Source organism: Rhodococcus sp. H29-C3 (assembly GCF_030063405.1).
GTDB lineage: Bacteria > Actinomycetota > Actinomycetes > Mycobacteriales > Mycobacteriaceae > Rhodococcoides.
Window position 1 is genome coordinate 124,439 of the sequence record NZ_JASITC010000002.1, and the last position, 57,671, is coordinate 182,109.

Annotated in this window: 56 protein-coding genes (2 of these 56 running past the window's edge); 26 read left to right on the forward strand and 30 right to left on the reverse strand. The window is 62.3% G+C overall.

The features are described 5' to 3' along the window. The 3 genes from QMK32_RS04625 to QMK32_RS04635 all read right to left on the reverse strand — a co-directional run. Positions 1–292: the 5' portion of a DUF2254 family protein gene (locus QMK32_RS04625; protein ID WP_283473321.1), read on the reverse strand. 1,994 nt of this gene lie to the left of the window's left edge; 292 of the gene's 2,286 nt are visible here — the first part of the coding sequence; it begins with the start codon at positions 290–292; its stop codon lies off the left edge, out of view. A gap of 91 nt (positions 293–383) precedes the next feature. Further along, a complete protein-coding gene (locus tag QMK32_RS04630) occupies positions 384–770 on the reverse strand; it encodes a GtrA family protein (RefSeq protein WP_283473323.1) in 387 nt (128 codons plus the stop codon). 172 nt (positions 771–942) lie between these two features. Beyond that, positions 943–1,110 (reverse strand): hypothetical protein, encoded by a 168-nt coding sequence (locus tag QMK32_RS04635; protein WP_283473324.1) that lies wholly within the window; start codon positions 1,108–1,110, stop codon positions 943–945. Positions 1,111–1,211: 101 nt separating this feature from the next. Here QMK32_RS04635 and QMK32_RS04640 point away from each other — a divergent pair, with 101 nt between their 5' ends. After that, positions 1,212–2,039 (forward strand): mycofactocin-coupled SDR family oxidoreductase, encoded by an 828-nt coding sequence (locus QMK32_RS04640; protein WP_283473326.1) that lies wholly within the window; start codon positions 1,212–1,214, stop codon positions 2,037–2,039. 396 nt (positions 2,040–2,435) lie between these two features. On the opposite strand, the gene QMK32_RS04645 is transcribed toward QMK32_RS04640, so the two are convergent. Continuing rightward, on the reverse strand, positions 2,436–3,830 hold the full coding sequence (locus QMK32_RS04645; protein ID WP_283473328.1) for a maltokinase N-terminal cap-like domain-containing protein: 1,395 nt from the start codon (positions 3,828–3,830) through the stop codon (positions 2,436–2,438). A gap of 226 nt (positions 3,831–4,056) precedes the next feature. Between QMK32_RS04645 and QMK32_RS04650 the strand changes: the two genes are divergently transcribed. From QMK32_RS04650 to QMK32_RS04660, 3 genes are all read left to right on the forward strand, one after another. Continuing rightward, complete coding sequence (locus tag QMK32_RS04650) at positions 4,057–4,839, forward strand: pirin family protein (RefSeq protein ID WP_283473329.1); 783 nt, start codon at positions 4,057–4,059, stop codon at positions 4,837–4,839. A 108-nt stretch (positions 4,840–4,947) separates the two neighbouring features. Further along, on the forward strand, positions 4,948–5,493 hold the full coding sequence (locus QMK32_RS04655) for a DUF4190 domain-containing protein (protein ID WP_283473330.1): 546 nt from the start codon (positions 4,948–4,950) through the stop codon (positions 5,491–5,493). 118 nt (positions 5,494–5,611) lie between these two features. Then, positions 5,612–6,061, forward strand: coding sequence for a hypothetical protein (locus QMK32_RS04660; protein WP_349307546.1), 450 nt, complete (start codon positions 5,612–5,614; stop codon positions 6,059–6,061). Here the strand turns inward: QMK32_RS04660 and QMK32_RS04665 are convergent. Then, the gene (locus QMK32_RS04665; RefSeq protein WP_283473332.1) at positions 6,035–7,132 is read right to left on the reverse strand and encodes a GGDEF domain-containing protein; all 1,098 of its coding nucleotides are present in this window, start codon (positions 7,130–7,132) and stop codon (positions 6,035–6,037) included. The two genes, QMK32_RS04660 and QMK32_RS04665, sit on opposite strands and share 27 nt — an antisense overlap. Before the next feature lie 198 nt (positions 7,133–7,330). On the opposite strand from QMK32_RS04665, the gene QMK32_RS04670 reads away from it, so the two are divergent. Together QMK32_RS04670 and QMK32_RS04675 are read left to right on the forward strand one after the other, a co-directional pair. After that, the gene (locus QMK32_RS04670; protein ID WP_283473334.1) at positions 7,331–9,289 is read left to right on the forward strand and encodes a M13 family metallopeptidase; all 1,959 of its coding nucleotides are present in this window, start codon (positions 7,331–7,333) and stop codon (positions 9,287–9,289) included. Positions 9,290–9,319: 30 nt separating this feature from the next. Next, a complete protein-coding gene (locus tag QMK32_RS04675; protein WP_283473336.1) occupies positions 9,320–10,630 on the forward strand; it encodes a cytochrome P450 in 1,311 nt (436 codons plus the stop codon). Here the strand turns inward: QMK32_RS04675 and QMK32_RS04680 are convergent. The 8 genes from QMK32_RS04680 to QMK32_RS04715 form a co-directional block, all read right to left on the reverse strand. Further along, positions 10,611–11,687, reverse strand: a complete 1,077-nt coding sequence (locus tag QMK32_RS04680; RefSeq protein ID WP_283473337.1) for an ABC transporter ATP-binding protein — start codon at positions 11,685–11,687, stop codon at positions 10,611–10,613. The genes QMK32_RS04675 and QMK32_RS04680 overlap by 20 nt on opposite strands. Then, entirely contained in the window at positions 11,687–13,006 is a 1,320-nt protein-coding gene (locus QMK32_RS04685) for an ABC transporter substrate-binding protein (RefSeq protein ID WP_283473339.1), read from the reverse strand. The genes QMK32_RS04680 and QMK32_RS04685 overlap by 1 nt, the downstream gene beginning before the upstream one ends. Before the next feature lie 29 nt (positions 13,007–13,035). Then, a complete protein-coding gene (locus QMK32_RS04690) occupies positions 13,036–13,926 on the reverse strand; it encodes a carbohydrate ABC transporter permease (RefSeq protein ID WP_283473340.1) in 891 nt (296 codons plus the stop codon). Next, on the reverse strand, positions 13,923–14,852 hold the full coding sequence (locus tag QMK32_RS04695) for a carbohydrate ABC transporter permease (RefSeq protein WP_269301646.1): 930 nt from the start codon (positions 14,850–14,852) through the stop codon (positions 13,923–13,925). Before QMK32_RS04695 ends, QMK32_RS04690 begins: the two co-directional genes overlap by 4 nt. A 76-nt stretch (positions 14,853–14,928) precedes the next feature. Further along, positions 14,929–15,846, reverse strand: a complete 918-nt coding sequence (locus QMK32_RS04700; protein WP_502943528.1) for a L,D-transpeptidase — start codon at positions 15,844–15,846, stop codon at positions 14,929–14,931. 95 nt (positions 15,847–15,941) lie between these two features. After that, a complete protein-coding gene (locus QMK32_RS04705; RefSeq protein ID WP_283473342.1) occupies positions 15,942–16,532 on the reverse strand; it encodes an HdeD family acid-resistance protein in 591 nt (196 codons plus the stop codon). A gap of 53 nt (positions 16,533–16,585) precedes the next feature. After that, positions 16,586–17,128 (reverse strand): DUF6764 family protein, encoded by a 543-nt coding sequence (locus tag QMK32_RS04710; RefSeq protein WP_349307547.1) that lies wholly within the window; start codon positions 17,126–17,128, stop codon positions 16,586–16,588. Positions 17,129–17,205: 77 nt separating this feature from the next. After that, positions 17,206–17,337 carry a hypothetical protein gene (locus QMK32_RS04715; RefSeq protein WP_269301650.1) on the reverse strand — a complete coding sequence of 44 codons (132 nt, stop codon included), beginning with the start codon at positions 17,335–17,337 and terminating at the stop codon, positions 17,206–17,208. Here QMK32_RS04715 and QMK32_RS04720 point away from each other — a divergent pair, their 5' ends adjacent. From QMK32_RS04720 to QMK32_RS04740, 5 genes are read left to right on the forward strand one after another with little or no spacing between them, the layout of a single operon-like run. After that, the gene (locus tag QMK32_RS04720; protein ID WP_283473344.1) at positions 17,338–18,069 is read left to right on the forward strand and encodes a glycosyltransferase family 2 protein; all 732 of its coding nucleotides are present in this window, start codon (positions 17,338–17,340) and stop codon (positions 18,067–18,069) included. Positions 18,070–18,077: 8 nt separating this feature from the next. Then, on the forward strand, positions 18,078–19,019 hold the full coding sequence (locus QMK32_RS04725) for an acyl-CoA dehydrogenase family protein (protein WP_283473345.1): 942 nt from the start codon (positions 18,078–18,080) through the stop codon (positions 19,017–19,019). Beyond that, positions 19,016–19,780 carry a PIG-L deacetylase family protein gene (locus QMK32_RS04730; protein ID WP_283473346.1) on the forward strand — a complete coding sequence of 255 codons (765 nt, stop codon included), beginning with the start codon at positions 19,016–19,018 and terminating at the stop codon, positions 19,778–19,780. The genes QMK32_RS04725 and QMK32_RS04730 overlap by 4 nt, the downstream gene beginning before the upstream one ends. After that, positions 19,777–20,397 carry an SAM-dependent methyltransferase gene (locus QMK32_RS04735; RefSeq protein WP_283473347.1) on the forward strand — a complete coding sequence of 207 codons (621 nt, stop codon included), beginning with the start codon at positions 19,777–19,779 and terminating at the stop codon, positions 20,395–20,397. The genes QMK32_RS04730 and QMK32_RS04735 overlap by 4 nt, the downstream gene beginning before the upstream one ends. Beyond that, the gene (locus QMK32_RS04740) at positions 20,394–21,653 is read left to right on the forward strand and encodes an EAL domain-containing protein (RefSeq protein ID WP_283473348.1); all 1,260 of its coding nucleotides are present in this window, start codon (positions 20,394–20,396) and stop codon (positions 21,651–21,653) included. The genes QMK32_RS04735 and QMK32_RS04740 overlap by 4 nt, the downstream gene beginning before the upstream one ends. A gap of 3 nt (positions 21,654–21,656) precedes the next feature. Here the strand turns inward: QMK32_RS04740 and QMK32_RS04745 are convergent, their stop codons facing one another. From QMK32_RS04745 to QMK32_RS04755, 3 genes are all read right to left on the reverse strand, one after another. Further along, positions 21,657–22,340: a GAF and ANTAR domain-containing protein gene (locus QMK32_RS04745; protein ID WP_283473349.1), complete on the reverse strand. Its 684-nt coding sequence runs from the start codon at positions 22,338–22,340 to the stop codon at positions 21,657–21,659. A 187-nt stretch (positions 22,341–22,527) separates the two neighbouring features. Continuing rightward, positions 22,528–23,610, reverse strand: coding sequence for a DNA polymerase domain-containing protein (locus tag QMK32_RS04750; protein WP_283473350.1), 1,083 nt, complete (start codon positions 23,608–23,610; stop codon positions 22,528–22,530). 1 nt (position 23,611) lies between these two features. Beyond that, on the reverse strand, positions 23,612–24,658 hold the full coding sequence (locus QMK32_RS04755) for an ATP-dependent DNA ligase (protein ID WP_269301657.1): 1,047 nt from the start codon (positions 24,656–24,658) through the stop codon (positions 23,612–23,614). 132 nt (positions 24,659–24,790) lie between these two features. On the opposite strand from QMK32_RS04755, the gene lppU reads away from it, so the two are divergent. Genes lppU through ilvD form a run of 3 tightly spaced genes read left to right on the forward strand, consistent with a single transcriptional unit; the run spans position 24,791 to position 28,665 of the window. Beyond that, the gene (gene lppU, locus QMK32_RS04760) at positions 24,791–25,396 is read left to right on the forward strand and encodes an LppU family putative lipoprotein (protein ID WP_283473351.1); all 606 of its coding nucleotides are present in this window, start codon (positions 24,791–24,793) and stop codon (positions 25,394–25,396) included. A gap of 47 nt (positions 25,397–25,443) precedes the next feature. Next, positions 25,444–26,892 (forward strand): MFS transporter, encoded by a 1,449-nt coding sequence (locus QMK32_RS04765; RefSeq protein WP_283473352.1) that lies wholly within the window; start codon positions 25,444–25,446, stop codon positions 26,890–26,892. Positions 26,893–26,943: 51 nt separating this feature from the next. Continuing rightward, entirely contained in the window at positions 26,944–28,665 is a 1,722-nt protein-coding gene (ilvD, locus tag QMK32_RS04770) for a dihydroxy-acid dehydratase (RefSeq protein ID WP_269301660.1), read from the forward strand. A 368-nt stretch (positions 28,666–29,033) separates the two neighbouring features. On the opposite strand, the gene QMK32_RS04775 is transcribed toward ilvD, so the two are convergent. The 3 genes from QMK32_RS04775 to QMK32_RS04785 form a co-directional block, all read right to left on the reverse strand. Beyond that, complete coding sequence (locus QMK32_RS04775; protein WP_283473353.1) at positions 29,034–29,690, reverse strand: chymotrypsin family serine protease; 657 nt, start codon at positions 29,688–29,690, stop codon at positions 29,034–29,036. 78 nt (positions 29,691–29,768) lie between these two features. Next, complete coding sequence (locus QMK32_RS04780) at positions 29,769–30,488, reverse strand: DUF6319 family protein (RefSeq protein ID WP_283473354.1); 720 nt, start codon at positions 30,486–30,488, stop codon at positions 29,769–29,771. 46 nt (positions 30,489–30,534) lie between these two features. Beyond that, on the reverse strand, positions 30,535–30,774 hold the full coding sequence (locus tag QMK32_RS04785) for a TetR family transcriptional regulator C-terminal domain-containing protein (protein WP_283473355.1): 240 nt from the start codon (positions 30,772–30,774) through the stop codon (positions 30,535–30,537). A 158-nt stretch (positions 30,775–30,932) separates the two neighbouring features. On the opposite strand from QMK32_RS04785, the gene QMK32_RS04790 reads away from it, so the two are divergent. The 6 genes from QMK32_RS04790 (at position 30,933) to QMK32_RS04815 (ending at position 38,261) form a co-directional block, all read left to right on the forward strand. Continuing rightward, positions 30,933–32,414, forward strand: coding sequence for an MFS transporter (locus tag QMK32_RS04790; RefSeq protein ID WP_283473971.1), 1,482 nt, complete (start codon positions 30,933–30,935; stop codon positions 32,412–32,414). Between the two features lie 184 nt (positions 32,415–32,598). Then, positions 32,599–34,944 carry a glycerol-3-phosphate 1-O-acyltransferase gene (locus QMK32_RS04795; RefSeq protein WP_283473356.1) on the forward strand — a complete coding sequence of 782 codons (2,346 nt, stop codon included), beginning with the start codon at positions 32,599–32,601 and terminating at the stop codon, positions 34,942–34,944. Further along, complete coding sequence (locus QMK32_RS04800) at positions 34,944–36,371, forward strand: HAD-IB family hydrolase (protein WP_283473357.1); 1,428 nt, start codon at positions 34,944–34,946, stop codon at positions 36,369–36,371. Before QMK32_RS04795 ends, QMK32_RS04800 begins: the two co-directional genes overlap by 1 nt. Beyond that, entirely contained in the window at positions 36,364–37,398 is a 1,035-nt protein-coding gene (locus QMK32_RS04805; protein WP_283473358.1) for an adenylate/guanylate cyclase domain-containing protein, read from the forward strand. The genes QMK32_RS04800 and QMK32_RS04805 overlap by 8 nt, the downstream gene beginning before the upstream one ends. Positions 37,399–37,462: 64 nt before the next feature. Next, positions 37,463–37,843 carry a hypothetical protein gene (locus QMK32_RS04810; RefSeq protein ID WP_084345012.1) on the forward strand — a complete coding sequence of 127 codons (381 nt, stop codon included), beginning with the start codon at positions 37,463–37,465 and terminating at the stop codon, positions 37,841–37,843. Beyond that, entirely contained in the window at positions 37,836–38,261 is a 426-nt protein-coding gene (locus QMK32_RS04815; protein WP_269301668.1) for a hypothetical protein, read from the forward strand. Before QMK32_RS04810 ends, QMK32_RS04815 begins: the two co-directional genes overlap by 8 nt. Here QMK32_RS04815 and QMK32_RS04820 read toward each other — a convergent pair. Beyond that, entirely contained in the window at positions 38,258–38,689 is a 432-nt protein-coding gene (locus tag QMK32_RS04820; protein WP_269301669.1) for a type II toxin-antitoxin system Rv0910 family toxin, read from the reverse strand. The genes QMK32_RS04815 and QMK32_RS04820 overlap by 4 nt on opposite strands. A 57-nt stretch (positions 38,690–38,746) precedes the next feature. On the opposite strand from QMK32_RS04820, the gene QMK32_RS04825 reads away from it, so the two are divergent. Both QMK32_RS04825 and QMK32_RS04830 read left to right on the forward strand, forming a co-directional pair. Further along, positions 38,747–41,005: an ATP-dependent DNA ligase gene (locus QMK32_RS04825; protein WP_283473359.1), complete on the forward strand. Its 2,259-nt coding sequence runs from the start codon at positions 38,747–38,749 to the stop codon at positions 41,003–41,005. A gap of 176 nt (positions 41,006–41,181) precedes the next feature. After that, positions 41,182–42,396 carry a lipase family protein gene (locus QMK32_RS04830; RefSeq protein WP_283473360.1) on the forward strand — a complete coding sequence of 405 codons (1,215 nt, stop codon included), beginning with the start codon at positions 41,182–41,184 and terminating at the stop codon, positions 42,394–42,396. 57 nt (positions 42,397–42,453) lie between these two features. Here the strand turns inward: QMK32_RS04830 and QMK32_RS04835 are convergent, their stop codons facing one another. The 5 genes from QMK32_RS04835 to QMK32_RS04855 form a co-directional block, all read right to left on the reverse strand. Then, on the reverse strand, positions 42,454–44,331 hold the full coding sequence (locus tag QMK32_RS04835; protein ID WP_283473361.1) for an ABC transporter ATP-binding protein: 1,878 nt from the start codon (positions 44,329–44,331) through the stop codon (positions 42,454–42,456). Between the two features lie 118 nt (positions 44,332–44,449). After that, entirely contained in the window at positions 44,450–45,517 is a 1,068-nt protein-coding gene (locus QMK32_RS04840; RefSeq protein WP_283473362.1) for a BtrH N-terminal domain-containing protein, read from the reverse strand. A gap of 4 nt (positions 45,518–45,521) precedes the next feature. After that, positions 45,522–46,046: a PadR family transcriptional regulator gene (locus tag QMK32_RS04845; protein ID WP_283473363.1), complete on the reverse strand. Its 525-nt coding sequence runs from the start codon at positions 46,044–46,046 to the stop codon at positions 45,522–45,524. Positions 46,047–46,271: 225 nt separating this feature from the next. Beyond that, positions 46,272–47,066, reverse strand: coding sequence for a putative protein N(5)-glutamine methyltransferase (locus QMK32_RS04850; RefSeq protein WP_283473364.1), 795 nt, complete (start codon positions 47,064–47,066; stop codon positions 46,272–46,274). Positions 47,067–47,147: 81 nt separating this feature from the next. Then, positions 47,148–48,272 (reverse strand): TDT family transporter, encoded by a 1,125-nt coding sequence (locus QMK32_RS04855; protein ID WP_283473365.1) that lies wholly within the window; start codon positions 48,270–48,272, stop codon positions 47,148–47,150. A 137-nt stretch (positions 48,273–48,409) separates the two neighbouring features. Here QMK32_RS04855 and QMK32_RS04860 point away from each other — a divergent pair, with 137 nt between their 5' ends. Then, entirely contained in the window at positions 48,410–49,219 is an 810-nt protein-coding gene (locus QMK32_RS04860) for a pentapeptide repeat-containing protein (protein WP_283473973.1), read from the forward strand. A gap of 315 nt (positions 49,220–49,534) precedes the next feature. Here QMK32_RS04860 and QMK32_RS04865 read toward each other — a convergent pair whose 3' ends face one another. Further along, positions 49,535–50,182: a 3-oxoacid CoA-transferase subunit B gene (locus tag QMK32_RS04865; protein ID WP_136171901.1), complete on the reverse strand. Its 648-nt coding sequence runs from the start codon at positions 50,180–50,182 to the stop codon at positions 49,535–49,537. Beyond that, a complete protein-coding gene (locus tag QMK32_RS04870; protein WP_283473370.1) occupies positions 50,179–50,958 on the reverse strand; it encodes a CoA transferase subunit A in 780 nt (259 codons plus the stop codon). The genes QMK32_RS04865 and QMK32_RS04870 overlap by 4 nt, the downstream gene beginning before the upstream one ends. Positions 50,959–51,123: 165 nt before the next feature. Between QMK32_RS04870 and QMK32_RS04875 the strand changes: the two genes are divergently transcribed. After that, positions 51,124–51,897 (forward strand): IclR family transcriptional regulator, encoded by a 774-nt coding sequence (locus tag QMK32_RS04875; protein WP_283473371.1) that lies wholly within the window; start codon positions 51,124–51,126, stop codon positions 51,895–51,897. Between the two features lie 36 nt (positions 51,898–51,933). Here the strand turns inward: QMK32_RS04875 and QMK32_RS04880 are convergent, their stop codons facing one another. From QMK32_RS04880 to pdhA, 3 genes are read right to left on the reverse strand one after another with little or no spacing between them, the layout of a single operon-like run. Continuing rightward, the gene (locus tag QMK32_RS04880; RefSeq protein ID WP_283473373.1) at positions 51,934–53,175 is read right to left on the reverse strand and encodes a dihydrolipoamide acetyltransferase family protein; all 1,242 of its coding nucleotides are present in this window, start codon (positions 53,173–53,175) and stop codon (positions 51,934–51,936) included. A 1-nt stretch (position 53,176) separates the two neighbouring features. Continuing rightward, positions 53,177–54,211 (reverse strand): alpha-ketoacid dehydrogenase subunit beta, encoded by a 1,035-nt coding sequence (locus QMK32_RS04885; RefSeq protein ID WP_283473374.1) that lies wholly within the window; start codon positions 54,209–54,211, stop codon positions 53,177–53,179. Then, a complete protein-coding gene (gene pdhA, locus QMK32_RS04890) occupies positions 54,208–55,302 on the reverse strand; it encodes a pyruvate dehydrogenase (acetyl-transferring) E1 component subunit alpha (RefSeq protein WP_283473375.1) in 1,095 nt (364 codons plus the stop codon). Before pdhA ends, QMK32_RS04885 begins: the two co-directional genes overlap by 4 nt. Before the next feature lie 317 nt (positions 55,303–55,619). On the opposite strand from pdhA, the gene QMK32_RS04895 reads away from it, so the two are divergent. Next, a complete protein-coding gene (locus tag QMK32_RS04895; protein WP_283473376.1) occupies positions 55,620–56,660 on the forward strand; it encodes an iron ABC transporter substrate-binding protein in 1,041 nt (346 codons plus the stop codon). Between the two features lie 71 nt (positions 56,661–56,731). Then, positions 56,732–57,671: the 5' portion of an ABC transporter permease gene (locus tag QMK32_RS04900; RefSeq protein ID WP_283473974.1), read on the forward strand. The gene runs 575 nt beyond the window's last position; only the first 940 of its 1,515 coding nucleotides appear in the window; its start codon is at positions 56,732–56,734; the stop codon falls past the right edge of the window.

Below are 57,671 nucleotides of genomic sequence, written 5' to 3' on the forward strand. Positions count from 1 at the left end.
ACGCACTTCCAATGCCGAAGACGCTCGCGAGAATGCAGTTGGCAACGGGGGTCTGGTAGTTCGCGATGGCCACCAGTGCGAACCCTGAGATGAGGACCATGACCAGGCCGAACATCACATGGTGAATATGCATGCCACCTGGTGTGACATTGCCGGGCCACCAAGACACCTCGGCCCTGATCATCCGGACGCTGAACCGAATGAAGAGGAATGCCAGCAGGAACGACACCAGGAGAAAGAACAAGGGGAGACGTCCGTTGTCCACGACCGTCTCGGTGAACCATGTTCCCATCGCGACCTCCTCGCTCGATCGAGCGAGGCCAGCCTATCCCTGCATGGGCACTCTGTATGTTGTATCGACGCTGGGCGGACTCACCAGGCGGTCAGAAAACCCATCCGCGAAGTGCGATGAACCGGAGCGCCCCGGTAGCGGCGCTCACCGCGATGACGGCGACGACCTGCACGATCCACGATGAGCCGGGAAAAACGATATGGACTACGGCGAGGGCTGCGGTGCCGAGAGCTAAACCGGCAAGGGCGAGTCCACCCGCCTCCCACTGAGTCTGTAACCAACCGACCCGCTGCGTCGCATGAAAGGTATGCCGCCGATGGAGTTCATTGGCCAGAACTGTGCTCGCCGCAATTCCGGCGATATTTGCGACAAAAGCGCCGAGAGAGGTCAACGCGAGGAACAGTCCGATGTAGACGACGTTGCTCGACGCACCCACGAAGACGAATCTGACGAATTGCGCAGGCGCCGACTCACCCATGAAACGTGCCTTCATCTCTGTGGCACAAGTTCTCGGCCGCGTGTCCAGCGTGCTGCTCACGTCATCGTCTCCAGTTTTCGGCGTCCTGGACCGAATACAGTCCTTCTCGCTCCAACAGCGGGCGCGCGAGATTCAAGGCCCAACTATGAGCCAAGTCACCCGCACTGTCCGGCTAGGACGCGGTATCGCTCTTCTTCTTGATGCGCGAGCGACGTTCGAGATCGAAATTCATCAGGTCCGGCTTGATCGATGCCACGAACAACATGACACAACCGAAGACCACGAGAACGATCGTCAGAACGACAACGACGATTCCTATGAACGCACCGATACTTTCCATAACTGCCCTACCTCCCGTGTTGCCCCTTACCGTACTGGGCTCACTCGGCGTCGGTCGAATCCACCCCGCACCGAGTACCGGAAGTTGTACTGTCCGAAGCCATGATCACATCGACCGAACATCAACCACGACGCTTCGAGGGAAAGGTTGCGTTCATTACCGGTGCTGCCCGCGGTCAGGGAAGGGCCGAAGCGATAAGGCTGGCATCGGAGGGCGCCGACATCATTGCGGTCGACATCTGCGGCGAGTTCGAGTCGACGTTCTACGACGGGTCCACCGCCGAGAACCTGCAGGAGACGGTCGCTGCGGTCGAAGCGCTCGATCGCCGGATCGTTGCCACCCAGGCCGACACCCGAGACTTCGCCGCCTTGTCGGCCGCATTGAACGACGGGGTCGCCCAGCTCGGCAGGCTCGACGTCGTCATCGCCAATGCCGGCATCTGTGCGGCAGGAATGTCGTGGGAAATCACCCCGGAACAATGGAAAGAGACGATCGACGTCAACCTCACCGGCACCTTCTTCACGGCGAAGGCTGCGATTCCGATCTTGCTCGATCAGGGGACGGGCGGATCGATCGTCATGACCAGCTCGGTCGCAGGGCTGAAGGGCCTGCCGTTTCTCGCGCACTACACAGCGAGCAAGCACGGCATCGTCGGGCTGTGCCGGACGATGGCCAACGAGCTCGGACAGTTCGGTATCCGTGTCAACACGATTCATCCGCACGGCGTCGCGACCGGCATGCAACCCGGCGACATGATGGCGCTGATCGAGAAGTACGCCTCACTCGGACCGATTTTCATGGGTTCGTTGCCCGACCCGATCAGCGAACCGGAGGACATCGCGGCCGCCGTTGCGTGGCTCGCCTCGGACGAAGCGCGACACGTCACCGGCATTCAGTTGCCGTTGGATCTCGGAGTGCTCACGCGCTGAGGCGGGCTGACCGACCTCGAAATCCATTCCCAGGTATGTGATGGAAGGGACCTCTCTCCCCCCGCGTTAGTGCGGGGGGAGAGATGAACCGTGCTCCCGTTTGACCCGAATGCCCGAATCCGGCACTGTCGACCACAGTCGTCGTGTGGTCGACGCGAACAAGGACAGAATCGGGTCGACACGATGGCGCAGAGCTTCGGCAGATACAGCCACCAGTACGAACGGGAACGCCCAAGGGACGCCCGGTGCATAGTGTGCGGAGCGGGCGAAGACTCACACGACAAGCGAGTCGAGACGACGGACCGAGTGGTCGAAGTCGAGGTCGCCCGAGTTGCAGACCACACGATCGAGGCCGACTTGTCGGCCTCGATTCGATAGCTATCGCGAAGAAAGAGGCTAAGAACCAGCCCGGGCCGGGGCGTAGCGCCTGATCGCACGCATCGGCAGTTCCAGCCAGGCGGGCCGATTACGTGCCTCGTACACTGCCTCGTATACAGCCTTGTCCAGCTCGTATGCGCTGAGCAACGCTGATTCTTCGCGCGGGTCGGACCCGGTGACCGACGCATACCCGTCGCAGAACGATACCGAGTTTCTTCTCGCCCACTCCGAGGCCCTGGCATAGGTTGCCTCGGTCACGTTCGGATCGTCCAGCAGCAGATGATGAGCCGCATAGTCGAACGACCTCAACATTCCGGCGACATCGCGAAGCGCACTGTCTCGCTGTCTACGTTCCTCCAGTGGCTTTGCCGGCTCACCCTCGAAGTCGATGAGCAACCAACCGGTCGAGGTGCGCAGGACTTGGCCGAGATGCAGGTCGCCGTGGATACGCTGCACGGTCACCGTGCCCGCCGCCTCGGCGCCTGCGATGAGCTCACGAGCAGCTGGAAGATGATCGGCCAGCTCCGGTATCACGTCCGCCGCAGCTTCGACCCGAGCGAGGATCTCCTCGACGGCCGTCGAGGAGCCCACACGCTCGGCCGTACCCAATTCCCTCGCCAGATCCGCATGCACGTGGGCAACTGCCGCACCCAGGTCGTATGCCTCTTCGGAGAAATCGGAATCCAAGTCTGCTGCCTGTCGATCGCTCGCCAGCAGGGCGCGGACACTTGCCAAGGCGGTGGTCCACCCCTCTGCAGCGTCGGCCACGAAGTCCTGCGCCATTCCGAGCATCGAGAGTTCACCATCCGCCTCGGTCTCGACCCAGGCTCGCAGCGGAGCGACGAATCGGCATCCGGTGGCCGCCAACGCGCGATGAAGTTCGATGTCCGGGTTGACACCCGGGGAGACCTGCCGAAACAGCTTGAGCAGCAGCACTTCACCTAGCACTACCGAAGTATTCGACTGTTCCGCGCCCAACACCCGACCGAGCATCCCGGTCTCGACCGATTCACCCGGCACGTTTCGGAACTGGAGGGAGCCGATCGGCTGGGCGGCCGACAAGGCGTCGGAATACAGCGCAATGATCTCTGGATCACGCAGACCGTCGTACACGAAGTCGCCCTCGCCTACCGGCAACTGCCAGGGGGCCAAATCCTCGACCACAGTGTGTCGAAAGCCCAGCGGTACCTGGTAGCGCTGGACGCGGCCCCCTTCGGCCACGGGTGCATCCAGTCCGACGTCGACCAGGACGTGCTCTGCCTCTACCCCTGGCCGCGAACCCAGCGGGACCCGCGAGCTGACGATGAGGGAGACGATCAGAGAGCCCTTCGCTGCGAACCAGCGTTGCTGCGGAAGCCACGCCCGAAGCGCGGTTTCCAACTCTTCCGTGCTGATGTGCATCGAATCGGTCATAGATGAGTTCACTGGCCTCCGCATTCGCTCGGTCTACTTTCTCACTCTAACGATGAATCCGCCGACATGCGCGAGCTGAGCCGAGTGCAGAGCGGTCGAATCTCCGAATATGGCTACTCGATCCCCTTGATCTCACACACCTGTTGCACTGGATCGTTTTTCTTTCGTCGCGCGAAAGTTATCCGAGCCTGGCGACTATCGATCGTTCGACTCGTAGAGTGGGCCCATGTCCGCTCCACATCCTGCAAGCTTCGCTCCCATTCCCCACATCGACGTCCATCGCGCTGGCGATCGTGCGAAAACCCGTGTGGCATGGCTTAATTCGAAGCATTCCTTCTCATTCGGACAGCATTACGACCCGGACAACACTCATCACGGATTGCTGCTCGTCAACAACGACGACACCGTCTCTGCCGGAGAAGGATTCGAAACCCACCCACATCGCGACATGGAAATCGTGACGTGGGTGGTGCAAGGCTCGCTCGTACATCAGGATTCGATCGGCCACTCCGGAGTCATCTATCCCGGCCTCGCACAACGCATGAGCGCAGGCAAAGGGATCATGCATTCGGAGAAGAACGATTCCTGGCGCCTGACCGGCGAACAGCACCACGAGCCCGTGCGATTCGTTCAGATGTGGGTGATGCCGGACACCCCTGGCATCACACCCGGATACGAGCAACTCGAGATCGACGACGAATTACTGCGCGGCGGACTGATTCCCGTGGCATCCGGCATGAAGAAGCATCACGGACAGTCCGCGATCGGCATATCCCAGAAGTCGGCTGCATTGCACGCAGCACGGTTACTGCCCGGGCGGCCGATCACGATCCCCGAGGCGCCGTTTCTTCATGTTTTCGTCGTCTCCGGGACAGTCCAGATGGAAGGCGTCGGTGAATTGTACGAGGGTGACACCGTACGTCTGAGTTCCTCTGGTGGACAACGGATCGAGGCAAGTGCACCTGCCGAGATACTGGTGTGGGAGATGCACAAACGCCTGGGTGGGTGAGCAGCACCGTCGATGACAGGTTGGTCACGGCATCCGAATAGTCGAATGCCAGGCCAGGCAAGGCGCGTAGTCCAGCACTCACGCTCGTACGCATCGGAGGTCTCCGCCGTGTCAGACCAGCCGCCACCCGAGAACCCACCCCCACCCCACGATCCGCCCCCGGGTGGCTATCCCCCACCAGGCAATTACCCACCACAGGGCGGCTACCCACCAGGCAATTACCCACCACAGGGCGGCTACCCACAGCAAGGCGGCTACCCACAGCCGTCGCCGCCGCAGAATACCGCCGGCATCGTGGCGGTAGTGCTCGCGATCCTCGGCATCGTGCTCTGCTGGACGATCCTGGGCGGCATCATCTTCGGATTGCTGGCTATGGTTCTCGGTTTCATCGGTCGTTCGAAATCCAAAAAGGGCACCGCAACCAACGGGGCTATCTCCCTCGTCGCGATAATTCTGGGTCTGGTCGCGGTTGCGCTGTCGATCATCCTGCTCGTCGTCGGTATCGGACTGTTCAACAGCAGCGGAGGCAAAGACTTCGCCGACTGCATCAGTGATGCCGGAAACAACCAGCGTGAGCAGCAGCAATGCGCAGACAAGTGGCAACAGAACATCGAGGACAGGTTCGACGTGACCATCCCCAACGAACCCAACTGATCACTGGCAGCCGATTCCCAGCGAGGAAACCCAAGGACCGTGCTGGTTCGACGTCGACCCCATCCGTAGCGACATTCGTGAGGACCGTCCAGGAACAGCTTTCGAACTGGCGCTCCGGGTGCAGGATCTCGACAATTGCGTGGCGGCCGGCGCTGCGAACGCCGTCGTTGAAATCTGGCACTGCGATGGCGGCGGCATCTATTCCGGCTTCGAATCCGGCTCGACGGCAGCTGGCATAGGTGGCATCGGTGGCATCGGAGCACCCCCGGGAGGCGGTACGGAGCGACCCCCGGAGGGTGGCGGCATGGGCGGAACTCCACCAGGGGGCGGGATGGGAGGTGCGGGTGCGACGTCGGACGGCTGGTACAGCGTCGTCGACTCCGAGTCCGCTACCACCGACGACGGCACCTATCTACGCGGGCACGCCGTACTCGGACCATGCCGGCTGGCAGAATTCGAGCGATTCGATCGACGACGAAAGTGGTCTCGTCACCACGACGAAGAGCAGCGATGGATACATCGGCGCGGTCAACCTGGGCGTCTAGTCACCCGTGCGGCCGACGCGTAGCGGTGGATACGCAGCGACCGGATCAGCGACGACGACCTGGTTGCCGCCGCGGCGCTTGGCCTCGTACATTGCCCCATCTGCTTGTCGAAGCAGATCCGTCACGGTGCACACTCCGTCGCCGTCGACGGAAGCAGAATGTGCGACGCCGACGCTGACTGTCAGTGGGCAGATGTCCTGCAGCGAGTGCAAGCGAGTGCGCATCCATTCGGCGACCGAGATCGCTTGTTCGGCGGACACCGTTGTCACTACCGCGAACTCCTCACCACCGGTCCTCGCGACGAGCACTTCGTCGACGCGGAGTCTGCGCGCAATCAAGGTGAGCGCCAGGTCTCCGCCTTCATGTCCGAAGCGATCGTTGATCGACTTGAATCGGTCGACATCGATGACCAAGACCGACACCTCCCTTCCACCTCGGAGGAAGCGCGGTATCGCCTCGTCCAGCCCTCGTCTGTTGTGCAGGCCGGTTAGCGGGTCGAGCATTGCATCATCTGCGTCGACCCGCAGGTTGAGCAGTATCGACTGGAGAAATACGGGCGTGGTGAACATGACGGGCAGCAGCATGATCAGGTGCGACCATGCGAGACCGTGATCGAGATTCGGTGACGCCAGAATGAGTAAGAACATTCCTGCCACGGTTACCGCAGACCAGAGCAGGTGCGCCATGAGCAGCTTCGGACTGTGAAAGACCTGGACGTACAACCCGGTTGCTGCGAGAAGCACACATATCGGAAACGACATCTGTATCGACCCGTAGGACAACAGTGCCATGGTGGTGCCGATATCGGCGTAGATGACGAAGAGTGTGCTGATCCGCTCACTGGGCCACGGACCACGCACCCACAGGGCACCGACCACGAACGACGAGATGACAGCGGACACCAGGACAGTCCTGCTCACCATCGAACTCGGCGGCACCGCTGTCAGAAACGCGGTGAGTCCAGCGAGCCCGAAGAAGATGCAATTGAAACCGATTCCGATGCGGTATGCACTCAAGGCACCTCGCGCCTCGAAATACTTCCTCATCCGCATGTAGTTGCAGGGCTGAGCCCACCATCTGCGCAGAAATGTCACGGTGCAGTGCCTTCCACGCCGTTACCCACCCCGTTTCCCCCGGGACCTTGATGGAACCAGGTTCGTCCGCGATCAGACTTCGCGGTAGTTTCGATATCGTACCCATTTCCGCTGGTCTCGACGGGCTTTAGCGATCCCGGTTCGGCTTCGGCTCTCGGGTATCGGCCGATTCCTCGCAAGAGTGTAAAGATGGTTTACATGACTGCTGTTGTTAATTCCGGAATCGACCTCAGCTACGCAGACCCTGACACGCGCGCGCAAGACGACCTGTTCGTGCACGTCAACGGCAAGTGGCTCGAAAACTACGTAATCCCGGCCGATCGTGCGGTCGACGGCGCATTCAGAACTCTTTACGACAAGGCCGAAGAAGACGTGCGGGCGATCATCCAGGAGTCCGCGGCCTCGAATTCACCCGTGGGCACCGACGCACAGAAGATCGGTGACCTCTACTCGAGCTTCCTCGATGCCGATGCCGTCGAAGAAGTTGGACTCACCCCGATCTCCGACGAACTCGCCGCCGTCGCCGACGCGACCGACCTCGTGACGCTGGCCGGCGTGCTCGGCGGTCTGCAACGCACCGGCATCGGCGGGGCCGTCGGCCACTACGTCGACACCGACGCCAAGGATTCCTCGCGCTACCTCGTGCACTTCTCGCAGTCGGGAATCGGCCTGCCGGACGAGTCGTACTACCGCGAGGACAACTACGCCGAGATCCGCAGCGCCTACGTGGCGCACATCTCGAAGATGTTCGCTCTCGCCGGGGTCGACTACGACGCCCAGCGCGTCTTCGATCTCGAGAAGAAACTCGCTGCAGGACACTGGGACGTCGTCGCGCGTCGTGATGCCGAGAAGAGCTACAACCTCGTCGACTTCGATACCCTCGTTCGGAATGATTCCGGATTCGATTGGACCGCATGGATTTCCGGACTCGGTGGTACCACCGAGCAGTTCGCTGAGATCGTCGTTCGCCAACCGCCGTTCGTGTCCACCTTCGCCGCACTGTGGGTCACCGCAGACATCGAAGACTGGAAGGCATGGCTGACGTGGCGCATCATCCACGGTCGAGCGAACCTCCTTTCCGCGGCTCTGGTCGAGGAGAACTTCGCCTTTTACGGAAAGACTCTCAGCGGTACCGAGGAGAACCGCGAGCGGTGGAAGCGTGGAGTGTCACTCGTGCAGGATCTGCTCGGTGAATCCGTCGGGAAGCTGTACGTCGACCGGCATTTTCCGGCCGACGCCAAAGAACGCATGCAGGTTCTCGTGAAGAATCTGCAGGAAGCGTACCGCCGCAACATCTCCGATCTCGAATGGATGAGTCCGCAGACTCGGGCGAAAGCACTCGAGAAGCTCGAGAAGTTCACCCCGAAAATCGGCTACCCCGATCGTTGGCGGGACTACTCGGCCGTTTCCATCGATGCAGCTGACCTCGTCGGAAACTACCGCCGCGGACATGTCGCGGAGTATCAGCGCGAGCTCGACAAACTCGGTGGGCCGGTGGACCGCGACGAATGGTTCATGACCCCGCAGACGGTCAACGCGTACTACAACCCCGGAATGAACGAAATCGTCTTTCCTGCAGCGATTCTGCAGCCACCGTTCTTCGATGCAGCGGCAGACGACGCGGCCAACTACGGCGGCATCGGTGCCGTAATCGGCCATGAAATCGGCCACGGATTCGACGACCAAGGCGCGAAGTACGACGGCGACGGCAACATGGTCGACTGGTGGACCGACAACGATCGCACCGAATTCGGCAAGCGCACTGCCGCATTGATCGAGCAGTACAACCAGTTCGAGCCCAAGGCGCTGCCCGGTCATCACGTCAACGGTGAGTTCACCATCGGTGAGAACATCGGCGATCTCGGCGGGTTGTCCATCGCCATAGCCGCCTACAAGATCGCGCTCGGTGGCGACCAAGCGCCCGAACTAGACGGCCTGACCGGCCTACAGCGGGTCTTCTTCGGCTGGTCGCAGGTGTGGCGGACCAAGGCACGCGACGAGGAAGCACTTCGCCGACTCGCGGTCGACCCGCACTCACCGCCGGAATTTCGCTGCAACGGCGTCGTGCGCAATCTCGACAGTTTTCACGAAGCCTTCGATGTACAGCCTGGAGATGCGCTGTACTTGGACCCGGAAGAGCGCGTCAAGATCTGGTAAGACGCGTCGCGTAGGAGGGGAGCAAGTAAAATGAAAGCTCGAATCAGGTGGCTCGCCGCACATGGGGTCGTGCGCTACGGCGCCAAGAAGGCAGCGCAGGCCGGCGACCCTCAGGCCATGCTCGTGGCGGATCCCGCGACACGGGAGAATCCGCGAGAGGTGTTCGAGCGCATTCGCGCGTCGGGGCCGCTTGTGAAGACCCGGATTTCGACTATCTCGGTCAGCCATCGCGTCGTGTTCGACCTCCTACGCTCCGACGACTTCCGCGTCAGCGAACTCGGGGCCAACCTCCCCAGGACGCTTCGCTTCATCGAGAAGCACACGCGCTCGAGTGCACTGCACCCACTCAAGCCGCCTTCACTTCTCTCCGTCGAGCCTCCGGAGCACACGCGCTATCGCAAGCTGGTCTCTTCGGTCTTCACTCCGCGCGCGGTGGCCAAGATGCGAGAGATGGTGCAGGAGACTGCGGACCGTCTACTCGACGACCTCACGGCAGGCGGCGTCGAAGTAGACATCGTCGACAAGTACTGCGCTCAGCTTCCGGTCTCCGTGATCAGCAACATTCTCGGCGTGCCGGACAGCGAGCGGGCGCGTGTCCTCGAGTTCGGTGAGATGGCTGCACCGAGTCTGGACATCGGCTTGTCGTGGAAACAGTTCAACCAGGTCGAGAAAGGGCTCGAAGGTTTCGATGCCTGGCTGGGAGATCATCTCGCCGAACTTCGGAAAAACCCAGGCGCCGATTTGATGAGCCAGCTCATTGCGGCCACCGAGGACGGCGTCGGTCTGAACGACGAAGAGCTCCGCTCGACCGCCGGGCTGGTACTGGCAGCAGGATTCGAGACGACGGTCAATCTGCTCGGCAGCGGAATCCGACTTCTGCTCGACCACCCCGACCAGCTCGAGGTACTGACCCGCGACCCCTCGCACTGGCCCAACGCCGTCGACGAGATGTTGCGCCTGGAATCACCGGTCCAGCTCACGGGTCGTCTGGCCCGTCACGACGTCGTCGTCGAGGGCATCGAAGTACCCAAGGGCGGGCTGGTGGTCCTCGTACTGGCAGGGGCCAATCGCGATCCGGACGTCTTCGACGACCCGTATCGGTTCGACGTCACCCGCGCCAACGCGAACAAGCATCTTTCGTTCTCGGGTGGGCGTCACTATTGTCTGGGTGCATCGTTGGCGAAGGCCGAGTCCGAAGTCGGCCTGAAGACGCTCTTCGACAGATTCCCCCACCTGCGTTCGGCAGGTGAGGGAGTCCGGCGAGAAACCCGAGTCCTGCACGGCTGGGCATCCCTGCCCGTAGACCTCGGGCAACCTGCGGCTACAAGCGCGAGCCGGTAGTAGCGGAGAAGAAGAACACCTCGTCGAGGCTCGGGACGAGCCGCACCGTCTGGCCGAGACGGACGTCCAGCTTCCGATCGACCCGAACAGCGAACCGGCCGGACTGGGTGCTCCAGGTCGCGCCGGGTTCGGGTGCCGCGTACAGGTACGATTCGGCGCCCAGTTCCTCGATCAGTTCTACGGTCGACGTCACTGCGTCTACGTGCTCCCCGACGAGCCGCCACGATTCCGGCCGAACTCCCAGCACCACTCGATCCCCGGCACCACGGGGAGCCGGAATGCGCAGATCGCCGATCATCGCAGCACCCTCGAGAACAGGAGCATCGACGAGATTCATTCCAGGAGAACCGATGAACCCTGCGACGAAGGTATTCACCGGATTGTCGTACAACTCCCTCGGTGGAGCGATCTGTTGGAGCTTTCCGTCGAGCAGGACCGCAACTCGATCACCCATCGTCATGGCCTCGACCTGATCGTGAGTGACGTAGACCGTCGTCGTACCCAACCGCTTCTGCAGCCCAGCGATTTGCGCCCTGGTACTGACGCGAAGCTTCGCGTCGAGGTTGGACAGCGGTTCGTCCATACAGAACACCGTGGGCTTACGAACGATTGCCCGCCCCATGGCAACTCGCTGGCGTTGACCACCGGACAACTTGCCCGGCTTACGGTCGAGCAACGCTTCGAGCTCGAGCATCTTCGCAGCCTCATGGACGCGCACCGCGGTATCCGCCTTGCTCATTCCCGCGTTCCGTAGCGCAAAACCCATATTGTCGGCGACGGTCATGTTGGGGTACAGCGCATAGTTCTGAAACACCATGGCGACGTCCCTGGCCCGTGGTGCGAGCCCGGTGACGTCGATCCCACCGATGTCGATTCGGCCGCTCTCCACCGATTCGAGCCCGGCGAGCATCCGCAGCGAAGTCGACTTACCGCATCCCGACGGCCCGACCAGCACGATGAATTCGCCGTCGGCGATATCGAGATCGAGACTGTCGACTGCCAGCGACTCAGCACCCGGGTACCGGTGCGAGACGCCGGCGTACTGGACCGCTGCCATTACGCGGGAAGATTCGGGGTGATCTGGCGGTCGATGATCTGTTGAAGCTGATCGGCGACACTCGCGAATGTGGTTGCCACATCAGCGTTCTGCAGCGCGATCTGCTCGAGACCCGTACCGATGATCTTGTCACCACCGGGGACGAAGACGCGGGCATAGTCCTGGCTGCGAGTGAACGCAAGCTGGTCGACGGCCGTCTTCGCATTCGGATTGGCTTCGAGGAACGCGATCTCACTCGGATCCTGCTGGGCAGACTTTCGAACCGGCATGTAACCGGTGTTCTGTGAGAAGTAGGCCGTGTTGGCGCCGTTGGTCACGAAGTCGATGAACTTGAGCGCATTGACCTTACGTTCTTCGGAGATTTTCGACGGGATGGCCAGTCCGGCTCCACCCGTCGGGCATCCCGGCTTTCCATCCGACGACGGCAGGAAGGCCGTGCCGAACTCGAAGGTTGCGTTCTGGTCGATACTCGACAGGTCACCGGTCGAGGCGATGGTAGAGGCGATGATGCCTGCACCGAAGTCGTTGGCGATGTCGTTGGACACCCCGGCGTACTTCTTGGTGTGAATCGAATCCTTGAGGAATTGTCCTGCAGCAATAGTCTTCTCGTCACCGAACTTCAGATCGAAGCCCTCGGAGTAGCTGCCGCCGAACGTCCAGATCGGCCCCTCGTACGTCCAACCGAGGTAGTCCACCGCGTTGCCCCAGCCGTGGGCCAGCTTGCCGTTGCCGACGACGGCCGCGATACGTGGGCCCCATTCGTCGAATTCAGCCCACGTCGTGGGTCCGCGATCCGGCAATCCTGCCTGTGACCAGACTGCCTTGTTGTAGTAGAACAGTGGGGTCGACCGCGCGTACGGTAGCGCCCAGTGGTTGCCGTTCCAGTTGTAATCGCCGAGAAGCGAATCCACGTAATCAGTGGAGTCGACCCCTGCTGCAGAGAAATGTTTGTCGAGCGGTTCGATCGCACCGGTGAGCGCGTAGTTGAACCACCAGACATCGGACAGTACGACGACGTCGGGTACATCGTTGCCGGACAGTGCCGCGTTGAACTTTTGCGACACCTCCTCGTAGTTCTTGCCGCCGTCGATCAGGTTGACGGTCAGGCCCGGGTTCTCGGCCTGGAAACGCGAGATGAGTTCCTTCTCGAAGTCCTGCGACTTTCCAGGATGATTCGACCAGAAGTCGATCGTGTTCGCGTCCCCGGTTGCTGCGTCACCCGACGAGCTCGTACCCGGGCTGCTGCATGCTGCGAGCGCCGCACCTGCTGCCAATGTTCCAGCGAGAGTGAGGAAACCGCGTCGATCGAGGTTCGCCATCTTGTTGTGCTCCTGTCGATGAGGATGAATCAGCCTTTGACCGCACCGGAGGTGAGGCCTTTGATCATGTGGCGCTGGAGGGCTAGGAAGACGATGAGAATGGGTGCGATGGTGAGGATCGTGGCAGCCATGACCGCGCCCCAGTTGGTGTAACCCTCACTGTTCTGCAGCAGGGTCAATCCGACCGGCAGCGGCGCAACGGAGGAGTCGTCGGACATCAGGAAGGGCCAGAGGTATTCGTTCCACTCGGTGACGATCGTGATGATGGCGAAGGCGACCATCGTCGGCCCGGACAATGGCAGAACCACACGCAGCAGCAGCCTGATCGGTCCTGCTCCGTCCATTCGTGCCGCTTCGATGATCTCGACTGGAAGCGACAGAAAGTGATTGCGCATCAGGAACGTTCCGAAAGCCACGCCTGCCAGCGGCAGAATGATGCCTTGAAAAGAGTTGCGCCATCCCAGATCGGAGATCAGCGAATAGTTCGAGATGACCGTGATCTGATTCGGCACCATCAGTGCAGCGATGATGACCAGAAACACGAAGTTCTTGCCCGGAAATCTGAGGAACACCAGTCCGTACGCGCTCAGGACACCGAGAACGAACTTGATCGACGACGTCGCGACCGTGATGATCAGTGAGTTCTTCAGATAGGTGAAGAACGGCACTTCGGTCACCGCCTCGGCGTAGTTTTGCGGACGAAATACGCCCGGCCACCACGTCACCGGTTGGACATAGATCTCGCCCCGCTCCTTGAAGGAGGTGATGAGAATCCAGAACAGGGGTAACCCGATCATGATGAGCACCAACACCATTGCGAGGTATCCGAAGACAGTGGACAGGTGTCGGTTCCGTTGCGCGTCGGGGGCCAGGACGGGCGACCTCGTCTCGGTCCCGATGCGCGGCGCGGTGAGTGTCATCGCTGATCGTCTCGATCCATGATTCGGACCTGCAGGAGGGTCATGATCAACAGGACGACGAACATGATCGTTGCCACCGTTGCGCCGTATCCGGCACGGAAGTTGCGGAACGTCTCTTCGTAAACCTGGAACACCATCGTCGTCGTACCGTTTCCGAGCGGCCCGCCGCGCGTCATCACGTTGATGATGTCGAAGACCTGCAACGAATTGAGCAAGACTGTTATCGAAAGAAAGAAGGTCGTCGGACGCAGTTGTGGGAGAAGAACTTTACGGAAAGTGGTCCACCGACCGGCGCGGTCGATCTCTGCCGCTTCCATGAGTTCCTTGCGGACGCCCTGCAGCGCAGCGAGGTAGATGACGAAGGCGTAACCGAGGTTCTTCCACAGATATGTCACCGTCACCATGAACAACGCCCAGTGCGGGTCCTGATAGAAGTCCGGGGAGGTCAGGCCCACTCGGTGCAAAAGATCCTGCACGAGACCGAAGTTCGGATCGAACACGAACTGGAAGGCAATTCCGATCGCAGCACCCGAAATGACGAAAGGTGCGAAGATCGCGGACCGAACGAAGTTGCGACCGCGGAGCGCTCGATCGAGCAGCATCGCCAGTGCCAGACCGAGCACCAGGCTGCCGACCACTGCCGCAATCGTGAACACCACGGTGTTACCGACGATGGTCCAGGTGTCGTCACGGGAAAACCATTCGCGATAATTCTCCAAGCCGATGAACTTCGACGTCGGCGACGAAAGGTTCCAGTCGTAGAAAGAGAATTGGAAGTTCTCGATCAACGGTCGATAGGTGAACACGACCAGCAGAACGAGATTGGGCCCCAACAGGATCAGGAACAGTGCGTAGTCGCTCCACGGCCGACCGAAGAATGATCTCCGGCCTGCCGCGGGCAGCACTCGTTCGGTCGTTGTACTCACCGGGGGGACTGTGCTCACCCGCAGCGAACGAAAGGTGAACTACTCCCGAACTACCGAGAACGTCGAAGCGAAAGAACTAGCGGTTCCAGTCACCCAAGCCGTCGGAGCCGCTCAAAGTGCCACCGCCACTGTTGACGACGACGACGGGATCGCCCTTCTGCGAGTTCTCGAAGAACCATTTCCCATCCTCGGTGCTGACGTTCAGGCAGCCGTGGCTGACATCCTCGTAGCCCTGCGAGTCGACCGACCACGGAGCGGCGTGGACGAAGATGCCACTGTAGGAGATGCGCGTCGCGTACTCGACATAGGTGCGGTATCCCTCGGGCGAATCGACCGGTACGCCGTAGGTGGACGAATCCATGTACATATCGCGGAACTTCTCGCCGACGAGGTAGGTGCCGTTGGGCGTCTCGTGCCCGGCCTTGCCCATCGATGTCAACATCGTCCTGACGACCTCACCGTTGCGCGTGATCGTCATGGTGTGGGTCGCGTCGTCCGCGGTAGTGATGACGGAATCTCCGGTAGAGAAGTCGGTGCGCGAACCCGCTGCTTCGACGGTGACCTGAGTATGTGCCGGATAGAACTCGTTCGGCAGCCACCTGACCTGGCTGTCGTTGATCCAGTAGAAGTGGCCGTCGACAGCAGGCGAGGTCGTGATGCGAATTGCACGTTCAGCCGCACCTCGATCGCCGATCGCCTCGTTGAAACGGATTGCAATCGGCTGTGCGACCCCGACTACCTCACCGCCGGACGGGCTGATGGACGGATCGGAGAAGTTCGCAGGTGCCAGGCGCGGGATCTGCGGCTGAGGCACCGGCGCGGCTGGGTCCGACGAGCCCGGGAATGCGGGGAGAGTGGGCGCCTCGGGACCGCCGGGCCAGAGTGGAGCGGCCTGAGCCGGCGCGATCAGCGCACTCATACCCACTGCAGCCGTCACGGTCGCCAGAGACAGGCGGACGGCGAATCGGCGCGATGTCCTAGATGCGAATGCCATAACTGTTCGGTCCATCCTTAGTCTTCCCCGAGCGTGTGGATCAAAATCCATTAACACATACCCGGCCGACATTGTGCGAATCGAAATCGGACGATTCAGATCATTCCGGCCTTCTTTGCCATCGATCGCAACTGAAATGCCGAAACGACGAATGCGACGCCGAAGAGCAACGCGAACACACCGACCAGCCAGACGATGCCCAGGATGCCGCTACCAGGGAAGAACACCAGAATCAGGCCGAAGAGGAGTTCGAGAACACCCGCGATCATGAGCCCTACCCAATGCGTTGCACCGTCGAGTCGCCGTAGTCGCAGAGATCCTGCGATCTCCAGAATTCCCCCCAAAATCGCCCAGATTCCTATGACGAAGACAACAGCGAGTGCAGTTATGTTCGGCCACACCAACGCGACAATTCCGGCGGCGAGCGAGACGAATCCGCCGAGCATCCACCACACCCAGCCCGATTCGACCCTCCTCGACCGAGCGGCCCGAACGATCGCCGACAGCCCGTCGACGATCGCGTAGGCACCGAAAACGACGACCAGAGCCCACACCGTGACATCCGGCCAGGCCAGGGCAACGATGCCGAAGACGATCGCCACTATTCCGCGTATGAGAACCGCCCACCAGAGGTCCTTGCCGATCCGCAGAAATGCCTCTTCGTTGGTGCTGAACTGTGTCGACATTGCCATCCCCCTCATATGTTGTCGAAGCGAAGATTTGTGATTGTAAAAGCCACTCACCGAGGTGAGACGACGCCAGATCTCCAGGCGGTGGTGCCGTCGGACAGGCAACTCTGTCCGGTAGTGAAATTCAGTGCGAGACCTGCTCCCGCGTCACACCGCACGCCTTCCGAAGCAGTCCCGACGAACGTCTGGCCAGGGGCCAGCGAGATAGCCACCGCGACGGCTCCGGGATCGGGCGAGACGATCGACACCGCATTGTGGCCGAACGCGAGTGCGCCGACCTGGCCTGACGCTGTTTCGGCGGCGGCGACGGCACCGCCCTGGGCCAGACCGACGGCGTTGCCACCGACCTGGGCGCGCGCGAACGCGACTGCATCGAGCGCATGGGCAAATGCGTTGCTCGTTGCGTCGGTGCGAACTCCGCATGCACTCGTCCCGTCGACGAGCACATTTTCCACCGGCGGCTGTCCACCGCAGGACAGCTCGGCTCCGTGCGCCGTTCCGGACGTCAGCAATGCGACCGGAACACCGATCAGTACAGGGCCCGCCACCAGCGCTACCTTCCGCGCTACTCCACGTTGAAAGAACACCGCCACACCCTTCCTCGTGAGCCGCCGACCCGTGTTTGGATTGTGCCACTAACGGGCACTACCTTGCGGGTCTATCGGACCTATCAGCATTCCGTCGAGCCACCGGCGGCAGAAGATGTCGAGTCGGATGCGCGGACGTCGAATTCACCGGACGGTCCAGGTCCGGACGCTTCGCCGTGCCAGCCTTGCGATCGGCTACCGCGAAGGATGGACACGTGAAAAACTGTTCGGCTCGTATTCGACAGATCGTCGTCGTTGTGCCGGTTCACAACGAGGAGGACCTGCTGCAGAAAGCATTGACGTCATTGACTCGCTCCCGCGCGTCCGTCGAAGAGGTGGACGTACGCACCATCGTGGTACTCGACACCTGCTCCGACAATTCCGCGACGATCGCCGCGGAATGGGCAGCGCACACGGACGAGAGCTCGGTGATATCGGTCGACTTCCGCAATGTCGGATCCAGTCGCGCGGCGGGGTTTCGAGCTGCCCTGGGCCTCTCGTCCGGGCTGCAACCTACGAATCTGCACGAAACCTGGTACGCGACGACCGACGCCGACAGCACGGTCCGTCCCGACTGGTTGGCCTCGCACCTACGGCATGCGCAGCGCGGTGCCCAGGCCGTCGCCGGCACCGTGCGCGTCGATCTCGACTCCGCGCCGGCCGGCCTCGACCGTGCCTACCGAGCGGGTTACCGCAACCAACTCGGGCACCGCCACGTGCATGGCGCCAACCTTGCTCTCCGTGCGGACGTCTATCGAGCCGTCGGCGGGTTCCGTTCATTGCCGACCGGAGAGGACGTGGATCTGATTCACCGCGTGGAGAGCAACTCGATCCCGGTGTTGTACGCATGCGATTCCCCGGTGTCGACGTCGAATCGGCGTGACGGCCGCGCACCCGACGGGTTTGCCGGGCACCTGCGCAACCTCGAAGCGGCGATGACGCAGTGACAACCGACATGGCTTCACGCCTGCGGAAATGGGTAGTCGAGGAGTCCACTGACCTGCCGCTGCCCGGCGCAGGTAACACTGATGCACGGTGGCAAGCCCTGGCAATGCTGAGCAGGGAGAACACCGTGCTCGGACGCCTCGCCGAGGGGCACGCAGATGCCGTCGCCATCCTCGCCGAACTCGACGGCCCGAAGCCCCGGCGCGGGCAGATCTGGGGCGTCTGGGCAGCCGAGCCGCCCACCCCGGTACTCCAGGCCGTTCATGGCCAGGGTGGTTGGAAGCTCACCGGGGTGAAACCGTGGTGCTCGGGTGCCCACATCTGTACCGATGCCCTCGTGACGGCGAAGGTCGGTGACCGGTCGCAGATGTTCGCAGTCGATCTGACACAAAATTGGTGCTCCCCGATCCCACACACGTGGCATGCAGTCGGAATGGCAGGAAGCGACTCGGGTTCTGTTCGGTTCGATGGTGCTTCGGCGAAACCTGTCGGTGAAGCCGGCGCCTACATCGAACGTCCGGGTTTCTGGCACGGTGCCATCGGCGTCGCGTCGTGCTGGTTCGGTAGTGCATGTGCGGTGGCCGACACCCTGCATGCGGCGGCTCGCTCCGGCGGTGATGCGCACAAGAACGCGCACCTGGGCGCGGTCGCGGCCGCACTGGGTGCCGCTTCGAGCGCGTTGACGACCGCTGCCGCCGAAATAGATTCCGATCCAATGGATTCCGATGGGCAGGGCCGAATTCGCGCCAGGGTAGTACGGGCCATCGTCGAGAGCGCCGCCAGCGAATGCATCGATCGAGTCGGCCGAGCACTGGGCGCAGGCCCCCTGTGCGCCGACGCGGAACACGCCCAGCGTGTCGCGGATCTGAGCGTGTATCTGCGGCAGAGCCACGCCGAGCGCGATCTGGCAGCATTGGGTGAAGACATTGCTAAGGAGGACTATCCGTGGTGAGCGGCCGAGAAGACATCACCCACTCGTTCGACACAGACTCAGATTCGGGAACTCCCGAGTCGGCGTGGCGAGCATGGGATCGCAGCTTTCCCTCACTCGATCTCACTCGGTGCAAAAAGTTGATCGTCGTCGCACCGCACCCCGATGACGAAGTGCTCGGAGTCGGCGGGCTGATGTCCATCGCTGCCGCCGCCGGAATCGAAGTGTCCGTAGTTGCGGTCACCGATGGTGGCGCCTCACATCCCGGTTCGCCGACGCTCTCGCCCGCCGACCTCGTGCGCGAGCGTCCCCGCGAGTCGGAGCGAGCCGTGGCACGACTGGGGGTGCGCACCGCTCCGACGCGTCTGGGGTTCGAGGACGGCGCTGTTGCCGAGCACGAGGACGAACTCGCGCACGCATTGACCGATTCGATGCACGGCGGCCCAGGAACGTGGTGCCTGACGGCATGGCGCGGAGACGGACATCCCGACCACGAGGCCACCGCCCGCGCCTGCATCACTGCCGCGTCGCGCACCGGTATCGCGATCCTCGAGTACCCGATCTGGATGTGGCACTGGGCCTACCCTGATCATCCCGACGTTCCGTGGAGTCGGGCATTCGAGGTCGACCTCGACGCCAACGCGCGAAAAGCCAAAGAGGCTGCGGTACAGGAGTTTCAGACGCAAATTGCACCACTCTCGGAGCATCCGGCCGATCGAGCCGTGCTACCTCCCTTTGCGCTGGAACGCCTCCTGCGACCCCGTGAGGTGATCTTCGGATGACACTGAACGGGGACTACTTCGATGCCGTCTACGCCGAGGGCACGGACCCATTCAGGTTGCGCGCCAACTGGTACGAGGAGAGAAAGTACTCGATCACTGTCGCCTCCCTCCCCCGTCCGCACTACCGTCGCGCCCTCGAACCCGGTTGCTCGGTCGGGGTTCTGACCGAGAAGTTGAGCGCGCGGTGCGAGGCGCTGATCTCGACCGACATCGTCGATTCCGTGCTGGATACCGCCCGCGCCGCCGTCGATGATGAGACAGTGAACTTCGTGAAGTGGTCATTGACCGACGACTGGAGTGCTGTGGCCGGTGAGGAGCCGTTCGACTTGATCGTGCTCAGCGAGGTGGGGTACTACCTCGACGAGGCCGACCTTCGGCTGGCCGTCGATGCTGCCACGACGCATCTCGAACCGGGCGGCACACTTCTCGCAGTGCACTGGCGTCATCACGTGACGGACTACCCTCTGACTGGAGATCGCGTTCACGCGGTGATCGGCGAGAACGCCGAACTCGAACGGCTAGGGGGATACATGGACGAGGACTTCGTGTTGGACGTCTTCACCCACTCACGCGGCGACGCTCAGCAGTCGGTCGCGCGACGTGAGGGCTTGGTATGAACGGAGACACCTCGACCAGGAGTTTCGACGGCGGGGGCCTCGAATCAATTCTCGGACCGGGCAGCCTTCACATCGATTTCGTCCCACTCGTCGACCTGCTGACTTCCGAGGTCATCGGACACGAAGCCATCGTCGGGGGTCCCGAAGGCTCGGCATTCGGTGATCCGGCCGCACTCGCCTCGGCCGCCCGCGCGATGAACATGACGGTCGATCTCGACCTAGTTCGATGGGAAGGCGCCGTCGGTCGTATCGCAGACTCCGATGCGTTGAAAGCCGTTCCATTGTTCATCGCCATCGACCCTGACTCGCTTCCACATCTCCCCGACCGTGTCCAGGCAGGTTCAGGCACCGCAGTCCTGCAATTGGACGAAACCTCACTCATCCGCCGGCCTGCACAGCTCCTACGCGCCGTCGCTGACGTTCGACGCCTCGGCTGGGCCATCGCCGTCGATCACGTCGGCGTCCGGCCGGAGTCCCTGGCCCTGCTGCCCCTGCTCGAACCCGATGTAGTCAAGTTGGACCGCTCCCTGATCACCCGGAAACCGAGTCTGTTCACCGCCCGCGTCGTCAATGCCGTCGCCGCATACACCGAACGAACCGGTGCCATCGTCATGGCCGAGGGCATCGACACTGAGGAAGCTGTGCACATCGCGCTCGCACTGGGCGCACGCGTCGGGCAGGGCCGTTACTTCACCGAACAGAACCGGTCGCCGGTAGAGCCGTCGGAAAAGCTGTCTCCGTTGAACTTTCGCACCTCGCCGGAACGTGGATCGATGCCACGATCCTCGCCGTACCAACTTGCCGCAGCGGGTCGGGACAGCAAGCCGTCGACCAAACGTTTGCTTGTCGAGATGAGCAAAGGGCTCGAATCCATTGCGAGCCAATCCCTGCAGACCGCGGTGATCCTCGGCTCGTTCGAGAAGCGTGAACACTTCACCGTGCTTACCGCACGTCGATGGGAGGTCATGGCAACTCAGGCAGCATTGGTCGGCGCACTCGCCCTCGGTATGGGCCCTGAACCGGCACCGAAGGTACGCGGAGCCGATCTGGAGCTAGGCGATCCGGTGTGCGACGAGTGGGTCGTGGTGGTTCTGTCACCGCATTTCTCGGCGGTTCTAGCCGCAAAAGATTTCGGCGACACCGGCGCGGACATGGAACGCAGGTTTTCCTACGTACTCAGTCACGACCCGCAACTGACCGTCGACTGTGCGCGCAGCCTGCTCTCACGCCTACCAGTGGAACGAACCGGGCTCTAGCAACTAAGCCTTGGCGTTCGTCTCGGCATCGGCCACCACACGGTCGGCGATATCGGCGAGCTTCGTGTTCGTCTCCTGCGACAGTTTCGACAGCAACGCGAACGCCTCTTGCGCGCCGAGCTTGTACCTCTCCATGAGCATGCCTTTGGCCTGCCCGATGATGTCGCGGCTGGTCAAGGCGGCACGAATCTGCTGTTCCTCACGGGCAGTGGAAAATGCTATTGCGGCGTGCGCGGCGAACAGAGAACCGATCGACTCCGCGTCCACACCGAACGCATGCACCCGCGACGAGTGGAGGTTGAGCGCCCCGAAGTTGTAGCCCTCCACATAGAGCTGAAAACAGATCATCGATTTTACACCGAGCGCGGAAGCCTCGTCGGCGAAACGCGGCCATCGGGTATCGGCATCCATATCGTCGATCCGAATAGTGCGCTGTTCGATGGCCGACTCCAGGCATGGGCCTTCACCCAACTGCTCCTGAAGGGAATCACACGCGGCCGCGACGTCGCCGGACAGGGCGGCGCTGTACACGAACTTGCCCTGCAGCACCGTGGTGATGCTGGCATATTCGGCAGCGGGCACGTTCACGACCGCGGACTCGGTGATCGCAGCGAGAACCTTGTCCGGATCATGGTGCTGACGACGCAAATCCCGCGCGACTGCGGCCAGTCGTCGACTCAGATCCATGTCGAATGGCATCCGCGTCGGCAACTCTGTACCAAGAACCTGCTCACTGATGGGAATCACCTCCGCGAACACCGATCGGCTTTCGACCGGCCAAAAATGGAATCTTAGCGCCCGACACAGCACGTGTTACCAGCGATGAACTGATCGGCGAACAGAGATGGCAGTTCGGCGGTTCCATAATCCTCACCTATTCGATGCGGTTTCCATGCTCGTCCCAATGCTCGGCAACTTTCTTCGACGGCTGCACCCGTGGCGGTTCACCGGGCATCTTGGGGTAGTCGGGCGGAAAGTTGAGCTCACCACCAGGCAGGGTGTGCCACAGCTCCAGAAGAGGCTCGAGCGAGTACGCCTGGGAATCCATCTCCTCCCACGGGTCCCCGTCCTCCAGGTGTCCGAGGACGGTCGTGATGTTGTAGTCACGAGGATCGGTGACGGCCGCCAACTGCGACCACGTCAAAGGCGTACTCACCGGCGCTCCCGGCCGAGCTCGAGGACTCCACGCGCTCGCGATGGTTCGGTCACGATTGTTCTGGTTGTAGTCGAGGAAGATTCGTTCGCCGCGTTCCTCTTTCCACCACTTCGTCGTCACACCGTCGTCACGCCGTTCCAGCTCACGTCCGAGTCCGATAGCCGCATGCCGTACCTGCTCGAACGTGTACTCCGGTCGAATGCGAACGTAGATATGGATCCCCCGATTACCGCTCGTCTTGGGATACCCGCGAAGACCGAGTTCGGCCAACAGCTCGCGGGTCACCTCCGCCACCCGCTGCGCATCGGCGAAGGTCGTACCGGGCTGCAAATCCAGGTCGAGCCGAAGCTCATCGGGGTGGTCCAGATCCGGCTTCCGCACCGGCCAAGGATGAAAGGTCAGCGTGCCCATCTGCGCCGCCCACACCAACGCGGCAGATTCACTCGGACACAGTTCGTCTGCCGTACGGCCACTCGGGAACGTGACCTTCACTGTCTCGATCCAGTCGGGCGCGCCTTTGGGCAACCGCTTCTGATAGAAGCCGTCACCCTCTTTGTCCTGCGGCCCGAGCGCAAGCCTCATACCCTCACGAAAGCCGTCGGGCCACCGTTCCATGGCAATCGGCCGTGCGCCGACAGCCCGCAGAAGCGGCTCACCGACCGCCGCGAAGTACTCGCAGACAGCCAACTTGGTGATCGCCGGAGTTCGGTCGGTTGCCTCGTAGATGACGCGGTCGGGGCTCGACACACGCACTTCACGCCCACCCGCGTCTACGAACGCCGGCGGCGTCTTCGCGGCCATCTCAGTTACCTCCCGCGATGACATCGGCCACGTCGTACCGCACCGGAACCTCCAACTGCTCGTACGTGCACGACATCGGATCCCGGTCCGGTCGCCACCGAAGGAATCTCGCCGCATGCCGAAGCCGCTCGCCCTCCATCTGGTCGTAGGCAACTTCGACGACGCGTTCTATTCGAAGCGGCACCCAGCTGCGATCCTTGTTCGAAGTCCATCTGTTCGCCTGCGCGTCGGAGACCACATCCTCCCCTACGCGCAGAGGCGCAAGCTCGTCGAGCAATTCCACCCGTCGCTTGTCGGTAAACGCCGACGCACCGCCGATCATCCGGAGCTGGTCGCCGTCGTACAGGCCCAGCAGCAGAGACCCAATTCCCTTACCCGACTTGTGAACTCGATATCCGATGAGAGCGCAGTCTGCCGTCCGCGCGTGCTTGACCTTGATCATCTCTCGCTTGTTCGGCAGATACAGGCCGTCGAGCTTCTTGGCGACAACGCCGTCGAGGCCTGCACCCTCGAATCTTTCGAACCAATCCTCGGCAGTGGCCGCATCGTCGGTGGCACTGGTGACCTGGCATTGCGTGCCACCCACGACGGACTCGAGAAGCTGGGCGCGACGGCTGCGAAACGGCTCGCCCGTCATATCCGTCGAGCCGAGCGCCAAAAGGTCGAAGCCCACGAACATCGACGGCGTCTTCTCTGCCAGCATCTTCACTCGACTGTCGGCCGGGTGAATCCTCTCCGACAGCGCATCCCAGTCGAGTCGCGTCCGACCGTCGATCTCACGTGGCACCACGATCTCGCCGTCGACGACGATCCGATCGGGCAGTTCACGACGAACTGCGTCGATCAACTCGGGGAAATATCTCGCTAGATTCTTGCCGCCGCGAGAGCCGAGTACGACCTCGTCTCCGTCGCGGAAGACGATGGAGCGGAAGCCGTCCCACTTGGGCTCGTACGACCATTCGGCGTCCCCATCGGCAGGCTGCTTGGGTACTGCCTTGGCCGCCTTGGCGAGCATCGGCTGGAGAGGCCACGCGAGAGGTAGGTCCACCTGGTCGATCTTGCCTCATACCACCGACAACCACGTGGAAAAAGATCGGCAGAGTGTCACTTTGCCGGGTCGTCGGATACTTTTACCGGACCGCGTTCGATGTTCACTCGAAAGAATTCAGGATCTTAGAAGATGACCACCTCATGCCGTCCACTTCGTGGCGCCGTCCGCAATTTCTTCGCGGTGTCGGCCGCCTTGGCGTGTGCAACGTCGATCGTTGCGAGCTGTAGCTCCGACATCACTCCTCGGGCGATTCCGGCCGCCGACGCCGGTCCGAATCCCACTACAGCAACGACATCGAGGCCCCCTCCCGCTCAGGAAGACATCGACATCGACATCGACGTAGAGATCGGCGAGTGCGTCGAGCTCGGTGGCACATTCGACGATGCCGACATCGACAACGCGACGTGCGGCAGCCCCGCCTCCAACTACAAGGTGATCGCGAAAGCCCCTTCCGGTGACGAGTGCATCAGCGACGCAGACCAGTACTACTACGAAACCTTACGAGGCGTCGAGCAGGGAGCACTGTGCCTGGACGTCGACTGGGTGGTCGGTGGATGCATGGAGGTCTCCGGTGACGACCCGGTGCGAGCCGACTGCACGACGCCCGGCACAGAGACGGTTCGAGTCGTAGAAATCTTGCCCGGCACCACCGAGGTGAACGACTGCTCGGATCCTGCCACCAGTGGCTACGCCTACGACGAGCGCAACTTCATCGTCTGCGTCGAGGATCTGTAGCTCGAATTCGACGTGTCTCGAGCAGCGATCGGTGCCAGACTGCGCACGTGAGCGCTGAAGCGTCGGTCCCACTGGCGTCCTCGCGGGGACGTTGGATCGTCGCCGCCACCGTCCTCGGTTCCTCACTGGCGATGCTCGACGGCACCGTCGTCAACGTCGCCCTGCCGGACATCGCTCGGGATCTCGATTCCGGTGTCTCCGGGCTGCAATGGACGATCAGTGGATACACGCTGACTCTCGCGTCGCTCATTCTGTTGGGCGGCGCACTGGGCGATCGGCTCGGCCGTCGCAAGGTGTTCATCTGGGGCACCGTCTGGTTCGCGCTCGCGTCGATTCTGTGCGGACTCGCCCCGAACATCGAGGTGCTGATCGCTGCCCGGCTGGTCCAGGGAGTCGGCGCTGCGCTACTGACTCCGGGCAGTCTTGCTCTCATCTCGGCCTCGATTCACCCCGACGACCGCGGCGCCGCAATCGGCCTGTGGTCCGGGCTCGGCGGCGTCGCATCGGCCGTCGGCCCGCTGCTCGGTGGATGGCTCGTCGAAATTGCCGGGTGGCGCTCGGTGTTCATGCTCAACATTCCGCTGGCCATCGTCGTCGTATGGGTCGCGCGCAAACACGTGCCGGAGAGCAGCGACCCGAATGCACACGGTCGGCTCGACCTCCCCGGCGCCGCAGTCGTCGCGCTCGCACTCGGCCTACTCACCTTCGGGTTCATCGAATCGTTGTGGGTCTTCGTCGGCCTCGGAGTCGTGGCCCTCGCAATCTTCGTCGTCATCGAGCTGCGAACGAAAAACCCACTGGTTCCGCCGTCGCTCTTCGCTTCCAGACTCTTTCTCGCGGCCAACCTCGTCACGTTGGCTGTCTACGCGGCGCTGGGTGGAGTGTTCTTCCTGCTGATACTGCAATTACAACTGGCGTTGGACTACTCTCCGATCGCAGCCGGTGTCGCCACATTGCCGATCACCATTCTCATGCTGACCCTCTCTTCTCGCACCGGCCGCCTGGCCCAGCGCATCGGTCCGCGGATGCCGATGACGATCGGGCCGCTCGTCGCAGCGGTCGGCCTGCTGCTGATGCTGCGCATCGAACCGGGCTCGACCTATCTCCTCCACGTCTTCCCCGCCGTCCTGGTGTTCGGTCTCGGACTGTCGTTGCTCGTCGCACCACTGACCGGCGCTGTACTCGGCGCCGTCTCCTCCGATCGGGCCGGTACCGCCTCCGGCGTCAACAATGCCCTCGCGCGAACCAGCCAACTGTTAGCCGTCGCCGCACTGCCCGGGCTCGCCGGTATCTCGGGCGTGGACTACGACAACCCCGCCGTATTCTCCGCAGGTTTTCACACGGCAATGGTCATCTGCGCTGGCCTACTCGTCCTCGGAGCGATCGTCGCGGCGGCGATGATCAGGGGCGAGCGTCGCGCCGATCCCGAATCCGTCGACTGCCTCCCGCATTGCGACGTGTCGTCCCCGGCGGTGACTCCGCGACAGCAGGTTTAGGCTTGCCCTTGGATAACAGCCCCCTATCCACGCAAACAGGTCAGGAGTGTCATGTCGACCCCGCAGGATTATTCGGACAAACAGTCACCGGACGTCAAGCCCCGTAGCCGAGACGTCACGGACGGTTTGGAGAAGACCGCTGCGCGCGGCATGCTTCGAGCCGTCGGGATGGGTGACAAGGACTGGGGCAAATCTCAGATCGGCGTCGCGTCGTCGTGGAACGAGATCACCCCATGCAACCTCTCGCTCGAGCGCCTCGCCAAAGCCGTGAAGGTCGGCGTGCACGCCGCCGGCGGTTATCCGCTCGAATTCGGCACCATCTCGGTGTCCGACGGCATCTCCATGGGTCATGAAGGCATGCACTTCTCGCTGGTATCTCGCGAGGTGATCGCCGACAGCGTCGAGACCGTCGTCAGCGCCGAGCGGCTCGACGGATCGGTACTTCTCGCCGGCTGCGACAAATCACTGCCCGGCATGCTGATGGCTGCCGCAAGACTCGACCTTGCCAGCGTCTTCCTCTACGCCGGTTCTACGCTGCCCGGTTTCGCAACGCTGTCCGACGGCAGCGAGCACCAAGTCACCATCATCGACGCGTTCGAAGCCGTCGGTGCCTGCTCACGCGGACTGATGTCGCGCGCCGACGTCGACACCATCGAGCGCGCAATCTGCCCCGGTGAAGGTGCCTGCGGCGGCATGTACACCGCCAACACGATGGCCAGTGCCGCAGAAGCCATGGGCATGTCACTGCCGGGCAGCGCATCCCCGCCCGCGCCGGACCGTCGACGCGACGGATTCGCCCACGCAAGCGGTGAAGCCGTCGTCGAGCTCCTTCGCCGCGGAATCACCTCACGCGACATCATGACAAAAGAAGCATTCGAGAACGCGATCGCTGTCGTCATGGCCTTCGGCGGATCGACCAATGCCGTGCTGCACCTACTGGCCATCGCCCACGAAGCAGAAGTCGAACTCACCCTCGACGACTTCGTCCGAGTCGGTGCCAAAGTTCCACACCTCGCCGACGTCAAGCCGTTCGGCAAGCACGTCATGACCGACGTCGACGCCATCGGTGGCGTCCCAGTGGTCATGAAAGCACTGCTCGACGCGGGGCTCATGCACGGCGACTGCCTCACCGTCACCGGAAAGACCGTGGCCGAGAACCTCGCTCACATCGCACCCCCGGACCCCGACGGCAAGGTGTTGCGCGCACTCGACAAGCCCATCCATCCGACCGGCGGCATCACCATCCTCAAGGGCTCCCTCGCTCCCGGGGGTGCCGTCGTCAAATCCGCCGGATTCGATTCCGACGTATTCACCGGCACTGCAAGGGTTTTCGAACGTGAACGCGCCGCAATGGACGCACTCGAAGACGGCACCATCGCCGCAGGTGACGTCGTCGTCATCCGCTACGAAGGACCCAAGGGCGGCCCAGGCATGCGCGAAATGCTCGCCATCACCGGCGCCATCAAGGGCGCAGGCCTCGGTAAAGACGTCCTGCTACTCACCGACGGCCGCTTCTCCGGAGGCACCACAGGCCTCTGCGTCGGTCACGTCGCACCCGAAGCCGTCGACGGTGGCCCAGTGGCCCTCGTACGCGACGGCGACCAGATCCGCCTCGACGTCGGCAAAGGCACACTGGACCTACTCGTCGACGAAGAAGAACTCGAACAGCGTAAGCAGGGTTGGGAGCCACTACCTCCCCGCTACACGCGTGGTGTGCTGGCGAAGTACGCCAAACTTGTCGGCTCGGCATCCCAGGGTGCCGTGCTCATCTAGCTCCTCGCGCCGGTCGGCGGGTTCGTCGGCCGGCGGGTTCGTCGGCCGGCGGGTTCGTCGGCCGGCGGGTTCGTCGGCCGGCGGGTTCGTCGGCCGGCGGGTTCGTCGGCCGGCGGTTGCGTCGGCCGGCGGTTGCTTGAATGGCCATCTCAAGCTAACCAATCGTATGAATGTGACATTGAAGCGATGGGGGCTCCGGTCGGCGATGGGGGCTGCGGTCGGCCGGCGGTGGCGATGACCGAAGTGAGCCACCGCAACCTTCACCCCTCGAACAATGCCCCACTGCGAGCGTGAGAGCCGAGAAACACGAGTGGGCCGTCGCAACAGTCGAAACTGTCGCGACGGCCCACTCGGGCAAGAAGGATGCGTTAAGGAATCGGGCTGAACCCGGTTCCTACTGCGTTTCCTGCGTTGATGTGACGAAGAATCGCATCGATGTTGGTACCGACCTCGGGTCCGAAGCAGGCGATGCCGAGGTAGGCGTTGACCATGCCGACCAGCGTTGTACCCACGACGACCGGGCTTCCCGAATCACCTTCGACGACGCACAGCTGAGACCAGGTCTCTTGGGACTGCAGAATGTCGCCGTACGCAATACCGCACGTGTTGCCGGTGGTGCGGCCCTCTTTGCACACGATGTTGGGGAATGACGTCGGCGGGCCGACGTTGGTGATGGTGACGTTCCCGATGCGGTTGACTGGAATGACCTTGGCGCGGTCGAACTCGATGACGGCGTAGTCGTACTCAGGGTTGGAGAATGCGATGCGGCCTACGACTCCGGCATCGGTGTTGGCCTCGGCCGCGATTGTTGCACCCGCGCCACCGCAGTGACCAGCGGTAATTCCGACCAGGCGACCTGCTGCGTCGTTACCGATCGTGGTGAGCGTGCACTCGGCACTGTTGCCCACGATGATTCCGGAGCCCCCTCCCAGAACCGCCGGAGCTGCAGCAGATGCGGTCCCTACCCCGACACTGGCTGCAACGGCGGCGGCCGCGACGACAACCAGCATGAACTTCTTCAACAATGTATTCCCTCTCCAGCGGTGTCCGCAGACACTAGCAATAAGTAGCACCGATGGACGAGTGCGCGGGGAAATTTGTTTTCACTCCGTTTCCTTCTGCTCCAGTGCAGCGAGCGTGGATCGTGCTACCTCGAGTTGCCGGCTCAGTTCTGCCACGCGTTGTGCTGCTTCCTCGCGTGCGTGTGAGATGACAGCCTCGACGGCGTCCCGTGCCGAGTCGTCGCCGAGTTCGCGTACGGCACGCGAGACCGACTCCGGCGAAACCGGCTGCGCCTTGCCCGGGCGACGCGCACCGTGCGTGACTGTTACCGACCAATCGTTGTCCTGGCCGGCATGGATAGTGACGCTGACGCTGTCGGGGCCTTTCTTGCCCTTTCGCGCTGCAGGCGGCTTCGGAGCCACAGCCGGTCGCGACGGCGCAGGTACCGGCTTGACAGCAGTAGCTTTGACCGGTTTGGGGGGCGCCACAGGTTCGGTCCACTCGGCTATCTCGACCTTTGCCGGTGCCGGCTTGGCGGCCTGGGGTGCGGCCTTGGCGACCTCCGACGCCGGGTTGCGCGTCATTCGCAGTTCCTCGGCCTCGAACGGAAGCTCGTCGTTGACGCCCTTCGGCGAGATGGTGACGGTGTTGCCTTCCACGGACACGACCTTGGCAGAAGTGCCTTCGGGGAGTCCGAGGCTCGGTGTTGCCTCGATCAGGTAAACGGTGGCGCGCCGCCCCCCGGCGACCGCGGCGGCGAGGCTTTCCAGGTTTTCAGGCGTGAGTGCGTCGGTCTTCGGCGATCGTCTACGCGGTGGCATCCAAGCGGCCTCTCTCGAAAGTGTTTGCGAACACTGTCCCACAGACTCAGGCGGGACTGTACCCAGCTAGGAAGTCGTCGACGATTCTTGCGCACTGCACTGGCCCCAGCGGAGTCAGTGTCGCCAGTTCGGTGAACAGGATCGGACCGAGAAGCTGCGCGACCACGAGGTCGAAGTCGACCTGACCGAGCCGCTCTCTGGCTTCCTCGGTATGAAGTACCTGATCGAAGGGCACCCGATACTGCTCCACGAATCGAGCGCGCAGGCCGGGAGCGTCTGGTGGCATTGCTCGTCGCGCAGGCGACGATGATCGACGACGTCCCGATGCACGCGCAACGAGCCCTCCGTCAGCACTGCGGGAACCGGCCCGAGCAAAACCGTTGGTTTCGCTACGATACCGCCAGTCTCGTTCAGCCGGGGAAGAACTTCGTGACTCGTACTCAAATGTGGATGCTCACCGTCTCGTGCATGGCCGTGGCGCTGGTGGTCTCGGCCATGGCGGCCCTCAACACCGCACTGGGGGACATCGCGCGCGACACCGGCGCGACTCAGGCCCAGCTCACCTGGATCGTCGACGGGTACACCCTCACGTTGGCGTGCCTACTCCTCCCGGCCGGAGCCCTCGGCGATCGCTACGGCCGACGTCGCATGCTGGTCCTCGGGCTCCTACTTTTCGGAGCGGCATCCACAATGCCGATCCTCGTCGACAGCCCCGAATGGCTGATCGCTACCCGCGGGGCTGCCGGAGTCGGCGCGGCCTTGGTCATGCCGGCGACGCTAGCGTTGATCACCGCCGAGTTCGACCCACACACGCGCTCCCGCGCTGTCGGGATCTGGGCAGGCGTCGCAGGCTCGGGCGCCGTGGCCGGCCTCCTCACCTCGGGCCTCCTCCTCGAACTATGGTCTTGGCACTCGATCTTTTTTGCTCTCGCCCTCGTATCCGTGGTGGTCACCGTACTGGCATGCACGCTGCGCCCCTCGAGCGCTCCCACGGCCGATCCGTTCGATGTCCCAGGCGCCGTTCTGATCGCGGCTGCGGTGGCACTCTTCGTGTTCGGTGTCATCGAGGGGCCTGCTCGGGGGTGGTCGCATCCGCTCGTTCTCATCGGACTGGTTGCCGGCCTTGCCGCAGCCGGGGCGTTCGCTGTCGTCGAGTCGCGCCGGTCCCACCCACTTCTCGATGTCCGACTGTTCCGGGGCCGAGCCTTCGCCGTGGGATCGGTGTCGTTGCTACTACAGTTCCTCGCGACCTTCGGGCTGTTCTTCCTCATCGTTCAATACCTGCAGCTGGTCCTCGACTATTCGCCTTTACAGTCCGCGGTCGCATTGGCGCCCATCGCAGCACCCGTGCTCGTACTGTCGGTGCTGTCGCCGTGGTTGCTGCGCCTCGTCGGCTTGCGCGTCCTCACAGCAGCCGGCCTGACCGTACTTTCGGCGTCTCTGTTCTTGCTCACGCGCCTCGGTATCGACTCCGACTACATCGACGTCGCGGTGCCGTTGGTCATCGCCGCGATCGGGATCGGCCTCTGCACGGCACCTGCTACCTCGGCAATCGTGTCCAATACTCCCGAGGACAAACAGGGAGTCGCATCCGCGGTCAACGACGCGGCCCGAGAGATCGGAGCAGCAATCGGCGTCGCTCTGGCCGGAAGTGTTCTGGCCGTAGGTTATTCGAGATCGATCGAACCGACAGCGGCCATGGCTCCACCCGAGGCGCAGCAAGCTATCGGAGACTCGTTGGCCTCGTCCCTGGCCGTAGCAGAGATGACCGGACCCCAAGGTGCGAGACTGGAGACACTTGCTCGGGAAGCGTTCGTATCCGGAATGCACGAGGCGTCGATAGCGCTCGGCGTCGTCCTGAACTTCGCCGCAGCCTTGACGGCAGCGTGGGCACCGAGCAGGAAAGCCCAAAGGATTTTGGTGTAACTTAAAGTATCAGTTACTTTGGTTAACACTTAAACGGATAGCCGAAGAACCACCACTACTCAATCGACCATACGTGAAGTCCGGGCAGCACACGCGGTACGGGATCGGTATCGGAAACCCACTGATCTACCAGAGCTTCCGCGTAGCCTGACATGCGTGCCTGCGTTAGGCACGGAACAGGAGCATGTCGGTGTACCACGTCGATTCGCGTTTACAGAAGACCAACGATGGCCAGCAGGTTTATCTTCTGGACGCTGCCTCGACACTCGAGGTTCAGGCTTTGAACCAGTGGATCGACGCAACGACTGCGGAAGGCACCCCACGTCCCCCGTCGGTCGTTCTGTCCGGTGAAGCATCGCACCAAGTCGCCGACACGGTTCGCGGCATCGCCGAAGACCCGCTTCTCGTGCCACTGAGAGTGACGCTGACAGAGAAGAAGCGCGGCAGCATCCTCTACCGGATATTCAAACCGCGCGGCAATTCGATGCCCACCAAGGCATGGGATCGCTGGGTTGCGGGCGAAGACCCGGATCATTCGGCAGTCCTGGTCGGCGAGCCGGCGACGCTCAGCGATCTGCAGTCGAGGTTCGATCGGGTGGGTGGAACTTCGCTCTCATCCTTCATTCATAGACAGGCCAGCCTCGCGCTCGATCGCGCCGAGCGTGACGTCATCGGTTCCGAGTACAAGATCCCGCGTTTCGTCGTCGAGGACATGACGGAGCAGAAGAAGTTCCATGACGGGATGCAAGACCTCGCCACCAAGGTCGGCGAGAACATCGCCGACGTCGAACGTCGCGTGCACAAGATTCTGGACGAGATGGTCGCCACCGAGACTCGACGGGCGGTGGAAATGTGGGGAACGCTCGGCGCGTATTTCTCGCGGGCATACCGCGTCGACGTCGACCGGACTGGGTTGCAGAAGGTTCGCGAACTCAACAAAAGCTATCCGCTGGTCTTCCTCCCGAACCACCGTTCCTATCTCGACCCCCTGGTCCTTCGACCAGCGCTGCTCGCGGAAGGTCTCCCACTCAACCATGTGATGGGCGGAATCAACGTCGGATTCTGGCCGCTGGGCCCGATAGCCAAACGCAGTGGCGTTGTACTCATCCAACGCAAGTTCTCCGACGAGATCTACAAGTGGACGCTGCGTCAGTACATGAGTTTTCTGCTGAGCAAACGCTTCAACCTCGAGTGGTACATCGAGGGTGGACGCAGCCGAACGGGCAAACTACGGCCACCGCGGTTCGGCTTGCTCACCTACCTCGTCGATGCACTCGAGAACAGCGACGCCGAGGATGTATATCTGGTCCCGACCTCGATCACCTACGACCGCTTGCACGAGGTCGGTGCCATGGCTGCGGAGTCGCATGGCGCGAAGAAGCAGGCAGAAGGCATTCGAATGGCGCTCGGATACGTTCGCGCGCAGGGCAAACTACGCGGAAACGTATACCTGACGTTCGGCGAGCCGATCTCTGTCCGATCCATCGTCGATGCAAGCGAGGACAAGCGCGTTGCGGTCCAGCGGATCGCCATCAGCGTCGCGCACGCCATCAACAATTCGACACCGGTCACCCCGGCGGCACTGGTGACGATGGCATTGCTCGGCATCGAAGACCGGGCATTGAACGTCCACGAGATGTGGGCCATCATCGCCCCACTCGCTTCGTACATCCGCCGGCGCGGGTTGCCCACGGCAGGTGGTGTCGATATCAGCGAGGTCGACGTGGTGCGCGCGGCCGTCGTCGCGCAGGTGGCGGCGGGTGTTGTCAAGAGATTCGACGACGGCCCCGAGCCGGTGTTCTACCTTGCTCAGGACAAACATCTGGTCGCAGCATTCTTCCGCAACAACGCAATTCACTACTTCGTCATGCGTGCGATCGGCGAACTGGTCACCTTGCCGGATCAGGGTCAGACAACGGCATCGACGCCGGAGTCGATGTGGGCGTCCGCACTCGCACTGCGTGACCTGCTGAAATTCGAATTCTTCTTCGGTGACAAAAAGGAGTTCGGTGAACGACTCGAGACCGAAGTCGAACTCATCGATCCGAACTGGCGAGCCAACCTGTCCGACCCCGATTACGCAGTGCAACAACTTCAATCACAGGACTTGCACCTCGCACACCGCGTTCTGCAGCCGATCATGGAGGCATATCAGGTCGTTGCGGATCAGTTGATGCTGCTGCCGGTGGATTCGGAGTTCGACAAGCCTGTCTTCATCGCCCAATGCTTGGGTGCCGCTCAGACCCGTCGCCTGCGACAGCAGCTCGACCACAGCGAGTCCATTTCAGGCGAATTGTTCGACACCGCTCTGCAATTGGCCGAGAACCGCAACCTCATCGATCCCACCGGCGAAAATGTTGCCCAGTGCCGACGCGACTTCGCCCGGGAGATCAACGAATGGGCACGTAAAGCCAGATTGATTCGCGACATGGCTCGTCGTCAGCTGAACGAGGTCGATCCGATCAACTCACCGGACGGCTCGCCTTGCAGTGACACAACGAACAGCGACGAGCCGGGAGAGGAGGGCTGATGACTCAGCTGGCCGATCAGTTGACTGCCATCGCCGAGGCGCCCGCGGGACCGGGCACTGCAGCATTCTTCGATCTCGACGGCACCTTGATCAACGGCTTCTCTGCCAAAGCAGTGTTCCTGGAACGACTGAAGACGCTCGATGTGACGGTGCGCGAACTGTGGGAAATCTCGAGTGCAGTCGTCGAGATGCGAATGCGGAACTCCCCCGTCGACAATTTGATGGGCAAGGCTGTCAGGGGCCTGGAAGGTCGCCGCGAAGAAGACCTGATGACGCAGGCATACACGTTGTTCCGCAACGAGATTGCACCGATGATCTACCCGCAGGCTCGCATTCTCGTCGAAGCGCACCGGCATGCGGGCCATCGCTTGATCATTGCCACGTCGGCAACTCCGTACCAGGCGATTCCGGTACGCGAAGACATGATGTTCGACGAGTTGTTGTGCACGACGCCCGTCGTGACCGACGGGGTTCTGACCGGTGAACTGGTCGGAAATTCGTTGTGGGGACCGAGAAAAGCCCAGGCTGTCACCGACTACGCCGAGCGCGAGAAACTCGATCTCGCAGAGTGCTTCGTCTACTCGAACGGCGGCGAGGACGTCCCGATGCTGCTCGAAGCCGGACGGCCGGTCGCGTTGAATCCTGACGCCGAGCTCGACCGTTATGCAAAGAAGGCAGGGTGGCCGATATTGCGCCTCGAAAGCCCCCGACGTGGAACCGATCTCACTTCGGCAGTTCGCAGCACCGCTGCGATGGGGGCAGTGATCGCCAGCGCCGGCATCGGCATCGGGCTCGGCATCCTCACGCGCAGTCGGCGGACCGGCGCCAACATCACCTCCACCGTCGCACCGGACATCGCCTTGACGCTCGCCGGCATCAAGCTCGACGTCACCGGCACCGAGAATGCCTGGTCCGCGCGGCCCGCAGTGTTCATGTTCAATCATCAAAGCGCGGCCGATTCACTGATCGTCACCTCGATTCTTCGCCGGGACATCACCGCTGTCGCCAAGCGTGAACTCGAGCGCGATCCCAGGTTTGCCCTGCTCGGAATGATTTTCGACGTCGCCTACATCGATCGAGGCGATCCGGCCAAGGCGCGTGAAGCGCTGCTCCCCGCCATCGAGAAATTGCATTCGGGTATCTCGGTCGCGATCGCACCCGAAGGCACTCGAATGCCCACCTCCAGATTGGGACGCTTCAAGAAGGGCGGCTTTCATCTGGCGATGCAGGCCAAGGTCCCCATCGTTCCCATCGTCATCCACAATGCCGGCGACGTGATGTGGAAGAAGGACTTCACGGCGCATTCCGGTACCGTCAAGGTGACCGTCGGCGAACCGATTCCGACCACAGATTGGGAACCGGACAAGCTCGACTCCTACATCGAGGACGTCCGATCGTATTTCGACAGAACGCTGGGATATGACTGAAAATCAGATCAGTTCGGTTGTGCAGACCGAGATCGAGAACACACTTCTCGGTGGCGAACGCAGGTACACGCGGGCCGATATCGCCGAAAAGTCCGGCCTTCCGCTCGAACGAGTGGTGCAGCTGTGGATCGCGATGGGTTTTCCGGTTCACACCGACCCCTCCGCGGTCGTGTACACCGATGCCGATCTCGATGCGCTGCGACTGATCACGAGCCTCACCGATCAGAAAGTGATCAAGCCGGAGATGGAGGTCGCCATCGCGCGTACTCTCGGGCAGTCGATGTCCCGGCTCGCCGAATGGCAGGTGGCCGTGGTCAATTCCCACATTCTGGATCGAATCACCTCTCATACCGCCAGCGAGGACCCGGCCGATCTCGACGCGATTCGACGTGACGCGAGATCCATTGCAGCGCAAACAGTTCCCACTCTCGAAGCCCTGCAGTCCTACACCTGGCGTCGACATCTAGCTGCTACCGCGGGCCGGTCCATCGCCGGCCCGACCGAAGAAACCACCAGCCGCACCCTCGGCGTCGGATTCGCGGACATGGTCGGCTACACCAGCCTGACCCGACGCCTCGGTATCGAGGAACTGACGACTCTGCTCGAGGAGTTCGAGTCGATCGCCACGAACATCATTGCCCGTGGCCGCGGGTCCGTCATCAAGAATGTCGGCGACGAGGTCATGTTCAGTGCGCAGACCGCCGAAGATGCGGCTCACATCGCTCTCGATCTCCAGTATGCGTTCGAGGCACACGGGGACATACCCGAACTCCGTATCGGTTTGGCATGGGGATCGGTGCTCGCCCGGTACGGCGACCTGTACGGCTCGGTCGTCAACATAGCTGCCAGACTTACCAGTTCGGCACATCCGGGAACCATTCTGGTGGACACCGCGATGACCGAGATGCTCGACGGCGACTCGGAGTTCCGCCTCAAAGCCATCAGATCCCTGCGGGTGCGTGGTTTCCACAAACTCAAGCCGCATGCACTGCGCAGAAGCGCGGACGATCAACCGAAGGAACGGTAGCCGTCCGCGGACCGATACCCTGGGGTCTGTCCGCACCACTCGCCAGTAAGCAAGAGGAACAAAGATGATCGGCGCCGTCAGCGGCCTGTTGTATGCGATGTCACTGGTCGTCGGCGTATGGGTTCTCGTCAAACTTTTCTCGAACAGCCCGGTGCTGTTGAAGAACCGCGCGGATCGTGCCCTCTTCTGGACCATCTCAGCAACCGAGGTAGTGGTTCTCGCGCAGGCCATCATCGGATTTGTCGCGATGTTCACCAGTGATCGCGAGATTCATCGGCTCACCTTCGGCGCCTACCTGATCGGCTTGCTGTTGTTGCTTCCGATCGGCACGTGGTGGTCGCTCGGTGATCGCTCTCGCGGCGGCACAGCGGTTCTGCTGGTCGCCGTCCTCACCCTCGCAGCCATGGTGCTGCGCCTGAGCCAGATATGGGCCGGATATGCCTGATAGCTCCCAAGACGACAGCCTGAAGAAAGCAACCCGTACCGGTTTCGGCCGCTTCCTGATCGCGGTCTACGCAGTCTTCGCGGTCGCGGCGACATCGAGATCTCTGGTCCAGCTGACGACGCGCTTCGACGAAGCTCCGTTCGCGTACATCTTGTCGGCGGTGGCAGCGGTGGTCTACATCATCGCCACCGTCGGCCTCGCACGAGCAACCGAGGCCTCGCGGCGCGTGGTGATGGTCTCCTGCATCATCGAACTGGTCGGAGTGCTGGCCGTGGGCGCTCTCAGCTACCTTCAGCCAGACGATTTCCCCGACGCGACCGTGTGGTCACACTTCGGACAGGGATATGTGTTCATCCCGGTGATTCTCCCGATAGCCGGGCTGTGGTGGCTGCGTCGCACCCGCAACGCTGGGGTCTAGGCGGGTAGAGCGGCGAGGTTCGCCACCGACTTGGTGACATCGGAACCCAGAGCCCGCGCGACGACGCTGCCGACCGGGCCGAAGAGGACTCCCCCACCGAAGTAGGCGTCGAGCGTCAGTTTCGATCCGCTCCGATGCTCGCTGACGTGAATGGTCAACGAGATCTTGATGCCACCTTTACCTGTTCCCGACATCTCGATCAGCTTGGGTTCATCGAACTCGGTGAACGTCCATTGGATCGTGTTCTTGAAGCCTTTGACCTTGACGAGGGACTCCACTTCGGTACCTTTGCTCAGCACCTTGGGGGGCGGGGAGCACCAGCCACCATGGATTGTCATCCACTCGTCGAACCTGTCGAGCGCCGACGCTTTGTCCCATGCGCCCTGCGGATCCTCGGGCATCTCTACCGAGACGCTGATCGTTGCCATGCTTCGAGCTTTGCACAAGTGTCTCGCGGCCCCGCTGGCGACCGTTAGCCTGAGCACATGGCGACGCTCGACATCGCAGGTCGGAAAGTCTCGGTGACCAATCTCGACAAGGTGCTGTTTCCGAGTACTGGCACTACCAAAAGCGAGGTCATCGAGTACTACACGAGCGTTGCCCCGGCAATGCTCCCGCACATCATCGGCCGAGCGGTCACCAGGAAGCGCTGGCCGAACGGCGTCGAGCAGCCTTCGTTCTTCGAGAAAAATCTTGCGTCTTCCGCCCCGGACTGGGTCGACAGGCGCGACATCACGCACTCCGATCGCGTCGTGACATACCCTCTCTTCTCCAGCGCTGCCGATCTCGCGTGGCTCGGCCAGCAAGGCGCGATCGAGGCGCATGTTCCGCAATGGCGATTCGACGGGAACGCACCGGGCCCCGCCACGAGGATGGTGTTCGATCTCGACCCCGGCGACGACGTCGACCTGGACCGCTGCGCCGAGGTCGCATGCGAGATTCGAGACATGATCTCCGAGATCGGATTCCGGGCGTTTCCTGTAACCAGCGGGAGCAAAGGGATTCATCTCTATGTGCCGTTGGATAAGCCCCTGACGTCCTCTGGTGCCTCGACGGTGGCCAAGCGCGTCGCGACGTTGTTGGAGGATCGATCGCCCGATCGAGTGACGGCGACGATGGCGAAGGCCAAACGCACCGGCCGGGTGTTCGTGGATTGGTCGCAGAACAACGGGAAGAAGACGACCGTTGCGCCGTACTCGCTCCGAGGACGGGCTGAACCGACCGTCGCGGCCCCACGATCGTGGGACGAACTCGAGTCTCCAGGACTGAGGCAGCTAGGTTTCGAGGAAGTCCTCGATCGTTACCGCCGCGACGGTGATCTGCTCGCCGACCTGGATCCACCGATCGAGCACTTCGAGCCGGACAAGCTGACCACGTACCGAAACAAGCGTAGTGCCGCCAAGACCCCGGAACCGATACCGGAGAGCACCGAGCAGACAGGGAACGGCGATACGTTCGTCATCCAAGAACATCATGCTCGACGGTTGCACTACGACTTCCGACTCGAACACGACGGCGTCCTGGTCTCGTGGGCAGTGCCGAAGAACATTCCCGAGGACCCGGGGAAGAACCGCCTCGCCGTACGCACCGAAGACCACCCGCTCGAATACGCATCGTTCGAGGGCAGCATCCCCAAAGGTGAGTACGGGGGTGGCGAGGTGTCGATTTGGGACAGCGGTACCTACGAACTGGAGAAGTGGCGCGAGAACGAGGTGATCGTCGTCCTGCATGGAGACAAGGCGAAGGGTCGCTATGCGCTGATCCGCACCAAGGGCGATCAATGGCTCATGCATCTGATGAAGGACGCGGCTCCGATCACGGCAGACATCGCGCCGATGCTCGCTACGGCGGGTGACATCACCGACCTCGCCGACGGAGAGTGGGCGTTCGAGGGAAAGTGGGACGGATTCCGTGTGATCGCACGGTGTGCCCACGGAGAAATGAAGCTCGTATCGCGCGCCGGCAACGACCTCACCGCACGCTTTCCCTCGCTTTCCACGGTGGCCGACGAACTGGCAGACCACGATGTCATTCTCGACGGTGAAGCGGTGGTATTCGATACCGACGGCATAACCAGCTTCGAATTACTACAGAACAGTTCGGGCCGGAAAGTGCGCTTTATCGCCTTCGATCTGCTGAATCTCGACGGCACGTCGCTGGTGAAAAAGAAGTACTCCGATAGGCGACGCCTACTCGAATTGTTGACGACCGGACTCGAGTCGGTGCTCGTACCGGAGCAACTGACCGGCACGGCCGAAGAAGCACTCGCCGAGAGCGTCCGGCGCGGCTGGGAGGGGGTCGTCGCCAAACGAACCGACTCGATCTATCAGCCGGGCAAGCGCGCAAAGACCTGGATCAAAACCAAGAACTGGCGGACCCAGGAGGTGGTCATCGGAGGTTGGCGACGCGGCCGCGGCCGTCGCGCAGGCGGTCCCGGGTCGCTGCTGGTCGGTGCTCCCGGGCCTCGCGGCCTCCAGTATCTGGGTCGCGTCGGAACCGGTTTCAGCGACCGCGCACTGGAGCAGCTGAGTGAGCTGTTGGCTCCAATCGAGACCGACGAGTCGCCATTCTCCGAGCAACTTCCCACCGCAGACCGGAAAGATGCCGTCTGGACCACGCCGACTCTCGTCGCCGAGGTTCGATTCTATGAATGGACCGATTCCATGCATCTCCGTCATCCGAGCTGGCGTGGAATTCGTGAAGACAAACGGCCGTCGGAGGTCGTCATCGAGAACAACCCATAGCCTCGTACGGCACACCCTTTATGGGGTTCCAACACTTTTTCGGCGCACTTTCTCCACTGCGACCTGGAGGGGCTGAAAGTAACGGGTGGGATATCTTTTTACATATACCCCTCGGGTGGTTGCGAAATGAGCCAGTCTCAGTTCGAGTCCAAAATTTTTCGAAAGGGTACGACGCTATGCGCGCTATTGCATTGATGGGGGCTGCCGGAGTGACCGCGGCCCTGGTCGCGTGTTCCGCCCTGGTGGCAGCTGCACCGGCTGCTGCCGGTCCGCTACAACCGACGCCGATCTCGGACGCGTTCTACGGTCCGACGCCGGACCTTGAGGCGAAGAACCCGGGCGACATCATCTCGAGTCGACCGATGGCTCCGCCGGCAGGATTTTTCGACGTGGACGTCTGGCAGCTGCGATTCCGTTCGACGAATTCGACCGGTGCGCCGATCGCGGCGGTCACCACCGTCATCGCTCCGAAGAACAAACCGTCCAACGGCCCCCTGCTTTCCTACCAACACATCATCAATGCACTCGGTTTGGAATGCGCTCCTTCACAGGCGCTGTGGTCCAACGACCCCAACCTCGTCATTCGCGAAGCCCCGGCACTCAACGCCGCTCTACAGCGCGGCTGGACCGTCAACATCGCCGATCACCTCGGACCGAACAGTGCGTACGGCGCCGCGAAGTTGGGCGGGCAGATCGTCCTCGACAGCATTCGGGCCGCACAGCACTTCGATCCACTCCAGGTAGCGCAGAGCCCAGTAGCACTCGCGGGATACTCGGGCGGCGGAATGGCGACGGCGTGGGCTGCGGCATTGCAGGCTGCCTATGCACCGGAACTGAACATCGTCGGCAGCGCAGCAGGCGGAGCTCCGATGAACCTCGAACGGATGGCTCGCGACCTCGGATTCAATCCCCATCCCGTCTTCGGCCTCGCTTTCGCAGCAGCCCTCGGTCTCGAACGCGAGTACCCCAACCGCATTCCCATCACAGCGCAGCTCAACCCGCTCGGACAGCAAATGGCCCGTGAAATGCAGAACGGATGCACCAACGACATCCTTCGTGTGGGCGCAGGGAAGAGCGCGACCCAGGTCGCCGACACCACCGACCTGATCAACAACCCGGAAATGGTCGCCGCCGTCAACGAGAACAGCGTCGAAATGTATCCCGGAGTGCCGAAAGCGCCGTACTTCGAGTGGCACAGCCCGACCGACGCCCTGATTCCAGTCTCCTCGATCACCAACACTCTCGGCCGCTACTGCGCAGCCGGCGTCCAGGTCCAAGAGGTCCAGGTGGAAAGCAACGACCACCTCACCGCGGCGGTCCTCGGATTGCCGCAGGCACTGGACTGGATCAATGCCCGCTTCGACGGAGCCCCTGCACCCAGCAACTGCTGAGCCCCGCCCATACGATCCCCCCGGTCACTCCGCAGGCTGCGCTTCCACCTACCCCGGTCACTCCGCAGGCTGCGCTTCCACCGAAAACTGGGTCCGATGTAGCTCCTCGTAGCGTCCCCCCGCTGCGAGGAGCTCGCTATGGGTACCACGCTGGACGATCCGACCTGCTTCGACGACCAAAATGACGTCGGCGGCACGGATCGTCGACAGTCGATGAGCGATCACCACCGATGTCTTCCCCTCCAACGCTTCACTCAGCGCAGCCTGGACGGCGACCTCCGACGTCGAGTCCAACGACGCAGTTGCCTCGTCCAGAATGACCACACGCGGCCGCGCGACGAGTAGACGCGCAATGGTCAGTCGCTGCCTTTCACCGCCGGACAGTCGGTACCCACGCTCGCCGACGACAGTGTCCAGCCCGTCAGGCAGCGAAGCAACGAGATCGCTGAGCCTGGCCCGGTTCAGTGCATCCCAGACTTCCTCGTCCGAAGCGTCCGGCCGCGGCAACACGATGTTCGCTCGGATGGTCTCGTGGAACAGATGCCCGTCCTGGGTCACCATTCCGACTGCACCTCGGATCGACTCGGCGGTCAGGTCGCGCACGTCTACGCCGGCGAGACGTACTGCGCCACTGTCGACGTCGTACAGCCGTGCAATCAGCTGGGCGATCGTCGACTTACCTGCGCCCGAGGTGCCGACGAGGGCCACCATCTGGCCGGGCTCCGCGCGGAACGACACGCCGTGCAGAACTTGTTCGCCGCCACGCGAATCGAGCGTGGACACTTCTTCGAGCGAGGCCAGAGACACCTTGTCAGCCGACGGGTAGGCGAATCGGACGTCGTCGAGTTCTACCGACACCGGCCCGTCGGGAACGTGTGTCGCGTCAGGCTTGTCCTGGATCAACGGAACCAGATCGAGTACTTCGAAGACTCGCTCGAAGCTGACGAGCGCACTCATGATCTCGACGCGGGCGCTGGCCAGCTGTGTCAGCGGCGAATACAGCCGAGCGAGTAGCAGCGACAGCGCCACAACAGACCCAGGGTCGAGCTGTCCACGTAGCGCGTAGAAACCGCCGAGACCATAGACGACGGCAAGCGCAAGGGCCGACACGAGCGTCAACGCCGTGATGAAGACCGTCTGCACCATCGCGCTGCGCACGCCGATGTCCCGGACACGGGAAGCACGCACCGCGAACTCGGTGGATTCGATGTCGGGTTGGCCGAACAACTTCACCAACGTCGCTCCCGGGGCAGAAAACCGCTCGGTCATCTGCGTACTCATCGCCGAGTTGTGGTCTGCCGCCTCACGTTGCAGCCGCGCCAGCCTGCGACCCATCCGCCGCGCGGGTATGACGAAGACCGGCAATAGAATCAACGCCATCAGGGTGATCTGCCAAGAAATGCCGATCATGACGACCAACGTCAGCACCAGTGTGACCAGGTTGCTCACCACCCCGGACAGGGTGTCGCTGAATGCCCTCTGCGCACCGATGACGTCGTTGTTGAGCCGACTTACGAGGGCACCGGTTCTGGTGCGAGTGAAGAACGCGATCGGCATCCGCTGCACGTGATCGAACACTGCGGTACGTAGGTCGAGGATGAGCGCCTCGCCGATGTTCGAGGACAACCACCGACTGAATAGACCGATTGCCGCGTCGAAGATGGCGATGAGCCCGATCAGCAATGCCAGGCGCAGGACCACCTCGAACGCCTCACCGTCGACGATTGCATTGACGACTCGACCGGCGAGGACGGGCGTTGCGACCGCCAGCGCCGCGAGCACGACGCTGAGCAGGACGAATCCGATCAGCTTGCGCCGGTGTGGCTGCGCGAACGTCAATATCCTGCGTGCGGTCTCAGCCGAGAATTTCGTCTGTTGCGAGGAGGCATTCATCGTCCGATACATCTGGTTCCGCGCCGTGACTTCCATGCTCATGACTTGACCGTAGAACCTCGACGAATTTCGAGTTCGAGCGGTCACCGTAGCGACGGTCGGCTGTCCAGCAGTTCTAGTGGCGCGGACGGTCGCACTGCGGCATGTGGGTTGTTCACCTTCATTGGCGTCCTCCCCGTTGTTCGGCCTTCTCCAGCGAAGCGAGCGATGTCATCGCCGCTGTTTCGATCCATTCGATCCTTCTGAGCACCTCGGCAGCCTCGGTCAGGAAGTCCGCCTGTCCCGTGCTACCGGCGTGGGCGATCAATTCTGAGGCTCGGGTCCAGAGCAGTGCGGATTCCGCGAACCGGGCCGCGTTCTCAATGATGATGTCCGCATGTGATCTGCGTGCGACGAGCTCCTCGCTTTCGGTCAGGAAGTCCCGATACAGATTGCGGAACAGCGCCCCTCCCGTGCCCGCCCGCTCCATCAGCATCGCGATGACCGCGAGATCGCGAGCAGGGTCGGCCACTCGGTCGAACCATGATGGGATCCGCTTGGCCGCAGTGAGGATGCCGCGGTTGCCGAGGTTGGCGATCGGGGGCGCAAGGAATTCCTTTGCGCAGGCAGTGATCGCAGGAACGATCGCCTCGTGGATCCGCTCGGGCCTCGCCGCTGCGGTGGGCACGTTCACAGTGAATGCGCGGTGGTGTGCAGACATCGGTCCTCGCGCTGCTCGTGCCCGCGTCAAACTTTCCAGGGTGGTCGAGACCTTCCCGCCCTGCTGAGCCGTATCGATCAGGTATGCCGTGTCCTGGTCGTAGCCATACATGGCAACGACGTGACCGGCGAAATGCACCCTGGATCCGAAGTACTCCAGATCGTGGCTGTCGAGCTGCAGGCCGACAGGTGTGCCGCGGTCGATGGTTGTGCGCAGTCGATCCCACGCCTTCCGCGCCGAGGTCGTCTCCTCCACGCGCAGAGCCATTCCCAGTCGTGAGGTCAGGGCCTGTGTGAGCGCGAACGGCTTGACCCGGCCGCCGAGGAACGGCAGGTCCTGCTGTTTGGAATCCCAGAAAACGAAAGACAACCCCGCGCCCAAACCGAACAGCATCGGCTCGGACAGCGAAAGCCCGGCGTGCGTCAGGAGAACGCCGAGCGCCGTCGTCTCGCAATGTAGTCCGCCGGCGGTGGGGACTGCGTCGATGATCGTTGCGTTGACCGGCCCGTCGCTGCCTCCTCGAGGCATCGATTCACTCATTGGACACCGGGACTCGAGTCGCGAGCCACGACCTTTCTGCCTCGAGGAGGCTCAGTGAATACGAGAAGACTTCGCGGGCGGGACGAGGGAGGGGGGACTGGAAGCGCTCAGCAGCGGTGACGGCGCTGATCCGCTTGTCGATCCAGATCAGGCGTCGCTGGAGTGAGTCGACGTAGTCCTCCTCGGAGATCAACGACAGGTTGGCGAGCCCGACGAGCACGGGGTGCACGACGGTTCGCTGGTCAGCGATGAACGTGACGGCGCTTTCTTTCGCGGCGTGCCGCCCCGCTGTGGTCGCATGGAACACCCTTCTGGACTTGGCACCGGTCTGAGCGTCATCGGACTCGATGAGGCCGCGACCTTCAAGCTTCGTGAGCACGTAATAAATAGACGAGAAGCCGATCTCGGCCCAGCGGCGGAACCCACGTTGTTCGATCACCTGGTCGAGGTCGTAGCCATGCCTCGGCTGCTCCGCGATGAGACCGAGGATGGCCAGTTCGGTCGGTGTCAATTCCACAGGCTTATTCTAGCACTAGAATAAGCGAGGACATGATCCTCGCACGGTCCTCCTCTCGGTGATCACGACGCCCTCGCCAACCGACCCGGCACCGTTTTCTACGTGCTCGACCGTCACTGGAAGCGCCTAGGACGCGCCCTCGACTCCGACGACGTCATCGAAGCCCCGGCCAGCATCCTCGTCATCGGCAACTGACGCCGCTTAGCGGTCGAAGAACGCCGCCACTTAGCGACCAACTCCACACGTCCCGAGCACGACCGTTGCATCGATCTCATTCGAGCGCACCACGCGTGTGTCGAAGCCTGCGTCTCGAACGAGGCTCGCGGTCTCGGGTGCCTGCAGCGCGCTGGTTTCGATCAGCAGATGACCGCCGGGGACAAGCCAGCGCGATGCGTCCGCCGCCACCCGCCGCTGCACCGCAAGACCGTCGACACCGCCGTCGAGGGCCACCCTCGGTTCGTGATCGCGCGCTTCCGACGGCATCGAGCCGATCTCGTCCGTCGGAACGTAGGGCGCATTCGCCACCACGACATCGACGTTGCCGCGCAGGTTCAGCGGTAGTGCCGCATACAAGTCACCCTCGTGCACCTGCCCACCGAGGGGCCCGACATTAATTCGGGCGAACTCCAGAGCAACGGGATCCACGTCGGTGCAATGCAATTCGATACCGGGGTGCGCGGATGCGAGAGCGGCTCCGACTGCGCCCGAACCGCAACAGATGTCGACCACGGTCTCGATCTGTAGGGATGCGGCCTGCTCCACCAACAACTCGGTGCGTCGGCGAGGCACGAAAACACCGGGGCCGACGGTGACGCGTATGCCACAGAACTCGGCCCACCCGAGCAACTGCTCCAGCGGGATCCCCGACGCGCGTCGGGACACCATGTCTTCGAGTTCGGCGCCTTCGAATGCGGCGGTCATCAACTGTGCTTCGTCCTCGGCGTAGACACATCCGGCGGAACGGAGGATGTGGACGACGTCGAGTAGTAACAACGGATGGATCGAATCCTGTCGAATCATCGAGGAGCCTTCCGGGACGGCCGTGGCCAGCGCCCTACCGACTGTGTAACTTCCGATCCGACTTTAACGCAGCTCTCGCTCTCACGCAGGGAGAAAAATTCGTCCTGACAACGATCCACGCACCGTGTTGGTCGCAACGACCGCCCATGCGGTGACGAGGAGCACGAACAATGCGACGGCAAGCAGATGTAGCCCGGCACTGTTCGTTGCTGTTCCGAGAGCGGCGGCACCCGTGACACAGGTGCCGACGGGAAAGGTGAAGCTCCACCAGGTCAGCGAGAATCTCAGTCCCTGCGACGCAGCCCTGACGGTCAATACAGTGGCCGTCGCGAACACGAGCGCGCCGAATACAGCCATCACAATTCCGTAGACGATCCCGACGAGATGCAGACCCGACGCGATGGCTGCATCCTCGCCGGAAAACACCTTTGCCGAGACGCCGCCGAGCAGGTTCGCTGCGGTGATGGACTGGCCGATCAACCCGAGGCAGATCCACACTGTGGGTATGGCCGCAAGCGGCGGAGTGCCACCTCGAAGCAGGTGTCGCCCGATCAGCGCCATGGTGAACATGCCAACGGTCAGGCTCAGCGCGAACATCGCATAACAGGCGACAAGAAGGACCAATCGCGGTCGGCCGTCCATGTGCTGCAACAGAAATACTCCTGTCGAGGCAGAAACCATGGGTGGGACGACGGGCATCAGCCAAGCAGGCAGCGGCGCAGCGTGGGCGCGCGCAGCGATCATCCGCCATGGAATCCACACGGTTGTCGCTAGGCCCATCAGCGTGCCTGCCGTCCACAGGACCACGTCGATCGACAATGCCGCGCTCTGCCCCAGTACGTCTTTGCCGACGAGCAGTGTTCCGGCGCCGACCGTCAGAAACGCCATCGGCGGGGCACCGTAGAACAGTGACGCAACCGGGTGCCGTGCGTATCGACGGGCATTGCCGCCGTGCAGGATCCAGTGCGCAGCGAACGCGGCGACCAAGGCGATCAACGCGGTCGACGCGATTGCCCACACGATCAGCGCGAAGGTGTGGAGGCCGGTGACATGTAGCGGAAGCGTCGCCGCTGCGTTGGCGACGATGCCGGTGCCCATGATCGATGCGAACCAGTTGGGGCCGAGGTGTTCGAGCATCTGCCCAGGGCGGTCGAGGTTCTCGAACAGCCGTGTCCGCGATGATGTCAGGATGGCTGGTGGGGTCATGCCTCCACGTTGACTGCTCGAGTGCGCGGCCGGTAGAGGTCTTGCACTTGTGCGGCCACAATATCCGCTTGTTACGCCAGGTCAGTCGAGGTGACTTGACCGGCACATCAGAGTCGGACGACAGTTGACGGGTGACTCTGCCCGCCCCTCGACCCAATCTGCTCGCCGACTGTTCGAGCTGCTTCGGTCTCTGCTGCGTCGCGCTGCCGTTCGCCCGATCCTCCGACTTCGCCGTGGACAAGGATGCAGGCGAGCCCTGCCGCAATCTGCAGGAGGACTTTCGCTGCGGAATACACACGAAGCTCCGCAGCTCAGGATTCCGTGGGTGCACGGTGTACGACTGCTTCGGCGCCGGGCAACAAGTCTCACAGCACACGTTCGGCGGCCGAAGTTGGCGCGAGGACACCGCTCTTGCAGGTCGGATGTTCGAGGTCTTTCCCGTTGTGCGTGCGCTGCACGAGCTGCTCTGGTATCTGACCGAGGCAGTCGGCCTCCCAGCGGCCGAGCCCGTTCGTGCTCGCCTGCAGAGCGCGCTCCATGCCACCGAGGCACTGGCCGGTGGGTCCGCCGAGGAGCTCGCCCAGCTCGACGTCGATCGACATCGAGGACATGTGAACGAGGTATTGCTGGCGGCCAGCGATCTGGTTCGGGCACAGGCAAAGGGCAAGAAAAGGAACTATCGAGGGGCGGATCTCGTCGGAAAGAGACTGACGGGGATCGACCTGGCCGGTGCCAGCTTCCGCGGCGCCTACCTTGTTGCAGCAGACATGCGAGGGTCCGATCTGCGATTCGCCGATATGATCGGTGCGGACCTACGCGACACCGACCTCTCCGGCGCGGATCTTCGAAAGAGCCTGTTCCTCACACAGTTTCAGATCAACGCCGCCATAGGCGACACCGAAACCAAGATTCCTGACGCGCTCGAGCGTCCGCCGCACTGGGACTAGTATCGACTCGATATTCATAATTCGAAAATACCGAAAGACTAACTTTCACGGGCAAATCAAGCGAATGATTTGTATACCTTTATGCGGTTTCCGCGTGCGCCCCGACATTCACGAGGATCTCGATCTTGCATTGTGCACTGTCGAACGGTGAGATCCGGATCGCACAAATTGGTCGATACGCGCATCGATATGTCACCCCGTCACGCACTCACACCACCGCGTGAATTGACACTCGCTACGTTATGTTCTCGGTACGAACCGCGTACGTGGATTACCGATCGACATGAGCAGCTGAGCGAGCCTGGACAACCCTGATCAACTCAACGTGACTCCGGTAGCGTCGGCCACCTGCTCGACGGTCACGCCCGGTGCGAGTTCCACCAGAGCCAGCGTTCCATCGCCGACGACGTCGATCACCGCGAGATTGGTGATGATGCGATTCACGACGCGTCGGCCGGTCAGCGGGAGGGTGCAGGTGTCGAGGATCTTGGGATTGCCGTCGCGGTCGGTGTGCTCCATGACGACGATGACCCTGCGCGCGCCGTGGACGAGGTCCATGGCACCGCCCATACCCTTGACCATTTTGCCGGGGACCATCCAGTTGGCCAGGTCACCCGTTTGCGAAACCTGCATGCCGCCGAGCACCGCGGTGTCGATGTGGCCGCCGCGGATCATCCCGAACGACAGCGATGAATCGAAATATGCGGCACCGGAATTGACGGTAACGGTTTCCTTGCCCGCGTTGATGAGGTCTGCGTCCACCTTGTCCACCGTCGGGTACGGCCCGGTGCCCAGGATTCCGTTCTCCGAGTGCAGCACCACGGAAATATCCGCCGACAGATAGCCCGGAATCAATGTGGGTAAGCCGATCCCGAGGTTGACGTACTCGCCGTCGACCATCTCGGCCGCGGCACGTCGAGCCATTTCGTTGCGAGTCCAGCCCGTTGCCACCGATGCCGTCATGATTGCACTCCTGCACTGACCGTGCGCTTTTCGATGCGCTTGTTCTGCTGTCCGGTGTGAACGATCCGCGTGACGAAGACCCCGGGCAGGTGCACTGCCGCCGGGTCGATCTCGCCTGGTTGGACCAATTTCTCGACCTGTGCGATGGTCACTCGGCCTGCCATTGCTGCGAGTGGGTTGAAATTTTTTGCAGTTTTGTCGAAGACGAGGTTTCCTTCGGTATCCCCGAGCGCGGCATGCACGAGTGCGAAATCGGCGTTGATCGCTACTTCCATCACGTACCGTTTGTTGCCGAACAACCGCGTCTCTTTGGGTGGGGATTCGATCGCGACTGTGCCGTCGGGACGATAACGCCACGGCATCCCGCCGTCGGCGATGGGGCTGCCGACGCCGGCGGGGGTGAAGAACGCCGGGATACCGGTACCCCCTGCTCTGAGTCGCTCGGCAAGAGTCCCCTGTGGAGTGAGTTCGACTTCGAGTTCGCCGGCGAGGTATTGCCTCGCGAACTCCTTGTTCTCGCCGACATAGGACGCTGTGACGCGGCGGATGCGGCCGATCGAGAGCAGGATGCCGAGTCCGTGATCGTCGACGCCGCAATTGTTGGAGAACACCTCGAGGTCGGTCGCCTCGGTTTCCGCGATCGCTTCGATGAGTGCATCGGGGATGCCACACAATCCGAACCCGCCGACCGCAAGGCTCGCACCGTTCCCGATATCGGCCACCGCCGCCGCTGCGGACTCGAATACCTTTCTCGACGTTCTCACAGGTCCCGGCATCAATACTCCTCAGGTGTTCACTCAGTAAACGCTCGATCTTCTGTGCCTCAGTAGACGTTGAAGTGCATAGAAAGGGAAGCAGAAGACGCACAACAGCCGCATACTGTTCGTGAGTCGAACGGACACTCCACCAGCGTTCACTGAGTGAACGTTAGACTGACCGGCATGACGCAGCAGAGCAGCGGGCCCAACGTCGTCGGGCGCGCAACGGCACTGTTGCGCGCGGTAGGCGCCGCCGAACCCACTGGCGCTTCGACCACAGAACTTGCCAAGGCGACCGGCCTCGCGCGACCGACGGCACACCGCTTGCTGACCTCGCTGACCGAGGAAGGATTTCTCGACAGAGACTCAGCCACCGGACGATGGGCCCTCGGACCGGAGATGTACCTGCTCGGATCGGCAGCCGCCGGTCGTTACGACATCACCGAGCAGGCACGCAGCGTCGTACACACGCTCGCGAGAGAAAGCGGTGAGAGTGCTTTCCTGTCCACACGCCGCGGCGACGAAACAGTGTGTCTGCTGCGCGAGGATGGCAGTTTTCCGCTGCGGTCCCATGTGTTGTACGAGGGCATCCGGTTGCCGCTCGGGGTCGCGTCGGCGGGTTTGGTCATTCTGGCGCATCTACCCGACCGCGAGATCGACGAATACCTCGGACAGGCCGATCTGCAATCGGAGTGGGGACCGCAGCACCATCCCGACGTCCTTCGCGAGCGCATCGCGGCCACCCGCGAATCGGGGTACGCAGTCAATCCTGCGTTGCTGGTCGAGGGCAGTTGGGGCATCGGGGCTGCCGTGTTCGACCGGGCAGGCAAGCCCGCCTGGGCGGTCAGTCTCACCGGCGTCGAGACAAGGTTTCGACCGCAGCGTCGCCACGAACTCGGAACTCTATTACTCCAACAAGCCCACATTCTGACGGGACGACTCGAACGACGTTGGTAAGCAGCACTTCTGAGCCCAGGAGCGTGCGTGACTTCCTCAGCTCAACGCGATCAAATTTCTGGGGTCGGACAGCATCGAGGCGATGTCGGCGAGAAATCTCGACCCCTGTTCGCCGTCGACGAGCCGGTGATCGAACGACAAGCTCAACGTGGTCACCGACCGTAACGCGATCTCACCCTCGAACTCCCACGGTTGACGCCGGATTGCGCCGAAGCACAAGATCGCTGCCTCACCCGGATTCAGAATCGGTGTCCCCGAATCCACCCCGAAGACACCGACATTGGTGATCGTGATAGTTCCTTCGGCGAGATCGCCGGGCCCGGTCTTGCCTTCTTTTGCCGTCCCGGTCAACGCGGCCAGTGCATACGCAAGATCCTTCAGGCCGAGCATGTTCGCGTTCTTGATGTTGGGCACCATCAGGCCGCGCGGCGTGGCAGCGGCGATACCCAGATTGACGTAGTGCTTGGTGACAACTTCCTGCCGGTCCTCGTCCCACTCGGAGTTCAAGCTCGGATTGCCCCGCAGCGCAACCAACAAGGCTTTGGCAACCATCGCCAACGGCGTCAGCCGCACCTCGCGAAAATGATCGGTGGTCCGCAGCGAGTCCAGTAGTTCGACGGTCGGCGTGACATCGACGGTGATGAACTCGGTGACGTGTGGAGCCGTGAAGGCACTGGCGACCATCGCTGCGGCCGTGTGCTTTCGGACGCCTGCAATCGGAGTGCGAGTCTCATTCCTCCCAGCATCGACCTTCTCGGGAGCCCGGTCGAGATAGGCCGCAATGTCTGCACGAGTGACGTCGCCATGCACTCCGGTGGCGGGCACCTCGGCCAGATCGACGCCTTCCTGCTGCGCGACGTGCCGAACCGGCGGTGACGCCAACGGCTTGGCGACGGCCGAAAGGGCTACAGGAGGCGCGGGCTGTCTGCGGTTCGCTCGTTTGCTCGGCGCCACCCCAGCAACCCCGTATCCGACCAGGACGGGAACATGGTCATCCTGTTGGGGCGGTTCTTCCGGTGCCGGATCGACCTCGGCTGCTTGGGAAATATCGATCAGTGCGGTGCCGACCTCGACGGTGGTTCCCACTTCTGCACGAAGAGCGGTGACGATGCCCGCGTAGGGGGAAGGCAGTTCGACACACGCCTTGACGGTCTCCACCTCGGCGATGACCTGATTGAGTTCGATGGTGTCACCGACCTTCACCAACCAGGTGATCAGTTCGGCTTCGGTGAGGCCCTCCCCGAGGTCTGGAAGCAGAAAGCTCTTGACGGTCGCCATGTCAGGTCTGTCCGAAAGCGAGTGCGCGGTCGACGGCGTCGAGAATCCGGTCGGCATCCGGAAGGAAGTGCGCCTCCAGCTTCGCCGGCGGGTACGGAGTGCTGAATCCACAGACTCGCAGTACCGGCGCTTCGAGGCTGTAGAAACACTGCTCCTGCACCCGCGCAGCAACTTCTGCACCGATGCCGAGGAACGTAGCGGCCTCGTGCGTCACGACGAGTCGGCCGGTTTTGCGTACCGAGGCGCTGATCGTGTCCATGTCGAGTGGGGAGAGGGAGCGCAAGTCGATGATTTCGATCGAATGTCCCTCCTCTGCAGCAATATCCGCTGCCTGAAGCGCGGTGGTCACCAGAGGTCCGTACGCGACGATCGTCGCGTCGGTGCCTGCGCGCACGACGCGAGCCTTGTGCAGCGGATAAGCATCGTCGAGTGAAGCCGTGACGTCGACCTCGCCCTTCTGCCAATAGCGACGCTTTGGTTCGAAGAACAACACCGGATCGTCCGACGCGATGGCCTGCCGAATCATCGTGTTGGCGTCGGCCGCGTTGCTGCAGCTGACCACGCGAAGGCCTGCGGTCTGGGCGAAGTAGCCCTCGGGGGACTCCGAGTGATGCTCGACGGCGCCGATACCACCTCCGTAGGGGACGCGGATGGTGATCGGCATCTTGACGTTGCCGCTGGTTCGATAGTGCAGCTTGGCCACCTGCGAGACGATCTGGTCGAAAGCAGGGTAGATGAAGCCATCGAACTGAATCTCGCAGACCGGGCGGTAACCGCGAATGGCCAAACCTACTGCCATGCCGATGATTCCGGACTCGGCGAGCGGAGTGTCGATCACCCGGTTCGGCCCGAAATCCTTCTGCAGCCCCTCGGTGATCCTGAAGACACCACCTAGTTTGCCGATGTCTTCACCGAGAAGGATCACCTTCGGATCTTCGTCCATGGCTCGGCGCAATCCGGCGTTCAGCGCCTTTCCGAGCGGAAGCGTCTTCGGCGCGATCGGGAACGTCCTGGGCGCGGCGAGTGTTGCGGTCATGACCGTGCTCCTTCGAATCCGGCAAGGTAAGCGGAATAGTGTTCCCGCTCTTCGGTTATCAGCGAGTGCGGCTCGGCATAGACGTGGTCGAACAGTGACATCGGCGACGGCTCGATCGTGCCGAGACATCCCGCTCGCAGCTGCTCGGCCGTCGTGTCCGCGCGGTCCCGGACTCGAGCCTCGAATTCCTCGTCCAGGGCGCCTGCACGCTCGAGCAGCAACCGGATCCGCTCGATCGGATCTTTACGCTTCCACTCGTCGTCGAGTGCAGCGGACCGATACCGCGTCGGGTCATCGGATGTGGTGTGCGGACCCATGCGATACGTGACGGCCTCGATCAGCGTCGGGCCACTTCCTTCACGTGCCCTGGCCAACGCAATGCGCGTCGCCGCCAGCACTGCCAGGACGTCGTTACCATCCACACGCAGGGCCGGAACCCCGAATCCGCGACCTCGTTCGGCAATGGTGATGTGGGTTTGGACCGATACCGGCGCCGAGATCGCCCACTGGTTGTTCTGGCAGAAGAACACCACCGGTGCACTGAAACTGGCAGCGAATCCAAGTGCCTCGGAGATGTCGCCCTGACTGGTCGCGCCATCACCGAAATAGGTGATGACAGCGCCCTCCGCGCCGTCGAACTTCATCCCCAGCCCGTAGCCAGTGGCGTGCAGCCCCTGCGATCCGACGATAATGGCCGGCGTCGTCATGTTGTAGTCGTAGGGATTCCAGCCCGACTGTGTCGAACCGCGCCAGAATCGGAGCATCTCCGTCGGGTCGACGCCCCGGCAATATGCGACTCCGTGTTCACGGTAGCTGGCGAATACGAAGTCCTCGGAGTGCAGAGCGCGAGCCGAACCCACCTGCGCGGCTTCTTGACCGAGCAGCGGCGCCCACAGTCCGAGCTCGCCCTGACGCTGCAACGCTGTCGCCTCGGCGTCGATGCGGCGAACCACGACGAGATCCTCGTACAGCCCACGCACGGTGTCGATCGTGACGTCAGCAATTGCCTCGCTGTACTCCGACTGGGGTGTCCGCTTGCCCTCCGGTGTGACGATCTGGATGAGCGTGTCGGCACTGCTGTTCGCGTTCATGACCTCGCCTCCAATCCAACTTCACTGTTACCTACGACACAACTCGCAATCATCAGCTAGCGCAATAGTTCGTTTCTTGATTGAGCAGGATGCACGATTACAGCCTGGACAGGAGTGCTGATGTTGCGCTCGATGTCTGATCAGCCGGCTCTGACCAGGGCGCGTGGGCCCCTCCGCGTCACCTCGCTCGGATGACCACCACCACATCGCGAATCCAGCGTCCATCACCCCCGGTCGTTAGGATTGCCAATCCTGTGTATGGCATCATTTTCCTGTAGACGGCTGGAGAGTCCCGCTGCGCCGACAAAGGACATTCGATGAAAAGACGAAACGGACTGACGTCTGCGGTTGCGCTCGCCGCTGCCGCTGTGCTGACCATGGCGGGGTGCTCGAATTCCGGATCGGACGACGAGACGGACTCTGGCGCGGCCGAGAAGATCACCGTGTACAACGCGCAACACGAGTCGCTGACGCAGGAATGGGCCGATGCCTTCACTGCGGAGTCGGGCATCGAGGTGGAACTGCGTAACGGCAGCGATTCCGAACTCGGCAACCAACTCGTAGCCGAGGGCGATAGGTCACCCGCAGATGTGTTTCTCACCGAGAACTCCCCCGCGATGACGCTGGTCGAAAACGCCGGGCTGTTCGCCGACGTGAACCAGGACGCCCTCGATCAGGTGCCGAGCGACTACCGTCCGTCGAGCAACAAGTGGACCGGCATCGCAGCACGTTCCACCGTCTTCGCGTACAACAAGGACATGCTGAAGCAGGATCAGCTGCCGAAGTCACTGCTCGATCTGCAGGATCCCGCATGGAAAGACCGCTGGGCCGCCTCACCCTCGGGCGCCGATTTCCAGGCTATCGTCAGCGCTCTGCTGGAACTGAAGGGCGAAGACGCCACTCGGCAATGGCTGGCGGGGATGAAGGACAACGTCCGCACCTACAAGGGCAACAGCACGGTGATGAAGGCCGTCAATGCCGGTGAAATCCCGGGCGGTGTCATCTACCACTACTACTGGTTCGGGGACCAGGCCAAGACCGGCGAGAACAGCAAGAACGTCGCAATGCACTACTTCAAGAACGAGGATCCAGGTGCATTTGTCAGCGTCTCCGGTGGAGGCGTCCTGGAGTCCAGCTCGAAACAGGATGCGGCACAACAATTCCTGAAGTTCATCACCGGCAAACAGGGTCAGGATGTCCTGCAGACCGGAACGTCGTTCGAGTACACGGTGGGCAGCGAAGTCGCAGCGAACCCGGAGCTCGTTCCGCTGGCTGATCTCCAGGCCCCACAGGTCGACCCTGCGAAGCTCAACAGCCCACAGGTTTCCGAACTGATGACCGAAGCCGGCCTGCTCTGAATCTCGAACTGATCGGCCGGCGACGGCCGAGGGAGTCGAATACGTTGCGTCGCGGGAGATCCCGACGCCGTATCTCGCTGCCCTTGGCCGTCGCCGCGCTCGTCGTGGCGGCCGCATCGATCATCCCGCTCGGGTACGTGATCGTAGAAAGTATCGACACGGGCTTCGATACTGCGTCGTCGTTGTTGTTCCGACCCAGGGTTGGGGAACTACTCACCAACACGGTATTGCTGGTCGTCATCACAGTGCCGATCTGCATCGTCGTCGGCGTCATGGCTGCCTGGCTCGTCGAACGCACCCGAGTGTTCGGAGCCAAGGTCTGGGCTGTGCTGCTGGCGGCACCACTTGCCGTACCGGCGTTCGTGAACAGTTATTCGTGGGTGAGCACGGTCCCTTCCCTCGGTGGATTGCACGGCGGCGTTCTCATTGCGACGCTGTCGTATTTTCCGCTGGTCTACATTCCCGTATCCGCGACGCTACGTCGACTCGACCCGGCGGTAGAGGAATCGGCGCGCGCGCTCGGCGCCGGACCGTGGGCAGTGTTCTTCCAGGTCGTGGTGCCTCAGCTACGGCTGGCCATCGCCGGCGGGGCACTCTTGGTCTCCCTGCACCTGCTCGCCGAGTACGGCGCGTTCGTTTTCATCCGATTCGACACGTTCACCACCGCGATCTTCGATCAGTACCAGTCGACGTTCAACGGGTCGGCAGCAACGATGCTCGCCAGTGTCCTGGTGTTGCTCTGTCTCACGCTGCTGGTGATCGAATCGGTCGTCAGGGGCAACGCGCGGTATGCCCGCATCGGCGCCGGCGCCGCGCGTCGGGCAGTCCCCGCCGAACTCGGTTGGAAGAACTCGATGGTCGCGCTGTTGTTCCTCGCGGCGCTGACCGTCCTGTCCGTCGGTGTCCCGGTGGTCAGCGTCCTGCGCTGGCTCGTCATCGGCGGAACCGCGGTCTGGGAGCTCGATTTTCTCGGCTCCGCGGTGGTCCAGACCGTCGGCTTCGGCGTTGCCG

Coding starts and splice junctions, on each gene's coding strand:
- QMK32_RS04630 (WP_283473323.1), bottom strand. CDS start 770: ATGGGTGAGTCGGCGCCTGCGCAATTCGTCAGATTCGTCTTCGTGGGT.
- QMK32_RS04635 (WP_283473324.1), bottom strand. CDS start 1,110: ATGGAAAGTATCGGTGCGTTCATAGGAATCGTCGTTGTCGTTCTGACG.
- QMK32_RS04640 (WP_283473326.1), top strand. CDS start 1,212: ATGATCACATCGACCGAACATCAACCACGACGCTTCGAGGGAAAGGTT.
- QMK32_RS04645 (WP_283473328.1), bottom strand. CDS start 3,830: ATGACCGATTCGATGCACATCAGCACGGAAGAGTTGGAAACCGCGCTT.
- QMK32_RS04650 (WP_283473329.1), top strand. CDS start 4,057: ATGTCCGCTCCACATCCTGCAAGCTTCGCTCCCATTCCCCACATCGAC.
- QMK32_RS04670 (WP_283473334.1), top strand. CDS start 7,331: ATGACTGCTGTTGTTAATTCCGGAATCGACCTCAGCTACGCAGACCCT.
- QMK32_RS04675 (WP_283473336.1), top strand. CDS start 9,320: ATGAAAGCTCGAATCAGGTGGCTCGCCGCACATGGGGTCGTGCGCTAC.
- QMK32_RS04680 (WP_283473337.1), bottom strand. CDS start 11,687: ATGGCAGCGGTCCAGTACGCCGGCGTCTCGCACCGGTACCCGGGTGCT.
- QMK32_RS04685 (WP_283473339.1), bottom strand. CDS start 13,006: ATGGCGAACCTCGATCGACGCGGTTTCCTCACTCTCGCTGGAACATTG.
- QMK32_RS04690 (WP_283473340.1), bottom strand. CDS start 13,926: ATGACACTCACCGCGCCGCGCATCGGGACCGAGACGAGGTCGCCCGTC.
- QMK32_RS04700 (WP_502943528.1), bottom strand. CDS start 15,846: ATGGCATTCGCATCTAGGACATCGCGCCGATTCGCCGTCCGCCTGTCT.
- QMK32_RS04705 (WP_283473342.1), bottom strand. CDS start 16,532: ATGTCGACACAGTTCAGCACCAACGAAGAGGCATTTCTGCGGATCGGC.
- QMK32_RS04725 (WP_283473345.1), top strand. CDS start 18,078: ATGGCTTCACGCCTGCGGAAATGGGTAGTCGAGGAGTCCACTGACCTG.
- QMK32_RS04735 (WP_283473347.1), top strand. CDS start 19,777: ATGACACTGAACGGGGACTACTTCGATGCCGTCTACGCCGAGGGCACG.
- QMK32_RS04740 (WP_283473348.1), top strand. CDS start 20,394: ATGAACGGAGACACCTCGACCAGGAGTTTCGACGGCGGGGGCCTCGAA.
- QMK32_RS04745 (WP_283473349.1), bottom strand. CDS start 22,340: ATGGATCTGAGTCGACGACTGGCCGCAGTCGCGCGGGATTTGCGTCGT.
- QMK32_RS04750 (WP_283473350.1), bottom strand. CDS start 23,610: ATGGCCGCGAAGACGCCGCCGGCGTTCGTAGACGCGGGTGGGCGTGAA.
- lppU (WP_283473351.1), top strand. CDS start 24,791: ATGACCACCTCATGCCGTCCACTTCGTGGCGCCGTCCGCAATTTCTTC.
- ilvD (WP_269301660.1), top strand. CDS start 26,944: ATGTCGACCCCGCAGGATTATTCGGACAAACAGTCACCGGACGTCAAG.
- QMK32_RS04780 (WP_283473354.1), bottom strand. CDS start 30,488: ATGCCACCGCGTAGACGATCGCCGAAGACCGACGCACTCACGCCTGAA.
- QMK32_RS04785 (WP_283473355.1), bottom strand. CDS start 30,774: ATGCCACCAGACGCTCCCGGCCTGCGCGCTCGATTCGTGGAGCAGTAT.
- QMK32_RS04790 (WP_283473971.1), top strand. CDS start 30,933: ATGTGGATGCTCACCGTCTCGTGCATGGCCGTGGCGCTGGTGGTCTCG.
- QMK32_RS04795 (WP_283473356.1), top strand. CDS start 32,599: ATGTCGGTGTACCACGTCGATTCGCGTTTACAGAAGACCAACGATGGC.
- QMK32_RS04800 (WP_283473357.1), top strand. CDS start 34,944: ATGACTCAGCTGGCCGATCAGTTGACTGCCATCGCCGAGGCGCCCGCG.
- QMK32_RS04805 (WP_283473358.1), top strand. CDS start 36,364: ATGACTGAAAATCAGATCAGTTCGGTTGTGCAGACCGAGATCGAGAAC.
- QMK32_RS04810 (WP_084345012.1), top strand. CDS start 37,463: ATGATCGGCGCCGTCAGCGGCCTGTTGTATGCGATGTCACTGGTCGTC.
- QMK32_RS04815 (WP_269301668.1), top strand. CDS start 37,836: ATGCCTGATAGCTCCCAAGACGACAGCCTGAAGAAAGCAACCCGTACC.
- QMK32_RS04820 (WP_269301669.1), bottom strand. CDS start 38,689: ATGGCAACGATCAGCGTCTCGGTAGAGATGCCCGAGGATCCGCAGGGC.
- QMK32_RS04825 (WP_283473359.1), top strand. CDS start 38,747: ATGGCGACGCTCGACATCGCAGGTCGGAAAGTCTCGGTGACCAATCTC.
- QMK32_RS04830 (WP_283473360.1), top strand. CDS start 41,182: ATGCGCGCTATTGCATTGATGGGGGCTGCCGGAGTGACCGCGGCCCTG.
- QMK32_RS04835 (WP_283473361.1), bottom strand. CDS start 44,331: ATGAGCATGGAAGTCACGGCGCGGAACCAGATGTATCGGACGATGAAT.
- QMK32_RS04840 (WP_283473362.1), bottom strand. CDS start 45,517: ATGCCTCGAGGAGGCAGCGACGGGCCGGTCAACGCAACGATCATCGAC.
- QMK32_RS04850 (WP_283473364.1), bottom strand. CDS start 47,066: ATGATTCGACAGGATTCGATCCATCCGTTGTTACTACTCGACGTCGTC.
- QMK32_RS04855 (WP_283473365.1), bottom strand. CDS start 48,272: ATGACCCCACCAGCCATCCTGACATCATCGCGGACACGGCTGTTCGAG.
- QMK32_RS04865 (WP_136171901.1), bottom strand. CDS start 50,182: ATGACGGCATCGGTGGCAACGGGCTGGACTCGCAACGAAATGGCTCGA.
- QMK32_RS04870 (WP_283473370.1), bottom strand. CDS start 50,958: ATGCCGGGACCTGTGAGAACGTCGAGAAAGGTATTCGAGTCCGCAGCG.
- QMK32_RS04875 (WP_283473371.1), top strand. CDS start 51,124: ATGACGCAGCAGAGCAGCGGGCCCAACGTCGTCGGGCGCGCAACGGCA.
- QMK32_RS04880 (WP_283473373.1), bottom strand. CDS start 53,175: ATGGCGACCGTCAAGAGCTTTCTGCTTCCAGACCTCGGGGAGGGCCTC.
- QMK32_RS04885 (WP_283473374.1), bottom strand. CDS start 54,211: ATGACCGCAACACTCGCCGCGCCCAGGACGTTCCCGATCGCGCCGAAG.
- pdhA (WP_283473375.1), bottom strand. CDS start 55,302: ATGAACGCGAACAGCAGTGCCGACACGCTCATCCAGATCGTCACACCG.
- QMK32_RS04895 (WP_283473376.1), top strand. CDS start 55,620: ATGAAAAGACGAAACGGACTGACGTCTGCGGTTGCGCTCGCCGCTGCC.